Origin of the sequence: Chryseobacterium sp. S0630 (assembly GCF_024158915.1) — a bacterium.
In the GTDB taxonomy this organism is placed as follows: domain Bacteria; phylum Bacteroidota; class Bacteroidia; order Flavobacteriales; family Weeksellaceae; genus Chryseobacterium.
Window position 1 is genome coordinate 1 of record NZ_JAMZGF010000049.1, and the last position, 42,570, is coordinate 42,570.

The window sequence follows — 42,570 nt, forward strand, 5'->3', positions numbered from 1 at the left end:
GAAGTAAGGACAGTATTGGATAACTGACAATTATTTTTAAACCCTAACTGTCAGATTAAGTCGTGGCTATTACAAATTAGCAGCACCTGCTTTTACAGTCGCTGTTTCTGCTTTTTTAGTTTCTTCTTTTTTAGCTTTTTCCCAGCCATCTTCAGGCATTAGGGTTGCTACAATTCTTCCTTTTGTAAGATATTTTTTCGCAACATTCTGAAGATCTTTTACCGTAAGTGCTTTTACTTTATCCTGATAATTTAAGATATCATACTTGTCACTTCCATCTAACTGGTTCTTAGCAATGGCGTTCATCCAGAACATATTATCTTTAAGTTCTGTTTTGTTGTCATTGTATTCTCCTTCTTTATATTTATCCAGGTCTTTTTGTTCAGGACCATTATCGATAAGCTTCTGAAGCTCTGCAATAGCACTTTTAGTCAGCTTCTCAGCATTTTCCGGACCACAAGGGAAATTAATACCGAAACTATACGTTCCGTAAGGTATTTTATTCATTCCTCCTCTGGCACCACCTCCATAGATACCACTTTCATCTTCTCTCAGCTTTTCGATAACTTTAATAGTAGCCACCTCTCCAAGTGCTGATAATGCTAAAGCTTCTTTTTCATTGTAAGGAGCTTCTCCGCTGTAAGAGATAGATACCATACTCTTAGGATCTTTTCCTTTTTTATACACTTTACTATAATCTCCGGTCATCGTTCTGTACCCTGTATCTTTATACATTGCTGCTTTTCCGGATGATGGCAGACTTGCAATATATTGCAGCACTTCGTCTTTAAATTTGGCTTCGTCTATGTTTCCTACAAAATAGAACTGGAAGTTTCCTGCATTGGCAAATTTATCTTTATAGATATCGTAAGCTTTTTTATAGTCTGTATTGGCCCAATCTTTCTCCATTGGGAATACCCCAATAAATCTAGGGTTCTTCTGGTTCATGAATTTTGCATGCTCATTAGAGAAGTAAGCCTGAGGATTAGACAACAGGTTATTCAGCATTGCAGATTGCTTTTCTTTATAAGCATTAAAGGAAGCAGGATTATAATTTAAGCTTGTAAAATAAGCATACATAAGCTCCATAGCAGTTCCTAAATCCTTTTGTGTAGTTCTTCCGGAAACGCCTTCAAAAAGAGAAGTTACCATAGGATTTACGTTCACTTGTTTACCGGCAAGATAATTGGTAAGATCTGCTTTTGAGAATCCTCCTACTCCAGCTTCTGTTAATGCTGAGAAAGCAAACTGAGTTTTATTGTAATCAGCATCAGGGATAAGAGAGCTTCCTCCTAAGCTTCTTGCTGTAAATACGATTTCGTCGTCTTTAAAATCTGTTTTTTTGAAAGTAACTTTCGCTCCGTTACTTAAAGTCCACGTTGTTGTTCCTAACTTGGCATCTGTTTCAGTTTTAGCAATTTTCCCTTCAGATTTGAATGGCTTCACCAGATTTTTGATCGTTGCTTTTTCTTCGTAAGGCTTAAGATCTGCCATTTTTACAGCATCAAATGTATTCAGAACCATTGCTTCTGTAGGCATGGTTACATTATCTTTTTTAGGCCCTGTAACCACAATTACCCTACTGTCATCTTTCACCATTTTCTTGATGATTTCATTGGTTTGTGCAAGCGTAACAGATGGCAAGAAAGCTTTGGTATCTTCATATTCCCATGCAATTCCCGGGATTGGTTCCTGCTCAAGGAAGTTTCTTACATACTCGTCTATCAGAATCTCACTTTCTGTTTTGTCTTTGTTATTATAAGATCTTTCAAGATTGGAAAGTACCTGAGATTTTGCTCTGTCTAGTTCAGACTGTGTAAATCCAAATCTTTTTGCTCTTTCCACCTCTTCCAATAGAACTTTCAACGCATTCAGCTGGTTTCCTTCTTTCACCATGGCAAATCCCTGGAACGCTTCTTTGCTTCTTGCATAAGTTCCTCCATGGTATACTGATCCGAAAGTGAAAGGTGGATTTGTAGAATTGATGAGTTCTCTCAACCTGTTATTTAACATTGTCGTTGAAAGATTTTCTACAAGGCTTTGATTGTACTGTTCTACTGTTACATCAGGTTTATAGGCATCAGCATCTTTCATAATAAACTGTACCATAGAATTGGTAGCATCTGGATCTGTTTCAATAGCTACCAAAGTTTCTTTATGATTCGGAAGATCAAAAGATTTTCTTTCTCTAGGTTTTGAAGGATTTTTATATTTGCTGAAATTATCCTTGATCTTCTTCTCAATTTCGTCTACATTGATGTCCCCTACTACTACAATTGCCATCAGATCCGGTCTGTACCAGTCCTGGTGGAATTTTCGGATAACATCTGGTTTGAAGTTTTCCAATACTTCTTTTTTACCGATTGGCAGTCTGTCTGCATACTGAGATTTATATAAAAGCTTGGGAAGATATTTATCCATCATCCTTTTATCAGCTCCAAGACCCAGTCTCAGCTCTTCCAATACAACTCCTCTTTCTTTATTGATCTGCTCATCGGAAAGCGTTGCATTAAATGCCCAGTCTTCCATTACTTTCAGTCCGGCATCCAGATTTCCTGGTTTATCTAATGGTACAGGAAGCATGTAAACCGTTTCGTCAAAGCTGGTATATGCATTAAGGTGTTGCCCGAATTTCACTCCGATAGACTGTAGAAAGTCTACTAATTTATTATCCGGAAAATTTTTGGTTCCGTTGAAGTTCATGTGCTCCATAAAGTGAGCCAATCCTCTTTGATTCTCATCTTCAAGAATAGATCCGGCATTGATTGCCAGACGGAAGTCTACTTTTTTCTCAGGTAATGTATTTTTTTTGATGTAGTACTTCATTCCGTTGGAAAGAGTACCAATTCGTACAGATGGATCCACTGGAATATTCTGTCCAAAGGCATTCGCAGACATCAGGAAAATGACGGCAAATGAAGATAATACTTTTTTCATGGTTATTTGATTTTATTTACAGTTTAAAACTAACATTTATTCACAAGGTGAAGAAATCATAAAATATTTTTTATAGTTAAATTTGAGTTAAAATTATTTATATACTAAAAAAACCGGGAATTTCCCGGTTTTTATCTCTTAAAAAGTATCTTATTATTTAAAATCAGCATCTGTAACTCCAGAGTTGATTACCACTTTTGTCGTTTTAATTGTCATTTTCTGACCTCCACCTTCAGCATCTACTTCAGCCGGGAACTGTATTCCATCAACTGCCATATAGCTTTTAATGGTTGCTTTACCTTCTCCTGCATCTGTCTTATACAAAAGTCCCGTTCCTGCATCGAAATAGAATTTTCCTTTGTCTGAAGACAATACATTATAATCTTTTCCGTCAAGTTTTTCTGTAGATACAGCCTGGAAATTAGAAGCATCAAATGCTAAAGCATCCATTGGTTTTCCTTTTTTAAGGTCAGCAATTTTATCAGCAGGAATATCTGTTTTTGTTCCCATCTGATCAAAATATCCTTTTTCACCGTCAAAAAGTTGTACCATTTCTTTCCCCATGAAAGATTGTACAGATTTGAATTTATTCCCTAATTTCTTAGTGGTCATTTGGATTTCCATTCCCTGTACAGCTACTGTGTTATCAGTAATGGTAGATTTTATAGCGTCCAGTTTATCTTTTCCACCTAGCGCTTTGAAATAATTATCAACAACCTCTTTAGGTGTAAGTTTTGATTTTACGGCTTCTGTTTTAGCAGATGCAGCCCCTTTTTTCTGAGCTGCTGCAGGCACTGAGAAAAGTACAGCGCAGAAAAACGGAATGATGATCTTTTTCATATTTATAATAAAGTTTAAAAAGTAAATATAGGAATATTGGCGGACATACAAATAAATAATGAGTAATGAGCAATTAGTAATGAATGATAATTGATAAATGATTGGTGATGATGATTGAGTAATCTTTAGAATGGATGGATAAAAAAAAACCGCCAAAAAATTGACGGTTTTCAAATATTTATATCTGAGTATAATTATTTCTTAAGTTCTTCTAAAAATTCGTCGTGAGAAATTTTAGTTTCTTTTTTGGTAGCTTTTTCAAGAATTACATCTTTCAATTTAGCCATTGCTACTTCAGAAGAAATTTGTCTTACCTGCTCCTGGTCTTTCAACATTTCAACAGCATATTTTTGGATTTCTTCATCCCCTAAGTGGTGGATTCCGTAGATAGCCAATTGGTTTTTCACCAACTGCTCAGCCTGAGCTAATACATCAGCATAGTCAAGGTTGATTTCGTTTTCAGTCATCAATTTACCTTCGATAATCTGATACTTTAATTGGTTTTTCTCAGCTTCAAGAATTTCTTTAGCCTGATCTTCAGACTGGATGTTCTGGTTAGAGAATAACAACCACTTCACAAGGAAAGATTCAGGAAGTTTTACTTCTTCTTTCTCTGTTACTTGCTCTAATACTTTATTCACGAAGTGAACATCAGCATTCTGTTGGAAATACTCGTCTAATTCAGTTTTTACTTTATCCTTAAGCTCATCTTCAGACTTAATGTTTCCTTCTCCGTATACTTTGTCGAATAGATCCTGGTTAAGTTCAGCTAAATCTAATGAATAGAAATCTTTTACTTTAACTTCTAGTTCATTGTGGTGTAGGTGCTCAACTTCTTCTTTGCCGAATCCTAATTCTTTAGCTAATTCTTCGTCACCTGCAAGAGTTTCTTTCGTTACTTTTACAGAACCTTCCATTTTCAAACCTTTTACCAATTTGAAAGCTTCTTTGTTTTCAGCAGTAATCGTAAGGTTTTTTGGGTGGTGGTGGTGCTCTCCTTCAGCATCTTCTTCCACAACCTGAGAAACTTCTAAAGCAATGTAAGAATCTTTAGTGATTTTATCTTGAGGAACCTGCTCAGCGAAACGCTTCTGCATGTTTTCAATGCTCTTACCGATTTCTTTATCAGAAGCTTCTACTTTGTAATGAGGAGCTTCATATTTAGCTAAATCTATAGTGAATTCAGGCTCAAATCCTACTTCGAAAGCAACTTCTAATTGATCAGCATTGTAATCGAATTCGTTTACTGGCTGAGGAACAGGCTGACCAACTAATCTTAGTTTGTTGTCATTAACATAGTTGTTTAAAGCATCAGAAACTTGTCTGTTGATTTCTTCAAATGCAATACCTGCTTCATATTGTTTTTTAACCATACTCAAAGGCACTTTCCCTTTTCTGAATCCAGGAACTTGCGCATTTTTAGCATAATTAATCAACTGCTTCTCTACTTTTTCTTTGTAGTCAGATTTTTCCAATGTTACTGTAAGCAATGCACTTACGTCATCATGGTTTTGTGCGGTAACCTTCATTATTGATTAAAATTTTAGGTTGCAAAAATATGAATTTTTTATGAAAAATACCCATTTAAAATCAACTTATAACGCCAAATATTGTTAAATAAAAAACCACCGGAGAATTCCGGTGGTTCAAACAAGATTAAAGGTATATTAATTAATAATATTATAGTTAGCCTGTGCATCTGTTTCTCCTCCTGTATGAGTTCCGTAAATCACTCCGTTTCCGCTGGCTGCAGAAGCTTCAGAAACCGTTACCGGCTCGTGGAACAATGTAAGAACCAGCTGGCTAGGGGCAGAGGCATTTTTCACAGCAGTATTTACTACCCATTTTGTTTTCAACCCAACACGGTTTCCGTCTCCTCTTGTAGAGCTGGCATCATCAGTACGGGTTAAAGTGATATCAGAGTTAGGAAAATTGTATACTAAGAAATGTTCATCTTTTGCATCTTTAATTTCCTGAGTAGCATCTTCATCTCCGTTTTTGAAAATAACCTCTACATTATAAGTATGTCCGTTGATCAATTTAACATTAGGATTCGTTGTGCTGTTTACCTGATAATCATATACAACCGGCGCTCCTCCGGCAGCATCTGTTACTCTTAAGAGAACATCTGAAAGTTCTTCCTGAGGAAGATCATCTGCTTCATCATCGCTTCTGTTACACGATGTTAAGCTTAAAGAAACAGCTAAGAATAAAAGTCCTAAGATAAGTGTTGTATTTTTAAAAATATTTTTCATGTTTTTGATTTTAAATAATTAAAATTGATATTTAAGAGTTAAAATAAAGTTTCTTCCCATTTCGTTGGAAAAGAAACGAAGTCTGTTCAGATAATCTCTGTAAGACGTATTGAATACATTTCGAACTGAAAAATCAATTCCGAAATTTTTAGACAGATTCACCCCTGTCTGAAGGTTCCAAAGGGAATATCCGTTTGGAGGTGTAGAAATATCCACTTCTTCATTATAAGGATTTCCATCTGAATCGAATAATCTGATCGGAACATTATAAACAGGAAATCTGGTCTGTTTCAGATATGTATTGTTACTTACGGTGAAATAGAAGTTTTTCCATTCTTTTTTATTGAATTCCAATGAATTATTAAAATTCGGAGGCATCATAAGAATAAGCGGTACATCATGGGTTGTATCCTGCCCATAAACATAAGAACCACTTCCTTTATAAGTCAGATTATCTGTGATCTTAAGTTGGGCATCAATATCCAATCCATACATTTTTGCATTGATCTGTTGATAGTTGTACACCACAAAAGCTCCGCCCCACTGGGTATTCTGATATCCTGTAGGAATCTGGTTGATAAAATTCTGAGTATAAAAGAAATATGGGTTTACGGAAATATTCAGCCCTTTTAAGACATTTGCTTTTACATCTGCCACCAAGTTAAACTGATTTCCGGTTTCGCTTTTCATTCTCATATCTCCTCTTTCAATAATAGCTGCAGAATGGTGAAGTCCGTCAGCAAAAAGCTCTGCAATATTCGGAGACCTTGAAACTCTGGCATAATTAAATTTCAGATTAAAATATTCGGAAGGATGATAAACAATTCCTCCGTTTACTGAAATATTATTATACGTTAACGATGGGTTGGTAAGAATTCTGTTTTGGTTTATTCTTACTACAAAATCTGAATAATCTGCCGCATAAAGCTTGTTCCAGTCGCTCAGATCATACCATTTTGTTACATCATAATGATCATAATCGTATCTTCCTCCCAATTCAAGATCCAGTTCGGGAGTAATTTTATATTTTAATACGGAATAAATTCCTGCATAATATCGGTCATAGTTCGGAACAAGACGTCTTGCTTCGGTTTGAGTATTGGAATAATTGTTCTGATATCCAGCATTAATTCCTGTTTCAAGATTCCAATTTCCTCTTTCTATCAGATGGTTTACATTCAGATCATTCGTTATCAGTTCAAGATCTAATGCCGGCTTTTTGCTCAAAGCTTCTGTACGTCTGATATCATATTCTTTTCTATGATTGTACTGGAAACTATAAGTAGCCGTGATTTTTCCAAAATTTTCAAACCTTTTGTAAGCCGAAACTTTAGCAATATGATGTTCGATTTCCTGTTTAGGATTATCAATATCATAGCTAAAATCTCTTTGATAGATTGGCTGTGGTGATGTAAGAGCGTTACGCAGATCTTCAGAGTTCCCTACGTGAGAACTTCTAAGAATCCCGACTGTGCTTTTCGTCAGATAATAATCAAAAGAAAAACCTTTTTCAAATGTCATTTTCTGCACCCCAAAATTAAATCCTGAACTCTCAAGACCGGTATTCATCAAGCCATATTCCGGAGCTTCAAGGTCGCCTAGTTTTTTATAGCTTCCATTGGTTTTTATACCCCAGCCATTTTCCCAGGTTTTTGCTAGTTTTACATTAAGATCAGCTCCTCTTCCGTTTGAAATTCCGGAAAGAGAAACACTTCCCATAATGGTATCTTTTTTAGGTAAAACCTGAGGCTGTAAAACAACAACTCCTCCTACAGCTCCTGCACCATACTTCAAGGCTGATGCGCCTTTTATCACGTCGATATGTTCAAAATTGTTGACATCTACATTGGGTGCATGCTCTACTCCCCATTCCTGTTCGGCAAGCTTTACCCCATCATTCATAATGGAAACCCTGCTTCCATAAAGTCCATGGATAATAGGTTTAGCAATATTATTTCCTGTTTTAAGAACGTTAACACCGGAAATATTAGTTAATAAATTCCCTAAGTTTTCGGTGACATTTCTTGAAAGCGTTGATTTATCAAGGGTTTTCACCACCATACTTCCATTGTTCTTATGACTACCATGAATAGTCACAGTTTCAATGTCTTTAATATGATGTTCCAGTGTAATCACCAGCTGAACATCCTGATCAACTCCTATATTTTCAGTATAATCATCACAATCAGGATGTTGTGCAATGAGTGTATACTTTCCTGCAGGAATTTTGTCAAAAGAAAATTTACCTTTCTTATTTGTTTTGGCTGTAAAGTTCCCGATTTTAATCACTGCATTTTCCAGCAATGTTTTATCATGGAAATCCTGAACGGTTCCCTCTACAGTATAAGTTTTTTGTGCACTTGTAAATACTGATCCACAAAAGATCAGCAGCAGGCAATATATCAATTTCATTGTAAATAGATTGATTGCGCACCCATTTCATCAGGGTACATTTTCGTTAAAATTTGTGGGAAGGGTTAGTTTTGATGGTACAATGTATTCCTGGTAAGAAGTTAGGAGCTGGAAAATAGTAATTGAACATTCTTAAATATCAATTACAGATTATCAGTTGTTTTCCCAACAACTTTAAACCTTAACCTTTAAACATTGAATTTGAAGTAGTAAACATTGAACTTTAAAGTACAAAACTTTAAACCCTATAGAATCTATGAATTATGCAAGTGCGGGCGGTCCCCGAAGCTGAAAAGTGAATTTGGTCTGTGACCAGATTTTCTCCTGGATGGCGATGATTTGTTTTACTTCATGGCTGTAATGCTCAAAAGTAAAATTGAATTCTTCAGGAGCTAATGTATGTCCGGTAACCAAAAAGTGGCAGGCCAGACAGTCGCCAGCTTTCTCTTTAGTAACAGCTTTCGTCATCGTATTCTCTACTTTTTTAAGATGAAAAGCCTTAAAATAGTCTACCGAATCGTGATGGTGAAAGCTTTGAGAAAGCAGCGCAAGGAAATATACTCCAAACAATAGCTTGGAGATAAAACTCTTTAGGTTTCTGCTTTCTTTAAAAATCATGGTTCAAAATTATGAAAATAATTTAATTGTTTCCTTAAACTTTTATTAAATTACTTAATGATTGTTGACAATAGGTAGAAATGAGTACAATTTTGTTACAAAAAAAATGCTTCATCTTATTGAGTTGATGAAGCATTTATATTTTAGTTTAATCCAGTTGTGTTCCAAGATATTCCCACTCCTGTAAAGCTGTATCCAGCTCTTCCTTAGCTTTATTGTATTGTTCTAAGGTTTCATCGGAAGGATTTTCTTTAGCAAAAGAAGCTTCCATTTGCTCTACTTTTGTTTCAAGCTCGGAAATTTTTTCTTCTACTTTTTTGATTTTATTCTGAATATTTTTTTGTTCTTTACTTACAATATTGGAAGATTGGCTGCTGGTTACTACAGGTTTTTCTTCTACTTTCTTAGGTTCTACCTTTACTTCACTGTGAAGTTTTGCCTTTTCTGCCGAAATTTCTCTGATGGTTTCCTTTTGTCTGTACTCAAGGTATTCGTTGATATCTCCAAGGAATTCTTTCATTTTCCCATCACGGAATTCGTAGATCTTATCACAAAGTCCCTGAAGGAATTCCCTGTCGTGCGAGATTACGATTAAAGTTCCTTCAAAATTCTGCAGTGCCAGCTTGATAATTTCCTTAGACTGGATATCCAAGTGGTTGGTAGGTTCGTCCATAATCAAAGTATTGAAAGGACGAAGTAGCAGTTTACAAAGTGCCAGACGGTTTCTTTCTCCTCCGGAAAGTACTTTTGTCTTTTTAGTAACAGCATCTCCCTGGAAAAGGAAAGATCCTAATAAATCTCTTACTCTTGGCCTTGTTTCTTCTGTTGCAGCATCTTCAGCTTCTTCCAAAACAGTTTTATTAGGTGTTAAAACCTCTTCCTGATTCTGAGCGAAATATCCGATATTGACATTGTGCCCAAGATTCCAGGCACCGGAATAATCTTTAATATCTCCTGCTAAAATTTTAGCCAACGTTGTTTTTCCCTGTCCGTTCTGTCCTAGAAGGGCAATTCTGTCTCCTCTCTGAACAATAAAGTCTACATCATCAAAAATCTGCTTCTGCCCGTAAGCTTTTCCAAGATTGATGGCTTCGAAGATCACTTTCCCCGGAACCATAGACTGTACGAAACGGATATTGAATTTTGAAACGTCTTCGTTATCAACTTCAATACGTTCGATTTTATCTAATTTTTTAATAAGTGACTGTGCGAAAGACGCTTTGGTAGCACTTGCACGGAACTTATTAATGTTGTCTTCCATTTGCTTGATCTCCGCATCCTGATTCTTTTTAGCCTGAATCAGTTTTTCACGGCGATCTTCTCTCATTACCAGATATTTTGAATAGTTGGCTTTATAGTCGTCAACTTTTCTGTTGTTGATATCAAAAGTACGGTTACACACCGCTGTCATAAACTGTTTATCGTGACTTACCAGAACAATAGCTCCCGGATAATCTTTCAGGAAGTTCTCCAGCCAGATGATGGATTCCATATCCAGGTGGTTGGTAGGCTCATCGAGAAGCATAATATCGTTCTTCTGAAGAAGTAATTTTGCCAATTCGATTCTCATTCTCCATCCTCCGGAAAATTCATCAGTGATTTTTTGGAAATCATCGGCTTTAAATCCTAAACCAAACAACACTTTTTCCATGTCACCTTCAAGATTGTAGGCATCATGGTTCATCAAAAGGTCATTCAGTTCGGTCATTTTATTAATCAGATCTGTATAAGAATCACTTTCGTAGTCTGTTCTCACAGTCATTTGGTGATTCACCTCTTCAAGCTCATTTTTCCAGGCATTGATCTGTTCGAAAGCCTGCATGGTTTCTGCCCACACTGTTCTTCCTTTTACGAAATCAAGATCCTGCTTCAGGAAACCAATGGTAACACTTCCTTCAGTCACCACTTCTCCTTCGTAGAAATTAATTTCTCCGGAAAGCATTTTCAATAAAGTGGATTTTCCTGCTCCATTTTTACCAACGAGACCTACTTTATCATCCTTTTTAATGGTGAAATTGACATTTTGAAATAAATAATTTCCTGAATGGTGTAATCCTAAACTTTGAACCGAAAGCATCTTAATTAATAATTAGTAATGAATAATGAATTTTCGGGTGCAAAAATACGGAAAAAGAAATGAATAGCCGAGAAATAAAAAAACTGCCCAAAACGGACAGCTTTTTCTCTTACGAAAACGGATTTCAGAAAAGGATTTATTTAATGAATATTGATAAGCTGTAATATTGACTGTCCTTCTGATACAGGAACTACCGGAGCTGCTCCGGGTGCGTTTGTAATACCATAAGTTCCGGGAATCATCTCTAAGTCATATTGTACATTCTTATCACTGAATATGAATTTACATCCCGGTGCCATTGTACGGTTGGTAACAGATCCTGAATTCATATTGGTCTGTGCAGCGAATAAAACTATATTTTCATTAGGCTGCATAGTCACCTGTCCCTGTGACATACAACTAAATGCACAGAATGGCTGAAACTCTCCGTTTACTTTTGCTGCAAGTCCAATGGTTATATTAGGTATACCCAGGAATCTGTCATTTCTTACTGTAATCATTCCTGCAGGAGCTGGTCCGTTTATCGAAAATGAACCATCCGGATGGAAAGTTACTGCTGTACCCAAGGGAATTTCCTCTGATAAAGCCTGCATCTGAATGGTTGAGTTTGGCTCAATAATTCCTTTATTATAAACATATACTTTATATTGGGGTTCACAATCAATTTCTATTGTACCAAAAACATCCATAAAGTTGATGGCAAACCAAGCCGGCACTCCTGTATTAAGCTGATCAAAACCTGTAGCTCCTTTATATCCCATAAGCTGGTAACCATTTTCCTGAAGATACTGTAAAATGGCTTTTTGTTCTTGTGATGTAAAATCAAAGTTAATTGTGTATAATGTAGTTCCTGATTTTTGAATGAGTGTCTTTTCCATTGTTTTAATCTTTGGTGTTCTTACTCTTTTTGATATTAGGCTTTTCAGAATACGCCTTTGCTCATATTATTTTCTGAAGCTTCGTGAAATGAGCAACTCAAAGTAACGGGAATTACTATTCAAAATTTACAGTAGAATGTACTAAATTTAACATTCCGTAATTATACTCAACTGATCGTTAATAAATTACAAAAAAAAGGAGACACCCTCAGATGTCCCCTAACCTAAATTTAAAACTGAGAAGTATTTTCATTAATTCTTCCATTCATTTAATATGGTAGTTGCCGGTATTTTCACAATAGAACGAACCCAGATATCATTATTGGGAACGTTTGTTCCATACAGAAAATCTGCAACAAAGCTGTCTTCCGGCAAATGAAGTTCTACAGAAAGCCTTTTTGTCTGGCTTGTTTCATCCACAGAGGTACGGCTTGAGACGTTTAATCCATTATTGATCAGCTCAATATTAATTTCACGCTGAGTTCTGTACTGAAAACTATCACTATACAATCCGAAGTTTGATGAAATATGAGTATAATCCACAAATCTTCCAAAATCATATATTGGTTTTTTGTTTGCAGAAAGATCCTTCACATATTCTTTCATTTTGATATAAAACCGATGAAGAAAAGCATGTTTATTATAATCTGTTCCAAAATACGCTTCATTCTCGGTACTAAATACTGATAATATGGTATTGGTTTCGTCCATCATCAGTTTTCCATATACTTTTGACAGGTCATTATATACTTTATCCCGGCAAACATAGGCCTGCGAAAGACCATCCACCGTTTCCACTTTATATTCCGAGAGTAAAACATCCCATATTTTATTTCCATCAGCATTGGTTTTTGCATTTCTGATATCGGAAACATAGTTATGCAGATCATCAACATTCGTGAAATCTGTAGAAATATAAACAGATTGCGGACCTTCCAAATATCCGCCTCCAATATCTGCATGATCCCCAGGAACAAATACTTCTTTCCAAACGGAGGACTGATTTTCTGATTTCTGATCCTGCATTGTTTTCGAATTCTCAAACAAACCTGTCAATGGAAAGAAAAACCTGCCTTCATTGACCGCACAGAAATGCAAAGCATTCTCTACCTGTGCAGATATCTTCATATTATAAGTATTAAAAGGCTTAGACTCTACCGTATCAAAAAGGCCCAAAAATTTTATTCTGCAATTTCCTACCGCATAAAATGTCAGAAGCTGATTACAGAAAGTTCTTGCCAGCATACCTCCTCTCCCGAATCCGTAGATATAGAAATGGTATTCCTTGGTTTCATCATGGGTTATTTTTTGTACAAAATCTCCGGCTTTCTGAAGTTTATCATCAGATGAATATCCGCTTCCATAAGGTGGATTTGCACATGTTGCCATGGCAAAATTATTATCTTCATTACCTGTTGCGGTGCCAATTCCTTCAATATATATTTTTTCATCTCCAACGAATAAACTGTATAATTTATAGATATTGCTGAAAGTTCCATAATAGCTTTCATTATTGTTCAGCGGTTTATCCGGTGAAAGAATATTTACTCCATTATTTCCTGTACCGTCAAAGAAAATCCCGACGGAAATCACTCTACTGCCATTCATGTTTTTACTTTAATTTTTTTATTACAGATCTTGTTTGTGTTTTTTTCAATTAAAATCCCTCAAAGAGACATTCCAAAATAACAGAAGAAAAATAAGGTTCACTAGAGTGAAAAGTACCAAATAAAAAAATCCGTATTTCTACGGAATCAGATTATATTTTTTCAAGAGAATAAATATTATTAACAATGGCATAGATTACTATTCCCACTGTATTTTTAGCTCCAATCTTCTCCAAAATACGCTGTCGGTGACTTTCTACAGTTCTTGGGCTGATAAAGAGTTTTTCTCCTATTTCATTATTGGTAAATTCCTGGCAGATTAGTTTTACCACATCTTTTTCTCTTTCAGATAATTCGTCTTCTGTTTCAAAAAGTGAATTTTTCTTGGCAGAACTGTTCATATAAGTAAACAGCATCTGATGATCTTCAGCCGTGAAAAAGACTCCGTTTTTATCCACCATTGTAATGGCATCAATAAAGGTTTTCTTATTCGAATTTTTGGGAAGAAATGCTGATACTCCCAGCTTCACCATATATCCAAGAATAGAGGTTTTATAGTGTGATGAGAGGATAATAATTTTAAGATCGGGATATTTTTCTTTCAGGATTTCTACCAGTTCAAAACCGTTCATTGGTTTCATCTGAACATCTATCAAAGCAATATCAGGAAATTCATCTTTTGAAAGTTTTCCGAGGTCTTCAATAAAATCGGGGCCATTATCTGCGGTAAGGCAAACCGATATATTTTTTTCATTGGACAGCAACATTTTTACCCCTTCGAGGATCAGCTGTTCATCATCAATCAGTGCTAGTTTGATTTGGGAACTCATGATATTTTGGAATTTTTATGATTAAACGACTTCCTTTATTCGAAAATGTTTTTTTCCATTTGTGTGTGGCGTTCATTGATTTGATGCGGGATTCAATATTTTTAATTCCCATCCCTTTTTTCACTTCTTCATATTCAAATCCCTGTCCGTTATCAGAAATTACAACAGTCATATTTTCAGGATAATCCTTAATATAAATCCAAAGATCTGTTGCATCTGAATGCTTGATCACATTGGTAGTAAACTCCTGAATAATCCTGTACAGCTGTACTTCCACGAAAAGATCTTTCTTTTCATATCCAGACATTACCTGCAGGGAAATATTGATTTTATGGGAAAGGTTGGCTATTAATTCTTCAACATATAAAACCAGACCCACAGATTCCAGGTTTACAGGGTATAATGAATGGGAAATACTTCTGGCCGCATCAATCAGGGAAGACATCTGGCCGTAGATATTCTTTTTGATCAGCTCATCACCCTGAGTATCGAGGTTATTCAGCCATAAAGAAAGAATATTGAGGCGGTTTCCGATATCATCATGAATCATCACTGCAATTCTTTTTCTTTCTTCTTCCTGAGCCTTAATATTTTCCAGAACTAATTTTTTCTGATGAAGAACTTCCGCTTCATGCTGTACATTTTTTTCCTTAATAATTCTGGTAATAAAAGCTCTGTAAGCTAACAGAATAAAGGATACGATAACTGTTATGGTAACAATTATCAGGATCAGCAGATTGATATTTAAAGTTACTTCTTTAATCTGAAAAAAGTATATAAAAATGAACAGTACAAAATACTCGAAAGAATATTATTGGCACTGAGAATAGTATAATAATCGTTTTCGGACAGATTGGCGATCTGGTGCTGAATGATAAAAATAAATACTGAGACAGAGTAATAGAAAAAAATACTGGCATCTACAAGAAGAAAGCGGTTCTGTGTAGAGGTATTTTTAATCTCAAGAATCAGGGTAAATCCTGACAAGCAAATAATGATAATATTGGAAACCACTTTCGCTATATCAGCATTGGCAGGATAATCAAATCCATATTTCGAGATCATAAAACCGGCTGCTAGCACTCCAACGACTCCAAGAACTGATTTTGGCCAGTCCAGCTTTCTGATAAATAAACCTGTCAGTAGAAAAAACTCTCCCGCTATATAGAGAGGATAGAGAAATGATGTATCATTCAGTCTGAAGATATAAGGCAGCGCCAGATTCAGCAATTCAATAAAAAAAAGAAAAGCAATACAATGAAAATATTGCTTTTCTTTATGATTTAATATGCGGTATTTTGCTGCTCCCAGTAGTATAACGGACAGGAGCAGTGCATAGTTCAGGAATAAAATTGCCTTATAAAGTTCAGCCATTCCTCAGTATATCGTTTTAAAATTCACTTCCTACATCTACATCTGGGATACGGCAGATAGGAGGACATGGTTTTGCCCAGTCGTAAGTATTGGAAATTGATTCTGCTCCCAGTTCTGCACTTCTAAGGTTTTCACGGAAAGAGATAAAGATAAGCGTTACCAACATTTTTCCGTAAATATCATTGTATCTGATCCCAAAAGAACAGGTAATACCAGCCAAACCATCGTCAGAAAGGCAAAGGTCTGCTGTAGGAACATAGAATTTTCTGAAAATTCCACTACCCTGATTTTCTCTGGTCTCTTTATAGAACCAGTCCATACCTTGATTTCTCCAACGTTCAATAGCATCTACAGCTTTGTCCTGTTCAAGAATTGGTGTATTGGAAACCGGCAATCCCATGTTGGCATTTTTCTCCATGCTTTCAAGATCTTTAGAAAGAACCGCATTTCTAATCAGGGTATATTCCTGAATTTCCTGCAGTCTCAGATCTTTTTCAAGCTCGGTAAGAAAGCTGTATGGATATTCTTTTACGTCTATTTTTACCCCATCATTGTTCATAGGATAAAAGATAAGAATCAATCGGTCTCTGTAAATTCCTACTGCAGCACAGAAGTCTTTATAATCCTTAAACCCCCTCATCCATTCAAGGTGTTCTCTGGAAATATTAAAAACATAGTTGGTAGGGATAAGCTTTTGAATTTTGGAAAAGTCAGAAAGACATGCTTTCCACTGGTTTGACGCTGCTCTACATTCTTCTACAGGCAGCATATAGTCTACAATGTTTAATGTTGACATAAGCATAGTTTTTAGTCGTATAAAAATATACAAACTAAATATGCTATGCAAGAGGATTTTAATTAATAATTTTTCACAGTAATATGATAACAGCTCTGTTGCCTCTCTTTGATGTAATATATTCTACCAGCTTTCTCATAATGCTTTAAAACTTTCTCCAGAGCCACTTCCATTTTCGGATTGTATTTTAAAACGTTGTTGAATCTTACGTAAGAAATGTCAAAAGAGTTGCCATAGTTGTGAGAACTAATCCCTAGCGAGGCGTTTGAATTCACTCTTCTCAGCCTGCACTGGTCTTCAAGGGTTCTGGTAATAGATGAAACAGTAAATGTACCGCCTTTTGTATCCTTACTGAATTTAGACCCTATTTTTTCCAGAGTTGTTTTTGCCTTGGATACCATATAAGCTCTGCTATAATCAAGTCTCTGGACCTGATACCCTTTACCGGATTTTTTTATTTTGTGGAATTTTCCGTTGTTGATATATTTCTGTATGGTTTTGGAATCTTTCAATAATTGCACTCCAAAACCTTTGGAAGCATCAAGATGAGATTTATAAAGCGGTGTAGGTTCTACCTTCAATACAGTGGCAAGATCATAGCAGGGAAAAGCTTTTTTGGCTGCCTGCGAATAATGTAAACTATAAATAAAAGGTACAAAGACCACACAAAAAAACTTTCTCATTCACCTTCCTTTTAAATTACAAATGAAAGATAAAACATTTATGTTGGATCTTTCAAGACTGACGATAATACTCTCTCAACAAATCCCAAACAAACATTACACCAAATTACAGATTTTGCAATTTTTGTTCCCTCTTTTTTGAAATATTTTTTCAGTTTTAACTTTTTACTTTAAGATTTAAATTTTACATTTGAGATACATAAACAATAAACAACATGATAAAAAAACTTTTCGCTGAATTTTTCGGCACATTTTGGCTTGTTTTCGGAGGGTGTGGAAGCGCTGTTTTCGCAGCGGGTGTTCCAGACATCGGCATCGGACTTTTAGGCGTTGCTTTAGCCTTCGGTCTTACTGTTCTTACCATGGCTTACGCTGTAGGGCATATCTCAGGAGGACACTTTAATCCGGCAGTTTCTTTCGGGCTTTTAGCAGGCGGAAGATTTCCTGCAAAAGACCTTATTCCTTACATTGTAGCCCAGTGTTTGGGAGCGATTGTAGCAGCAGGATGCCTGTATACAATTCTTAACGGTGCCGGAGCGGTAGAATTCTCAAAACCCGGAGATTTTGCCACTAACTTTTACGGTGAAGCCGTTTACAATGGAAAAGCTTTCAGTATGGGAGCAGCATTTCTTGCTGAGTTTCTATTAACCGCATTTTTCCTTATTGTAATCATGGGAGCTACGGATAAATGGGCTAACGGTAAGTTTGCCGGTCTTGCCATCGGTCTTGCGCTTACTTTGATTCACCTGATCTCTATCCCGATTACCAATACTTCTGTAAACCCTGCGAGATCACTTTCTCAGGCAGTCTTTATGGGAGGAATTGCGATGTCACAGCTTTGGTTGTTCTGGGTAGCTCCTATTTTGGGAGGAGTTGTAGGTGGATTGATCTACAAGTTCTTACTTCAGAGAGATACTGCTGAAATTGCAGATTAATTTTTAAAATAATATTCAATGATAAAATCCTGTCAGGCGGCAGGATTTTTTTATTTCTGATTTTGAATAAATTGTTTTGAAATTCTTTGTAAACGCAAAGTTTTTATAAAGATGAATTTTATTTAAGGGAGCAAAGTGGTTACGACTACGTCGTTGATGAAGTGATAGGTTTTACGATCGCTTAATAAAAATCAATGAAATTGATTCCTTTTTTGCTTTCTTAAATTTTAAATATAGAAAATGAGTCTTTGCGTTAGAATAAGAAACCTCCTTAATTTTATTTCAGTTTTTTGATTTCAAAAGGATTTTTAAAGATGAGCTCTTCATGTTTTCCTTTAATTTCCATTTTGCGCTGAAGAAGATTAAGCGCCATTTTTCTGATAAAAAGATCTTTGTCATTCAATTTCCAGTAAGAATCTTCATGAAGTTTTTTAGGTTGGCGAATCAGATAGAATTCGGTTTCCCAGGTATCTGCATTATGATAAAACTCAATAATTCCACAATGTTCAGGGATAAGAGCTGCATCTACCATTCCCATCGGGAGTAAAAAACTAAAGGAATTGCATACATAATCTCCACAGGAAATTTTATCATGTTTCAGAAGTTTTTCTCCGGTATCTTTGTTCAGGTAAGATTTTTTGAAATCATTTTTAAAATCACTTTTTGAAAATTTGATTTCAATTTCATGACTTCCGCCTTCTGAGTCTATGATTAATATATCCGCTTCCCAATCTGCCTGAAAATAGTTAGTCAGTACAATCTCTTTTTCAAAATCGCAGTGGGAATGGATGTAGGCGTGTATGAGTTCTTCTATTTTGAGCATTGGTTATAACTGTAAAATGTACAATGTAAAAAGTATTAATGATAATGCGCTCTCTTAATAGTCAATATTATAAACGCAATGTTCACAAAATATTTATTTACTGCTGTTAAATGTTTGCAAAGGCGTTTCACTCAGCAAAAGTTGTAAATTATATTCAATTATTACTTATTAATAAAAATTCACAAGCGAAGCGAATTGACGATTCACAATTACCTTCTGAAGTTGATTTTCTAGCTTACCAGCAGGCTGCATCCTCTGATATCTGAATGATCTATTCTTCCCAATACCTGAAATTTATCACCAACTATTTTCCCTAAGTCCTGGGTTGCAATAAATGAGCAGGAATGCGTATTGGCAAGGTCAATAATATTAATAGCTCCTGTTCGGCCTTCTTTTTCGTAAGCCAAAGGATCTTCTGCATTCCGAACCATGATTCTCATCCAGTTTGGGCATTCGTATTCATTATTTCCAAGAGAATAAGCCTGAGAAAGCAGTTCTGTCATGGAATATTCTGAGTATATTTTGTTTGTTTTAAGACCTTCCTGCAAGATTTTCAACAATTCATCCTTTGTCATTTCTTCCTTTCTTCCTTTCATCCCACCGGTTTCAATTACCATGAGATCATCAGGGAAGTTCAGGGATTCTTCGCTTTGCTCAGCATCGCAGTAATCAAGAAAGTCTAATAAGGCAAAGGAAACTCCGAAAAGAATAACTTTCTTATCCTGCAATGTATTTAATAGCTCAAAAAGTTCAGCATGATTATAAAGAAAATATCCGTTTTCCGGCTTGGCAGATTTCTTCATCAGATAATCTACCATATAGATCAGTGATGAGTTTTGTTTCTCAAGATAACTTGGAAGCAGTCCCAGAAAAATAAAATCTTCCGGCTTTCCGATAAATTGCTCAAAACTTTTATAAATACTCTCTTCATAAAGCTCCGGATCTGCAATAAAATGTTTGGAAAGATTCATCTGGGTTGTTCCTGAGCTTTGAAAGAAAAGATCAGCAGACACATTTTTATCCAGGATCTGATGATTTTTAAACATTTCAATAGGAAGAAACGGAATTTTCACCAGACTGTCGACATCATCGGGATTAACTTTCAGAAAATCAACGAATTTCCGGTATATTTCAACATTTTCATATTGATAACGAAATGTTTTCAATGATGCATTCAGAAAATCCTGTTCAGTCTGTATGTTGAATATATTTTTCAATTCCATAATTTTTGAATTTCTTAATTCCTTACTACAAGGCAATTACAGAGATAAAATATTGTTATTTAATAATTTTTTAATGCATAAAACCTATTTTGGTAGACTTATTGCAATGAGTTACTTGGAATATGGATTAAAAACAAGAGTGGGTTTTTCCACCCGTTCGAAAGTTACCTCTTTTTAGGGGTAATTTTTTTTGCTTTATTTTTCAAAAGTCTTGAGTTCAAAATCTTTTTCAAAAACCCCGTAAGTGAAATAGGAAATCCAGTCTCCAAGGTTGATATATTTTGCATTTTGTTCCAAATCCAGCACCATTGGCAGGTGTCTGTGCCCATAGATGAAATAATCAATCTTCTGAGTTTTCAGTTTTTCTTTGGAATAAATAATCAGAAACTCTTTATCTTCTCCCAGGAACGCTTTGTCTTCTTCTCCGGAGATCATTTTATTTTTTTGGGAAAGGTATAATGCAATTTTCATCGCAATATCGGGATGAAGCCATTTGAAGAACCATTGTGCTACCGGATTGGTGAATAGTTTCTTCATTCTTTTGTATCCTTTGTCTCCAGGTCCCAAGCCATCTCCATGAGCCAGCAGAAACTGCTTCCCTCCCATTTCAAAATATTGTTTCTGATAGAATACAGTACATCCGATTTCTTCTTCCAGATAATCTTTCATCCAGAGATCATGATTTCCGACAAAGAAATAAATATGGATTCCTCTGTCTTTAAGTTCTGCAATTTTCCCAAGCACACGAACGTATCCTTTGGGAATAACATGCTTCCATTCATGCCAGAAATCAAAAAGATCGCCCATTAAAAACAAAACCTGAGCATCTTCTTTGATCTCATCCATCCAGCGTATAAATCTCTCTTCACGCACCTTGCTTTCCTTGGGTGTAGGAGCACCAAAATGCTGATCTGAAGCAAAGTATACTTTTTTTCCAGGTTCTAAATTAATTGTTGTTTTTAACACCTTCTGAATTTTGTGAAAAATTATTGATTATCTTCTGCAAACCATTCTCCATAAGAGTTTTCTGTCTCGTGAAGTTTAAGATAAGCTAAAGAAATTCCTTCGGGAAGTCTTGATTTTACTTTAGCAGCAATAGCATACAACATGTTCTCACAAGTCGGCTGGAAACTGCAATAGATTACTTTATGTCCTTTCTGCTCAAGGTCATCTCCCAATTCTTTGTGTGGAGACAGCGCATTGACAAGAACCGCATGATCCCATACGTCTACGATCTCAGATTTTACGATACTTTTGATATCTCCGAAATCTACCACCATTCCATTTTTAGGATTTTCAATATCATTAATCGGTTTTCCCTTCACTGTTACAAACAGTTTATAGGAATGTCCATGCATATTTTTACACTTCCCATCGTAGTTGTAAAGCACGTGAGCCGTTTCGAATGTAAAAATTTTTGTAATACGTATCATAGTACAAAGATAGGATAAAACAGCTTAATACAGAAAAGACTGTTTCTATTACAGCGATTTTAAAATATTCTTTTTAATCAATTTTGAAAGTCAGATTATGATCCTTGGTTCCATCTACATTGATTGCATGGTAAGGCACAGAAAGCCAGCCGTTTTTATTCATAACAAATTTAAACTGGTAAGTTTTTCCTTTTTCGAAATGAGATTTTGGTAGTTTCAATTCAAAAGTATTATTCTTTTTCAGGTTCATATAATACAGCTTATCATCAGGATTCCAGTTATTAAAAGAGCCAGTAACTGAAATATTTCTGATGTACTCTACGCTTTGCCCTTCAGGAAATTGGTATGAGAAAATAATATTATCCTTTTCTGTTCGGTAGCCATAGTTTTCTTTTTTAAGATTGGGATGAACAAAAGGTTCAGACTTTGTGTACTCTTCTGCCACCATGTATGGGTTCAGCATTCGTTTATCCATCATGCCAGCAACCTGATTGATCATAGGATAAAAAACCGGAAATTCTTTATATCCGTTGTACATCACTATAATAGCCATATTCTGATCCGGAAAAATTCTGTAAGCACTTACATTTCCCCCTGAAAAATTATAGGAGTTTATCGTATTAAATGTATCCATATCCCAACCATGAGTAAAGGTGATCTCTTTATTTTTGTATTCAAATGGTTTCCACATCAACGCTTGTGTGGCAGGTTTCAGAAAATCATTTTTACTCAAATGAATGCTCCACTGTAAAAAAGCGGGTAATGTAATCGCTACACCATTCGCTGAATGCGCTCTTCTTCCTTCTACAAATGTGGATTTTTCATATTGATGTGTATTCTTGTTGTAGATATACTTTACAATCCTGTTAGGAATTTTTTCAATGGAATTGGATGAAAATACTACCTTATTTTTTGAATCTGAAAACTGATTTTTCAGGATATAATCTTCAAATTTCGCTCCTGTTATTTTTTCAATAATCATGGTGATCAGCATGTAGTTGGTCTGATTGTACCTGTAATCACTTCCGGTTTCAAATTCCATTTTCTCTTTGGACAGGCAATGAATAACCTCAGCATTAGTAGCATCCGACGGAATATCACTGAAGTTAATCCAGTCCGGAAGTCCTGAAGAATGGGAGAGAAGATTTTTTACCTTAACATTTTGCCATTCTTCCGGTATATTGTCAACATATTTTGAAATTTTATCTTCCACAGAAAGTTTTCCTTGCTCCACAAGCTGAAAAAGCCCCACGTTTGACATCAGTTTTGTAGTAGAATACACCCTGAACATGGAATTGGAGTCTACTTTTTTATCACTTTCCAAGGTTTCTGTTCCATAATATTTCTGAAAAGTCACTTTATTGTTGGTAACAATTCCTACGGCCATTCCTGGTATTTCATTGATTTGAATAACTGTCTTTATATAACTGTCTATCGCTTTCGATTGTTCTGCAGTCTGACCATAAGCTGTAAAGAAAAAGCCTGAAAATAATATTGTTAAAATAGATGATTTCATGGAGATGTTTGTTTGATGTTTCCTTAGTAAAAACAGCTGTGGGTCTAATTGTATTACATTAATGGAAAAAATTATTCGTTATGTTCTGACTGTAATTGATCAGTTTGAAAGCCTAATTCACTCAAATAATCAAGTCCGTTTTGTATTTCCATTGAATTGAAACCCGACCATCCTTTTTTTAATCCCAATACAATAATCTGTTTGATGTATTGTGGCTTATTGAGATTTACCTCATCTTCTGAACCAGTGATTTTATTCACTAGCTTCACACCTGATTTTAAAGGTTGTCCCAGCACATAATCATCTACAGTAATAAATTTGATGATTAAAGGGGTTTGCTTTTGTCCGTTTAAAAATACTTTTAAAGTCAAAGTATTAGTTTTAGTTTCAGAATGATATTGATTGGAAACTGAATACAAGTATCCTATAGCATTAACGGTTATTTTTCTTAACTTACTTTTCATTACCTCGTTTTTCTACCAAACTATTTCAAACATTATTTCACTGTTTTTTCAAATCTGTTAATGACTTTATATTCTTTGTCTTTGATAACAATTTCATAGTCTCCTTTATCCAGTATTAAAAAACGGCTGTCTTTAGAAGTTTTGAGCTCAATGATATCAGCAGGAATTCCTTGTTTTTCAAATTCTCCTTTTCTGTATGCTAAAACCATGGCCGGATATATTGAAACTTTAGAAGCCGGAACCTTATAAAACTTTCTGTTTTTGTTCAACATCCAATTGGGTCTGCCTTTAATATATTTTGTAACGGGATGAATGATTTTAATATCAGTATACAAATCTTTGTCTTCACCATTGTATATTCCCTGATTTTCATCTTTTAAAACAACAGGAACCGTATTATTTGTCAATCTTAAAAGTGGTTCATTATACTTCAGGTTACTTTTTTCTGAAAACTGGGTCTGATCAATGGTAAAAGGATTCACACCTGTTAAGTCTGAAAGTCTTCCTGCCATTGTTTTCTCCCAGGATTTATGAACACCTTCATAAGCGTGCTGATAACCACAATAAATGAGATATTTTCCCTCCTTATTTTTCTGCATAAAATCGAAGATATTTTTTGCTTCTCCAATTTCTCTTTCTTTGTTATTTCCTTCCGCTTCGTAAGGAAAAAGCGTAAACCCAATTTTCAAAGCATTGTAGATAAAATTTCCGAATTCCGGTTCTTTGGAGTAATATCCGCTACTGAGAGCAGCAAATTTTGTGGTATTTAAAGAATCACTTGCTAAAGTTTCGAGTCCCAAATATCTGTAGCCTTTATCATATAATCCCTGAAGTAAGGAAGAGGCAAAATTTCTATGACTGGCATTATGATGAGCTTCATTAATGATAATAATCTGTTCACTGGCCGCTCTTTCTAAGATATACTCTTTTGCATTGACAGGCTGTAATTTTATGAATTTCAAACTATCTGCAGTACTCAACTTTTTTACACGTCCAAAAGTCTCATCCCAACTTTCCAATGCCGGTTTATATTGTCCGCTTATTGAGTAGTATGTGGCTGCCATCTGGCTTTTCCAGGATTGACCTTGGGTAGAGTCTGATACCTTCTTTTTGATATCATCCGTAAACCAGTAAGAATTTTCCTGGCCATAGCCTATTATGCTTAACAAGAGTAAAGCCAGTGAATAAGAGAATTTCATGTGTATTTAGTTTTTGATTAGGGTTCTAGCTAAAAAAACTTCTCCAGCCAGTCGTTTTCCAGACGTTTTATTTTTTTGGTTTCAGGATCAAACAGAATCCAAAGTGTACTTGAGTCTACCACAAGTTCATCATTACAATAGAATTCAACTTTTCTTGGCTGTTTGGCTCCTTCGGGAGTCAGAGGATAGGTTCTTACGGTAATGATATCCCCCAGATAAACCTGTTTTTTATATCGGATATGATGATCCAGAAGCATCCAGGCATCGTTTACATATTCTGTTTGCTGTTTCAGAAGATCCCAGTGTTCCGCTGCTACTTCTTCCACCCAGTGCACATACTGCACATTATTTACATGATTGTTCTGATCAATATGATCTTCTGTTACTTTGATCTGTTTTTCATACATTAAATTCATTCTGCTGAAAGTTTACTCAAATGTATCATTTTAAAACAAAACTTTCTCCATTCAACCCCACACTTTTATGTATAAAAAAACGGAATCATAAGTTCTGATTCCGTTTTTTTATTCAGTATATTGAAATTCTTATTTAGATTTCCCTGCCGGTTTAGCAGGAGCTGCTGTAGCTCCCAGTTTGCTTTTCACAAGCGCAGTGATGTCCTCACTTCCATCGTTGTAAACAAGATTATTAGATTCCTGAGATGCAGTATCAAAAATATAATTCAAGCCTCTTTCTTTCGCCGCGGCAGAAATAGCAGTCCTTACTTTTTGTTGCAGCGGAGTAAGCAATTCGCTTTGTTTAGCAGCAATATCTTTACCTGCCTGCGCTCTCGCTTCTTCTATCTTCTTACCAATACCCTGCAATTCTGTTTGTGCAGCAATCAGTTCCTTGGTCACTGCTTCTTTATTAGCTTCACTCAGGGTTTTTTCTTTATCTTTTGCAGCTTTCAGTTTATTCTGATATTCAGTAATCAGTTTTTCAATTTCCGTCTGCTTGGTTTTAGTTAGATTATCAATAGTGGTACCTATAGTTTTTGCTTCCGGTAAGCTTGCAAAAATATCATCAGTATTCACGCTTCCAATCTTCTGTTGGGCTTTCGCAGCATTTGCAGTAAGTGTTAATCCTAATGTAATAAAAAGTACTTTGATTAAATTCATTTTTAATATTTTTTTCGTCCTCAAATATAATTCAAATTTTCATTATTTATTACCTGGTATTTTTCAATAATTATTTCACTTACCGAATGAAATTAAAAATAGCGATCAATTGCCTTAAATACAGAAAAACCTCCTCATCACAGAGAAGGTTTAACATCAATAAAATATGGAAAAATGACTAATGGAATTGTGCGGTTTCTGTAGAATCTTTCATTGCCACGGTAGCAGAAGAGCCGTTGGTAACAATATTCTGTACTTCATCAAAATATCCTGTTCCTACAAATGACTGATGCTTCACTGCTCTGAATCCTTTTTGCTGTAATGCAAACTCACGCTCCTGAAGTTCTGAATATCCTGCCATTCCTCTTTCTTTATAAGCTAATGCCAATTCAAACATAGCTGTGTTCAAAGCATGGAATCCTGCAAGGGTAATAAACTGGAATTTGTATCCCATTTTAGCCAGCTCTTCACGGAAAGTAGACATTTCTTCTACACTCAGTCTTGCAGCCCAGTTGAATGAAGGTGAACAGTTATAAGCAAGCATTTTCCCAGGGAATTTCGCATGAATTCCTTCTGCAAATCTTCTTGCCTGCTCCAGATCAGGATTAGAAGTCTCCATCCAGATCAAGTCTGCATAAGGAGCATAAGACAAACCTCTGTCGATACCTTGTTCTACCCCATTTTTTACTACATAAAATCCTTCAGAAGTTCTTTCTCCTGTAACGAATTTTTTATCTCTGTCATCAATATCAGAAGTCAGTAAATCTGCTGCATCGGCATCCGTTCTGGCAATAATAAGACTAGGAACTCCAAGTACATCAGCTGCCAGACGTGCTGCAATCAGTTTATTGATTGCTTCCTGCGTAGGTACTAATACTTTTCCACCCAAGTGTCCACATTTCTTGGCAGAAGAAAGCTGATCTTCAAAATGTACACCAGCAGCTCCCGCTTCGATCATCTGTTTCATCAGTTCAAAAGCATTCAAGTTACCTCCAAAACCAGCTTCAGCATCTGCAATGATAGGCACAAGATATTCTTTATTTCCTGTTCCGCTTACAGATTGCACCTGATCTGCCCTCAATAAGGCATTATTAATTTTCTTTACCACAGAAGGCACTGAATTGGCTGGATACAATGACTGATCAGGATACATTTCCCCTGATAGATTGGCATCTGCGGCCACCTGCCATCCTGAAAGATATATTGCTTCCAGTCCGGCATCCACTTCCTGCACTGCCTGATTACCCGTTAATGCACCAAGTCCTGCCACATAATCCTGAGTATTTAATTTATCCCAGAATTTTTTGGACATTTCTGTAGCAATGGTGTAATCTATGGTATAAGAACCGCGAAGTTTCAGAACTTCTGCTGCTGTATAAGGTCTTTTTACACCGTTCCAACGTGGATTTGTCAGCCAATCTTGCTCTAGAGCCTGGATTTGTTCTTGTCTTGTTTTCATAATATTTGGATTTTGTTTGATTAGATTTTGGGTTTCGAGATACGGAATTCGAGATACGGGATTCGGGGTTCGGGGTTCGGGGTGAAAGTATGATTCTCAAACTTTCGAACACTCACACTCTCAAACTAGATAAAAGGGTATGCTTTAAGGGTTAGAAATTCTTCAAACTTTTCACAGAAAATCAATTCATTGAAAAGTTCTTTGGCAAGATTGAATTTTCCGTTTTGAAAACGGGTTTCTCCTACATATTTTTCAATATGATCCATTTCTTCTTTTTCCCATTGCAATACCATGCTTCGGGTTAATATTCTGTCGTCACTCAGAACAGCTTCGTTTTTCAGCCATTGCCAGATTTGTGTCCTTGAAATCTCAGCAGTAGCTGCATCTTCCATCAGGTTATAAATGGCGGCAGCACCAGTTCCCATCAGCCAGCTTTCCAGATAAAGAATTCCTACATTGATATTTTTTCGGACTCCTTTTTCAGTAATATCTCCTTTAGGAATTTCCAGCAGCTGGCTTTCTGTTATATGATATTCAAATTTTTTATCGATCTGGTTTTTGGTTGGCATATACTCATCAAAAATTTCTTTTGCCACCGCTACCAATGCCGGATGTGCCACCCAAGTTCCGTCATGACCATTTTTCACTTCCCTTTCTTTGTCATTTCTTACTTTTTCAAAAGCCTTTCTATTGGCTTCGTCATCATCTTTTACAGGAATTTGGGCTGCCATTCCACCGATCGCATGTACATTTCTTTTATGACATGTTTCAATCACTCTTTTTGAATAGGCACTCATAAAAGGAGAGGTCATCGTCACCTGATCTCTGTCCGGAACAATAAATTCAGGAAGGTTTCTGAATTTTTTAATGTAGGAGAAAATATAATCCCATCTTCCGCAATTCAATCCTGCGCTGTGTTCTTTTAATTCAAATAAAATTTCATCAATCTGAAATGAAGCAGTAATGGTTTCTATTAAAACAGTGGCTTTAATAGTTCCCTCCGGAATTCCAAGATAGTTTTGTGCAAAAACAAAAACTTCATTCCACCATCGGGCTTCTTTATAGTGTTCCAATTTCGGAAGGTAAAAATAAGGGCCACTTCCGTTTTCCAAAAGCTGTTTTGCATTTCTGAAAAAATAGATTCCAAAATCCGTCAGTGAACCTGAAGCTTTCTCTCCATTGATTTCAATATGTTTCTCCGGAAGATGAAGACCACGTGGACGAACCTGCAATACTGCCGTTTTTTCATTAAGGGTATAGGCTTTCCCTTTTTCATTAACAAAATCAATGGTTCGGTTAATAGCATCAGAAAGATTAATCTGTCCCTGGATACAGTTTTCCCAAACCGGCGAACTGCTGTCTTCAAAATCCGCCATAAACGTAAAGGCTCCGGAATTAAGGGCATTGATAATCATCTTGCGGTCAACAGGTCCGGTAATTTCTACTCTCCTGTCCAACATATCTTCAGGAAGCGGAGCACATACCCAATGGCCGTTTCGGATCTCAGCTGTTTCTTTTAAGAACTCAGGAAGATTTCCTCTGTCAAAATTATGCTGTGTATTTTTTCTTTCTTCTAAAAGTTCAAGTCTTTTATGATTAAAGTTCTGATGAAGCGAAATCAGAAAATCTGCCAAATCAGGAGTAAATATTTCCTCAAACTGCTTCTGTGACTTTATTTCTAACTGAGTCTTGGTTTCCATAACTTATTGATTTTGTGATTTGATGTTACAAACATAAATAAAAATTTTCACAAACAGCGAACGTTCGCTAAATTTATTTAAAATTTATTATGCGAATAATCGCATCTAATTATTTATATTTGAGTAATGAATTCAGAAAGCGACTTTATCAAAACAGTTTTCGGGCTAAAACTGAAACAGCAGAGACAAAAGAAAAACTGGTCTCTGCAAGACCTTGCTGTAAAAACAGGATTATCAAAATCTTACCTCAACGAAATTGAGAACGGAAAAAAATATCCCAAGCACGATAAAATCATTCAGCTTTCTGAAGCACTAAGTTGTACTTTCGATGATCTGGTTTCTACCAAGCTGGATAAAAGTCTGGCTCCTTTCAACGAAATTCTTCAGTCTGATTTCTTCAAAGAAGTTCCTTTGGAGTTGTTTGGCATCAATAAGAACAACCTTATCAGCATCATAAGTGATGCGCCCAAAAAAGTGACTGCTTTCATCAATGCACTGATTGAAATTTCGCAGAATTATAACCTTGGAAAGGAAAGATTTTATTTTGCCGTATTGAGGTCATTCCAGGAATTGTATGATAATTATTTCCCGGAAATTGAGGGAAAAGTAGAGCTGTTTACTGAAGAAAATCAATTACAGATAGGAAAAAACTTAAAGTCTGATGTTCTGGAGAAAATTCTTGAAGAAAAGTTCAGCTATACCATTCGGTCTGAAAATTTTGAGAAATATGGAACGCTGGATAACCTACGTTCTCTTTTTATTCCTGAAAAAAAGCTTTTACTTCTGAATCAAAAACTGGAAAAGGATCAGAAAACGTTCATCCTGGCAAAGGAAATCGGCTTCAATGTTTTGGAATTAAAAAATCGTCCTAACACGTATTCATGGCTGGATTTCGGAAGTTTTGAAGAAATACTGAATAATTTTTATGCGTCTTATTTCGCAGGAGCTTTACTTATTTCAAAAGAACCTGTTATTGAAAAGGCTTCAGAATTTTTCCAGCAAAATAAATGGGAACCTAAAAATTTTGAAAGTCTGATTAATAGCTTTACCCGATCTCCGGAAACCTTCTATTATCGACTTACGAACATTCTTTCAGCTGAGATGGGAATCAAGGACCTTTTTTATTTATGTTTGGTAAAAAAGAAAAATTCGGATAAAATTCAGATTTTAAAGGAGCTTCATCTGAACCATCAACAGGCTCCTCACGCCAATGCTACCAATGAACATTATTGCAGAAGATGGATTGCAGTGAAAAATCTTGGTGATTTAAAAGAGAATGAAACTCTAACGGATGCTCAGATTTCTCATTATAAAGATCAGGGAATAAGCTATCTTGTGATTTCTACTTCACAAAAAAATCCTTTTTCGGATGGAAGTAACAGAAGTTATTGTCTGGGGATTTTACTGAATTCTCAAACGATAAAAAAAATAGGGTTTATCAAATCTCCTTCTTTAAAAACCATCAATGTAGGAGTTACCTGCGAATCCTGTAGTATTGCAGATTGTGAAGTAAGACAGGCGCCACCCGTGAGACTGGAAAAGGAACATTTTAATCTGAGTATGAAGAATGCTGTAGAGAAGATTAGGAAGACGTTTGAAGATATTTAAAAGTGAATGGTGAATTGTCAATACGCTTCGCTTGTGAATTTTTATGCGAGGTTCGGGATGCGAGATTCGGGTTTGTGAATAATCGGTTTGCTGCTGAAATTTACGGATAACTTATTTTTCTAAACGCAGAGTTCACAAAGTTTTTCTATACTATTTATAACTTTTCCGATCGCTATGGCGTTTCACTCAGCAACGAAAAAATCCTTCCTCTGCTCAATGAAATTTCCTTGTGAATGATATATGAGATAAACTGACAAATCTTTGTGAACGTTAGCATTAATAACAATTCACTATTGACTTTGCAGCGCAAAAATTGACGATTATTTTATATCTTAGTAAAAACACACTATGATATTAGACTTATTGTTTCCCAACCGTTGCATTCATTGCAACAGAATCATAGATTCTGAACTTTTGGTCTGTGACCTTTGTTTTCATCAGATTCATTTTACACACTATGATTATTTTGAGAATAATCCAGTCAAGGAAAAATGCAGTTTATTTTTTCCGGTTGAAAATGCGTTTTCTTTAATTCAGTTTGAAGAGGAAAGTTTAAGCCGGCAGATTATCCACGAACTGAAATACAGAAGCAGGGAAAAAACAGGAAAGATTCTTGCCAACTGGACTACAGAACGCCTTAATTTCAATAATAAAAAACCTGATTTACTAATAAATGTCCCTCTTCATCCAAGGAAACTCAAAGAGCGCGGATATAATCAACTTCATGTATTCACAGAAACTTTATCTTCATTTTATAACATTCCTTTCGATCATCAATTAATTAAACGAAATTACTATTCAAAAGCTCAGGCTTTAAAAGACAAGAAACATAGATTGGAGTCTACGAATATGTTCTCCATCACCCAACCTATTACCGGGAAGCACATCCTCCTGATCGATGATGTTTTTACTACAGGAAATACTGTTTCATCGGTTGCATGGGAGATTTTGAATGCCGGTGACAATAGAGTGAGTGTATTGGTGATGGCTGTGGATATTTGATATGGGGTGCGAGGTACGAGTTTCGGGATGGTGAGATACGGGATACGAGTTTTGAGATACGAGGTGCGGGATTTTGGGCACGGATCATATTCAAAAATATTTCCAAACCTAAATGCATCTAAACTCTCTCAAACACTCACTTAATCTATTTTCATGATTCAATTCTTTTTCCTAATTTTCCGGAAACTAAAACAACTATGCCAAATCTGCTTTTACTGCACGGAGCTTTAGGTCACAACGACATTTTTAAACCTTATCTGAATTCTTTATCTCAATATTTCACGGTACATACCCCTTTATTTTCAGGACATGGAGATCAGGAACTTCCTGCAGACGGTATTACTATTGAAAAATATACTCAGGAATTATCTGAATATTGTAAGGTGAACAATTTGACAGAAGTATCAATTTTCGGGCATAGTATGGGTGGTTATGTTGCGCTTTGTTATGCAATGAGAAATCCTGACCGTGTAAATTCTATTATAACATTGGGAACAAAGTTCGACTGGACTGAGGAGCAGGCTTTAAAAGAAAGTAAGATGCTTAATCCGGATGTTATTCTTGAAAAAATTCCGCAGTATGCCCAACTTTTAGAATCACAGCACGGAACAAAATGGAAACAACTTCTTCCGGCTATTGCTGATTTAATGATTGATTTAGGTAAAAATCCTCCTCTGGAAAATAATTTTGCCACAATTACTACTCCAACTCAAATTATGGTGGGAGATAAAGATAATATGGTCACTATTGAAGAGAGTATGAGAGTTTACAGAAGCCTTCCAAACGCAAAATTGGCCGTACTTCCGGATACAAAGCATCCTATGGATAAAGTACGACCTGATTTATTATTGAACTTAATAAAAGATTTCTGGAATCTTTCTTAAATTATCTCTGAAGTTTTTCTCCGTAGCTCAAATCTCCGGCATCACCCAATCCAGGAGTGATATATCCTTTTGAAGTTAAATGTTCATCGATAGCTCCTACCCAGATGTGAGCTTCAGGATAAGCATTCTGGATCGTTTCAACACCTTGTTTTGAAGCAATGGCTGCTACGATATGAAGCTGGGTTGGATTTCCATTGGTTAGCAAATCTTTGATCGCTTCAATTAAAGAAGCACCTGTTGCCAACATGGGGTCTGCTACGATCAAAGGTCTTCCTTCAATGCTTGGGCAGGTAAGATAATCCTGTTTAATTGAGAAATAATCGTTGGCATCGTGTTTTCTGTAAGCTGCTACAAAACCGCAGTCCGCTCGGTCTAAATAGTTCAGAATTCCTTCAAACAAAGGAACTCCGGCTCTTAAAATGGTTGTAATAACCGGCTGCACAGCAATTTCTCTGCTTTTTATTGTATCTAAAGGAGTTTGAATTTCAACTTCTCTGTACTCCAGTCCTTTACTGATTTCAAAAGCGGCAATCTCCCCGATTCTTTCCATATTCCTTCTGAATCTCATTCGGTCATGCTGGATAGTAACGTTTCTAAGTTCGTTAATCCATTCGTTGACCAGAGAAAAGTGTTGCGATAAAATAGTAAGCATGAAAATTTTATTTTTAATTTCAGTTAATTGATATTAATTGCTGCAAAATTACAACTAAAAAACGAATTGAAAGATTGGGCTTAAGGAGAAAGTCTGCTCTGAAGATATAAAAAACTCCGGCAAGCAAAGCTTGCCGGAGTTTTTTTGATGAACAATTGTTCTTATTATTTTTGTCTGAAATAAACTTCAATCGGAACTCCGGTAAACCCGAATTGTTTTCTCAACTGGTTTTCAGTAAATCTCTTATATGGTTCTTTCACATATTGTGGAAGGTTACAGAAGAATACAAACTGTGGCGAAGGCGTAGGAAGCTGTACACAATATTTGATTTTAATGTATTTCCCTTTCAATGCCGGTGGTGGTGTCTGTTCGAAGATCGGAAGCATTACTTCATTCAGTTTTGAAGTTTTAATTTTCTTCTTACGGTCTTCATAAACCTCCATGGCTACTTCTACAGCTTTTAAGATTCTTTGCTTCGTTAAAGCTGAAACGAATAGGATTGGAATATCCTGGAACTGACCAATTTTATCTTTGATTGATTTTTCGAAATCACGCATCGTATTGGTCTCCTTATCCTCAATCAAATCCCACTTATTCACAAGGATTACAATTCCTTTTCTGTTTTTCTGAGCCAATCCGAAGATATTCATATCCTGAGATTCCCATCCCTGTGTAGCATCCACCATGATGATCACGACGTCAGAATACTCAATAGAACGGATAGATCTCATTACGGAGTAAAATTCAAGATCTTCGTTTACCTTAGACTTTCTTCTCATCCCTGCGGTATCTACCAATACAAACTCGTGTCCGAATTTGTTATATAAAGTCTGGATACTGTCTCTGGTAGTTCCTGCAATATCGGTTACGATATTTCTTTCAACATCCAATAAAGCGTTTGTCATCGTAGACTTTCCTACGTTTGGACGACCTGCAATCGTGATTTTAGGTAATCCTTCAAATGGATCTTTATATTCTGTAGTAGGGAAATCTTTAACGATATCATCTAACAAGTCTCCTGTTCCTGAACCTGTAGCAGAAGAAAGCGTGTAATATTTATCAATTCCTAACTGATAGAATTCTGTTGCTGGAAGTTCTTCCTTTGCAGAATCTACTTTATTGATAACGATATAAATTGGTTTGTTGGATCTTCTAAGAAGTCTGTAGATTTCGTAGTCTGTGTCAGTAAGTCCTTCTTCTACATTCATCATAAAGATAATAGAAGTGGCTTCATCAACCGCTAATTGTACCTGTTTACGGATTTCCTCTTCGAAGATATCATCTGTACCTACATCATAACCTCCGGTATCAATTACCGTAAAGTCTACTCCGTTCCAGTCTGATTTTCCATAGTGACGGTCTCTGGTAACACCAGCTGTAGAATCTACAATTGCTTCTCTTCTTTCTAATAAACGATTAAAAAGCGTAGATTTTCCTACGTTGGGACGTCCAACGATTGCGACAATATTTGACATAAAAAATGTTTAATAATCCTTTTACTTTGCTCAAGGATATGTTATTAATGGGTTACTCCAACTTTTGGAGCCCAATTTTTTGCAAAGATAGGGTTTTATTATTTAACAGATTAAGGCTGGGAGAAGGAGGCTGGATATTATTATCCATGGGAGAATTCATAATAATCACTCTCATTAAAATTAAACAGATGGTATCTATAATTCTCCTATTTTCCAGGAGAAGCAGATTTTTTTTAAATTTTTATTGAAAAATAATTATTTGGATATCAATACATAAAGCGATCCACTCACCTATTATGTTAATTAATCTTTAATTTCGATTTTCATATTTAAAATAATTTCTATAATTTCGCGGCATAGAAACAGACCCATGGTGTAGCGGTAACACTACTGATTTTGGTTCAGTCATCTGGGGTTCGAATCCCTGTGGGTCTACAAACCATCCTTTTTTAAGGATGGTTTTTGTTTTTTGTTCCCTTTTGAAAAATAAAAAAGTAGATACTGAATTAGTCATAAAAGGGAATCAAGCACAAAAGTTATGAGCTAAGCAAAAAGTTTGGTTAATCTAAAGAGGAAAAATGTTCTATCCTTTACCTCTCTATACTGCATTCTGAAGTTTTTGATTTTAGCATTAAAAGTTTCAGCAGAAGCATTAGTGCTTCTTTTGTCAAAAAAGACTAAGATCTCTCTATAATGATTCATTATTATTTTTCTTAAGATAGATTCTCCAGTGGTTTTATCAATCCATCTCCTCCTTTTGATAGGAAGCAGAACCCGTTTTCCCCCCAAAGGAAAATCTTCAACAAGAACCGAAGAGTGAAAACCATTAGAATGATACGGACGATGGGTGAATTCTTGGAGAATGATATTCTTGTCCTCAAAATCGATATAAAGCACTCCATCAACTCCTTCTGCTTATATGATATCAAAGTACTCTACTAAAAATCCGGAAGTAAGAGTTTTTACTAGCTCGTCAGGAATATACATATTCCCAATTTAAAAACTTAACACTACATCCACAACTTTTGAGACTGATCCCATTTATGGTACTCATATACAATATTATTTTGATGAATTGATTATTAATTCACACCGTCTTATTTCGGTTAAAAATACTTGTTACTGCAACTACCGAATAGCGAGGTCAAAAAACTTTTATAAGGACCAAAAAACAATGAAATTTGCACTCTAATGAATGTAAATAATCATTGGAGGCAAAAAAATATACCAAGAAAACAGCTTAGAAAAATGTAGTTAATTTAAAATAAAATTACAAAAAAACATTGCAAAATATAAGTTTTCTAAGTTGCAACCCTATTAATAATTCACTAATTGACAGCACGATAAAAGAGGGAGGAAATCAATAATTGCTCAAAAGAAATAGAATTCTATTTAACTACAATAAGTCTATCAGGAATACACTTTCCCTCAAATCATCAATTTTATAAAAACTAATTTCCAATAATAATGAAAGTACCATTAAAAACAATATTCAGCTGGTTTGAAAAGGGTGATATACCCACAGAACAGCAGTTTCAGCAGACCTTTTCTTCATTCCGTCATTTAGATGAAAATATCAAGATGGATGAGATAATGGGTTTAAATGAAACTTTTCAAAAAACGGTATCCAGCACAACTTTTACAAATCATCTGCAAGATGAAAGCGCACACGATTTAGTGCTCGCAAAACTTAATGCATCCAATCTTACTACTAGAAATGTGGAAGAATGGAAAGAAAAATTAAAGATCAAACTATCAGCCACTATAGACGATGGTGAAGAGACCGGAAATGTCTATACAAAGGAGCAAATCGAGGAAATTGTAAATATACTTCAGGCAAAAGATAATGAAATGCTTGAGCTGACTGCAAAAATCAATGAAATACTAACCTCGAATGATGATCACCTTGATAAGCTTCAGAAAATCGTAGACTACATCAAAGAAAACAGGGAGCAGATAGAATTGCTTAAAGGTTCAGGAGCAAATTCTTCCTTTGGAGGAATTTTAAGGCCTACTGATAATATTATTGTTAAGCCGGGATCAGCAAAATGGTTTTGGGCAGGGAGTGGAGTTTACGAAAATGCTTCAGGAGTTACGATTGAAAATTTCGGAATAATTTCCTTTGACGGTTTTGTTTGGTCTGTTCTGGAGGTTAATATGCCTGGAGGTGGAACAGATGGATTTATTGATTTAACACAAGAAGATTAAAATGAGATATACAGGAAGAATTTATTTTACAAATTATGAAAGGTCAGATAAAGAAGTTGCAGATAACTTCATTTATCCCGTCATGTTCTTCATTAAAAATGAAGATGGAAAAATCATTAAACAGATTGCATATTCAGCTTTAGGAGAAAAGTCAGAAAGTGAATACGGAACTGGTGGTGGAACCGGAGGAGGCAATGGAATTGTTTTCCGCGCAAAATCTGAAATACCTGCATCGTTCGTAAAATCATTTGGAAGCGAAATTAGAATAGTTTTCTCGTGGTCATCCATCGACAGCGTTGATGGTAGTGAGACTGGCGGAGGAACTGCAAGTATTTTAAAAGGAAACACGATCCTATTTAATAAAAACATTAAGCAGGGAGCCAATGATATAGATATCACGCCATATATTTTGGCGGGAGATAATACAATAACACTTAGTATCACCGATAGCTATGGAAATAACAGGAAATTAAAATATGATATTCAAACAATAGCACTTGCTTTAAGTACTACATATGACAAGACCACTATTAATTCGGGACCAATCATTTTTCGGTATATTCCAACCGGGAATGTCGAGAAAACGATTCATTTCAAATTAAATGGATCAGATCTTCCGCCAGTAGTTACTTCCATAAATAACAAAGAGCTTCTTTATGAAATTCCTGCACAGTCGCACGGAGTTCATATTTTAGAGGTGTATATGACCACTGATTTGTCAGGAGAGATCATTGAAAGCAATCACTTATTTACAGATATTATCAGTGTTGTTGCCGGTAATTTAACGCCTCTGGTTTCTTCAGCAAATAATGTTGTTGCTAATCAATATGCTCCAGCTTCGATTGAATATCTGGTGTATTCACCATCATCAAATTATAGCGATGTTGAGATTTTGGTCGATGGAGTGAAGGTTTCTGAATTACTTGTAAATAGAAGTTTGCAGAAGTTCACCTATACATTTACGGACTCAGGTGCGCACACTGTAACTTTTAAATGTGGTAATGTCACGAAAAATACTTCAGTAGTTGTAACTGCTTTCGATATTCAAGTTGAAGCCGAAACGTTAGGCTTGGAATTATTTTTAAGCAGTCGAAACAGAAGCAATTCAGAGATTAACAAAAACGAGTGGAAATACAAAAACCTGTCATGTACTCTTACTGATTTCGATTTCAGCACCAATGGGTGGATTCAAGATTCAAAGGGTTCTGTGGCACTTAAAGTGAGCGGAAATGCAAGAGTTGAGATTCCTTTTAAAATATTTGATAACGATTTTAAAACAGGTGGTAAAACATTAGAATTTGAATTTTCAACTTCAGATATAAAAAACAGTGACAGTACTATTTTTTCTTGTAAAAATGGAAATGTTGGATTTGTTGCTACCTCAAATTCGTTTTCGTTCAGTTCTGAGCAGGACAGTACGTCCATATTTTTTAAAGAAGAGGAAAGGATCCGTGTAAGTGTAGTCGTTACAAAGGTTGCAGATCAAAGATTGGTATTTGTATATATCAATGGAATTATATCTTCATTATATCAGTATAATTCATTAGACAGCTTTTTACAACAAGCTCCTCAAAACATTACCATTGGAAGCAGTGATTGTAATATTAATCTATATAATATTCGGGTTTATAATAATAATCTAAACGCCGATCAAATGTTGTCGAATTTTATTGCTGACATGGATAACCTGGTTGAAAAAGTCAACATTTACGAGAGAAATAAATTGTACGATGCATTCGGAAATTTGTCCTACGATAAATGTTTACAATCAATTCCATGTTTAACCATTGTTGGAGATTTGCCAACTTACAAAGGCGATAAAAAAACAATTGTTGGAGAATATGAAAATGCTCAAGATCCTACAAAATCATTTTCTTATGTAAATGCGAGTGTTGATGTTCAGGGTACATCATCACAATATTATCCCCGAAAAAACTTTAAAATCAAATTTAATGGAGGTTTTAAAAATGGAGAATTAGTTTCTTCCAAGTACAAGCTTCGTAATAATTCATTAGCGGAAAAGACATTTACTTTTAAAGCTGACTTCATGGAATCTTCAGGTTCTCACAACATTGGTCTGGCGAGGCTTGCACAAGATTCTTTAAATCAATTGGGTTATTTAGTTCCACCGCAATTAATTGATCCTAACATCCGTACTACGATGGACGGGTTTCCAATGCTTATATTTCACAGAGCGACCCCAGATTCGGAGCGTATTTTCTTAGGGAAATATAATTTTAACAATGATAAGTCGAATGAAGCAACGACAGGTTTTACAGGTGGTCAGGAATGCTGGGAATTTTTAAACAATACATCAGATAATACATTATTTATTGCGACAGATTTTCAAAGTGTAGATGGAAATGGTAAGCATTTATGGAAAAATGATTTTGAGGGAAGATATCCGGAAGATAATGAAGATACTTCGAATCTTGAAGCTTTGCATACATGGATTGTGAGTTGTAAAAATAATCCTGCAAAATTCAAAGCCGAGGCTCCAGATCATTTCAATATTCAGTTTTTACTGTTTTATTATGTATTCACTGAGTTTTTTGCAATGGTCGATCAGCGCGCTAAAAATCAGATGTTTGCAATGTATCCGGATACGCAAGGAAACAACCGTTGGTATCTTATTTTTTATGATAATGATACGGTTTTAGGCCTTAATAACGAAGGCCACAATGTGTATGATTACTGGGTGGAAGCTCACGACCAAGTAGGAAGTGGTTTTGTCTGGAATGGGGCACTTTCAGAGCTTTGGAAATTGGTTGAAGTTGCTTTTGATACTGAAATTACGGCTTTGTATCAGCAAATGAGAGCTTCAGGAATTTTGACTTATGATAAGTGCAACACTTATTTTAACACATTAGAATCTGACAAATGGGCGGAAAGTATTTTTAATGAAGATGCAAAATATAAATATATAGATCCTTTGGTGATAGCCGGGAACGGAAGTTACTTATACACCGCACAAGGCTCAAGGAAATCGCACAGGAATTATTGGTTATTAAATAGATTCAGATATATGGATGGAAAGTATGACACCTCTACTTTCTCTTCTGACTATATTACGATGAGACTTTATACACCTTCTGGAACGCCTGTAGTTCCTCCAAATGCTAATTTTTTATTAACGGCTCTGAAAGACGGATATACGAAAATTAAGTTTGGTTCCTATATCAACCGTGCGAGGCTTAGAAAAAATGTTGCATCTTTAGTTCAAGCTCCGGCTATTACTTTTAACGACACAGAAACTATTATCTATGGTGCATCTGCTATTAAAGATCTTGGAGATTTGTCAGGAAAGTATCTTGGTACTTTAGATGTTTCAAAAGCGACGAATTTGTCAAAATTACGAATAGGGAGTCAAATTTCCGGTTATTCAAATCAAAATTTGAGAAACTTGTTTATTGGTAATAATACAATTCTGGAGGAGTTGGATGTAACGAATTGTCCAAATCTAAAACAGTCAATAGATCTTACTGCTTGTACAAGTATTAAAAGAGTTTCTGCTGCAGGAACAGGAATATCGTCGGTCTTATTGCCAAAAGGTGGTTTGCTTACTTCCTTAATTTTGCCAAGTACAGCAAGTACTTTAATATTAGATAATCAAAAATTTATTACCTATTCTAACTTAACTTTTACAGCAAGTTCAATTAAAACACTTGTTATCAAAGATTGCCCTTTAATTAATGTTAATGACATTGTTTCAAATCTTAAAAATTTGAGCAGAGTGAGAGTTAATAATCTAAATGGAAGTAGTGCTTCGAGTGAGATGTTTTTCCCAATTATCAATGCTAAGGGGATTGATGATTCAGGTAACACAACGCCTCATTCTATAGTTGAAGGAACTTGGAACTTTACTACCATATATCAAGAAGATAAAGATTTCATGGAAGCTAATTGGCCAGACTTTAAATTTACATTTTCAAATGTTGCCACTTTCATTCAAATTTCGAGTGCGACCAGGAAAGCTACATTATTAGATGTCTTTAATACCAACGGTGATGGAGAACTCAGTTTTGCGGAAGCAAGAGCTGTTATCAATATTCCTGCTGACACTTTCAACACATCTGTTAATACCTCGAGAAAGCTCTCTTACAGTTTTGATGAGTTTAGATTTTTCACGAATGTGGAGACAATTGGAGATAGAGCATTCAATTCATATGAAAATGAATTGGAAAGCATTATTTTTCCTCCCAATATAAAGAAGATAGGTTCTAATGCATTTTACTTTAAGTATAATGCTGTTGTAGTCGGAAATTTTGATAAGCTAGAGGAACTTGGCGAAATTCCATTTTATGGAAAATACTTCGATATCAATTTATTTAAGAATGTTAAGATTTATACAACAAATTCATTTCAGTTCATGTATCCGAGAGCGGGGAAATATAACCTTCCTTATATCACGAGAATTTTCAAGAATATGCTTACTAATAATGTAAATAATTATACTGTTGAAGAGCTTGTTTCCAATCTTGTTGATTTATCCGGGTGTACGAGCTTAGAAAGAATGGATTCGTATGGTTTGACTTTAAGGCCTCTTAGGGGAGAGAATGAAGTTACTATTATTCTTCCGGCTTCAATTAACTACCTAGAAAACTACTGCATGCCTATGTACCCAGCTGCAGGCCAATTTGGCGTTACAAGAGTAATAATTAAAGTATTGGCAACGACACCTCCTATTTTGGTGGGAACTAACTTTGTTGCTGATGGGATAATAATAGATACAGTAGAAATTCATGTACCCGCAGCAAGCGTTTCTGCTTATAAAGCGGCAACCAACTGGAGCTATTTTGCCGCAAAAATTTATCCGATAACATAATAATAAAATATGACACAGACAGACAATATAATTAAAGCGGATCCTGGGAAATGCTTTAAAAGAAAAATAGATGGAGTTGTTTTTGGCGATGAAATCTATTTGGGAACAACTTATTATCTTGATGGATTAAGACTTCAAGAACCAATTCAGGAAAGTCCTGATGATTTTGAAGAAATTGATATCGAGGTTCGAACAGAAGAAATTAATTAAAATATGATAAATTCAATTATTTATTTCCCGAACGGAAATTTATAACTAGTCCTGACACTATGATAAAGATCTTAGGACAGAAATAAATAATTATAAAATTTACATGTTTAACAAACCATCCTTTTGTAAGGGTGGCTTTTTTTATTCTAAAATGAAATATGAACGTGATATATAAAAAAAGGCAGCCATAAATGCTGCCTTTCTCTATTTTCATTTTTACTTATTAGACCAGATCAAACCTGTCAAGATTCATCACCTTCGTCCACGCTGCCACAAAGTCTTTCACAAACTTACCTTGTGCATCAGCACTTCCGTATACTTCAGCGATAGCTCTCAATTCAGAATTAGATCCGAAAACAAGGTCCGCACGTGTTGCTGTCCATTTTGGCTGACCTGTTGAACGGTCTGTTCCCATATACAGTTCTCTGTCATCTGACATTGCTTTCCACTGTGTTCCCATATCCAGAAGATTCACGAAGAAATCATTGGTAAGAACTCCCGGACGGCTGGTGAATACGCCATGTTTTGA

The 42,570-nt window shown here is 35.5% G+C and carries 35 protein-coding genes, 1 tRNA gene and 1 pseudogene; 8 read left to right on the top strand and 29 right to left on the bottom strand.

Annotated features, from left to right (window positions below; translation table 11 throughout):
• Positions 1-69: 69 nt before the first annotated feature.
• The 14 genes from NK356_RS18075 to NK356_RS18140 all read right to left on the bottom strand — a co-directional run bounded on the left by NK356_RS18075 (position 70) and on the right by NK356_RS18140 (position 17,307).
• The gene (locus NK356_RS18075) at positions 70-2,937 is read right to left on the bottom strand and encodes a pitrilysin family protein (RefSeq protein WP_253317649.1); all 2,868 of its coding nucleotides are present in this window, start codon (positions 2,935-2,937) and stop codon (positions 70-72) included.
• 153 nt (positions 2,938-3,090) lie between these two features.
• On the bottom strand, positions 3,091-3,777 hold the full coding sequence (locus NK356_RS18080) for a hypothetical protein (protein WP_034696849.1): 687 nt from the start codon (positions 3,775-3,777) through the stop codon (positions 3,091-3,093).
• Between the two features lie 194 nt (positions 3,778-3,971).
• Positions 3,972-5,306, bottom strand: a complete 1,335-nt coding sequence (locus NK356_RS18085) for a trigger factor (protein WP_253317650.1) — start codon at positions 5,304-5,306, stop codon at positions 3,972-3,974.
• Positions 5,307-5,444: 138 nt separating this feature from the next.
• Positions 5,445-6,032, bottom strand: coding sequence for a hypothetical protein (locus NK356_RS18090; RefSeq protein ID WP_253317651.1), 588 nt, complete (start codon positions 6,030-6,032; stop codon positions 5,445-5,447).
• A gap of 18 nt (positions 6,033-6,050) precedes the next feature.
• Positions 6,051-8,444: a TonB-dependent receptor gene (locus NK356_RS18095; protein ID WP_253317652.1), complete on the bottom strand. Its 2,394-nt coding sequence runs from the start codon at positions 8,442-8,444 to the stop codon at positions 6,051-6,053.
• Between the two features lie 261 nt (positions 8,445-8,705).
• Complete coding sequence (locus tag NK356_RS18100) at positions 8,706-9,062, bottom strand: hypothetical protein (protein ID WP_034696841.1); 357 nt, start codon at positions 9,060-9,062, stop codon at positions 8,706-8,708.
• A 148-nt stretch (positions 9,063-9,210) separates the two neighbouring features.
• On the bottom strand, positions 9,211-11,139 hold the full coding sequence (locus NK356_RS18105; protein WP_034696839.1) for an ABC-F family ATP-binding cassette domain-containing protein: 1,929 nt from the start codon (positions 11,137-11,139) through the stop codon (positions 9,211-9,213).
• A gap of 140 nt (positions 11,140-11,279) precedes the next feature.
• On the bottom strand, positions 11,280-12,017 hold the full coding sequence (locus tag NK356_RS18110) for a hypothetical protein (protein ID WP_034696837.1): 738 nt from the start codon (positions 12,015-12,017) through the stop codon (positions 11,280-11,282).
• Between the two features lie 252 nt (positions 12,018-12,269).
• The gene (locus tag NK356_RS18115; RefSeq protein ID WP_034696835.1) at positions 12,270-13,625 is read right to left on the bottom strand and encodes a DUF2235 domain-containing protein; all 1,356 of its coding nucleotides are present in this window, start codon (positions 13,623-13,625) and stop codon (positions 12,270-12,272) included.
• Between the two features lie 151 nt (positions 13,626-13,776).
• A complete protein-coding gene (locus tag NK356_RS18120; RefSeq protein WP_253317653.1) occupies positions 13,777-14,454 on the bottom strand; it encodes a response regulator in 678 nt (225 codons plus the stop codon).
• Complete coding sequence (locus NK356_RS18125; RefSeq protein ID WP_253317666.1) at positions 14,423-15,004, bottom strand: sensor histidine kinase; 582 nt, start codon at positions 15,002-15,004, stop codon at positions 14,423-14,425. Before NK356_RS18125 ends, NK356_RS18120 begins: the two co-directional genes overlap by 32 nt.
• 200 nt (positions 15,005-15,204) lie before the next feature.
• Complete coding sequence (locus tag NK356_RS18130; protein ID WP_253317654.1) at positions 15,205-15,828, bottom strand: hypothetical protein; 624 nt, start codon at positions 15,826-15,828, stop codon at positions 15,205-15,207.
• A 16-nt stretch (positions 15,829-15,844) separates the two neighbouring features.
• Complete coding sequence (locus tag NK356_RS18135) at positions 15,845-16,624, bottom strand: hypothetical protein (protein WP_253317655.1); 780 nt, start codon at positions 16,622-16,624, stop codon at positions 15,845-15,847.
• Positions 16,625-16,686: 62 nt separating this feature from the next.
• Entirely contained in the window at positions 16,687-17,307 is a 621-nt protein-coding gene (locus NK356_RS18140; protein WP_034696827.1) for a DUF5715 family protein, read from the bottom strand.
• Positions 17,308-17,525: 218 nt separating this feature from the next.
• Between NK356_RS18140 and aqpZ the strand changes: the two genes are divergently transcribed.
• Positions 17,526-18,242: an aquaporin Z gene (aqpZ, locus tag NK356_RS18145; RefSeq protein WP_034696881.1), complete on the top strand. Its 717-nt coding sequence runs from the start codon at positions 17,526-17,528 to the stop codon at positions 18,240-18,242.
• 277 nt (positions 18,243-18,519) lie between these two features.
• Here aqpZ and NK356_RS18150 read toward each other — a convergent pair whose 3' ends face one another.
• The 11 genes from NK356_RS18150 to aceB form a co-directional block, all read right to left on the bottom strand.
• Complete coding sequence (locus NK356_RS18150) at positions 18,520-19,065, bottom strand: hypothetical protein (RefSeq protein ID WP_253317656.1); 546 nt, start codon at positions 19,063-19,065, stop codon at positions 18,520-18,522.
• Positions 19,066-19,295: 230 nt separating this feature from the next.
• On the bottom strand, positions 19,296-20,288 hold the full coding sequence (locus tag NK356_RS18155) for an acyl transferase (protein WP_185103714.1): 993 nt from the start codon (positions 20,286-20,288) through the stop codon (positions 19,296-19,298).
• Positions 20,289-20,483: 195 nt separating this feature from the next.
• The gene (locus NK356_RS18160) at positions 20,484-21,254 is read right to left on the bottom strand and encodes a UDP-2,3-diacylglucosamine diphosphatase (protein ID WP_034696825.1); all 771 of its coding nucleotides are present in this window, start codon (positions 21,252-21,254) and stop codon (positions 20,484-20,486) included.
• Positions 21,255-21,274: 20 nt separating this feature from the next.
• Positions 21,275-21,721 carry a 6-carboxytetrahydropterin synthase gene (locus tag NK356_RS18165; protein ID WP_034696824.1) on the bottom strand — a complete coding sequence of 149 codons (447 nt, stop codon included), beginning with the start codon at positions 21,719-21,721 and terminating at the stop codon, positions 21,275-21,277.
• Positions 21,722-21,794: 73 nt separating this feature from the next.
• Positions 21,795-23,237 (bottom strand): serine hydrolase, encoded by a 1,443-nt coding sequence (locus NK356_RS18170; protein ID WP_253317657.1) that lies wholly within the window; start codon positions 23,235-23,237, stop codon positions 21,795-21,797.
• A gap of 71 nt (positions 23,238-23,308) precedes the next feature.
• The gene (locus tag NK356_RS18175; RefSeq protein WP_034696823.1) at positions 23,309-23,701 is read right to left on the bottom strand and encodes a hypothetical protein; all 393 of its coding nucleotides are present in this window, start codon (positions 23,699-23,701) and stop codon (positions 23,309-23,311) included.
• A 32-nt stretch (positions 23,702-23,733) separates the two neighbouring features.
• A complete protein-coding gene (locus NK356_RS18180) occupies positions 23,734-24,900 on the bottom strand; it encodes a hypothetical protein (protein ID WP_253317658.1) in 1,167 nt (388 codons plus the stop codon).
• A gap of 29 nt (positions 24,901-24,929) precedes the next feature.
• Positions 24,930-25,316 (bottom strand): thioesterase family protein, encoded by a 387-nt coding sequence (locus NK356_RS18185; RefSeq protein WP_034696820.1) that lies wholly within the window; start codon positions 25,314-25,316, stop codon positions 24,930-24,932.
• Positions 25,317-25,445: 129 nt separating this feature from the next.
• Entirely contained in the window at positions 25,446-26,018 is a 573-nt protein-coding gene (locus NK356_RS18190) for an OmpH family outer membrane protein (protein WP_034696819.1), read from the bottom strand.
• Between the two features lie 178 nt (positions 26,019-26,196).
• Complete coding sequence (gene aceA, locus NK356_RS18195; protein WP_367399315.1) at positions 26,197-27,480, bottom strand: isocitrate lyase; 1,284 nt, start codon at positions 27,478-27,480, stop codon at positions 26,197-26,199.
• A gap of 122 nt (positions 27,481-27,602) precedes the next feature.
• Positions 27,603-29,177 (bottom strand): malate synthase A, encoded by a 1,575-nt coding sequence (aceB, locus tag NK356_RS18200; RefSeq protein WP_253317659.1) that lies wholly within the window; start codon positions 29,175-29,177, stop codon positions 27,603-27,605.
• A 126-nt stretch (positions 29,178-29,303) separates the two neighbouring features.
• On the opposite strand from aceB, the gene NK356_RS18205 reads away from it, so the two are divergent.
• From NK356_RS18205 to NK356_RS18215, 3 genes are all read left to right on the top strand, one after another.
• Entirely contained in the window at positions 29,304-30,785 is a 1,482-nt protein-coding gene (locus tag NK356_RS18205) for a helix-turn-helix domain-containing protein (protein ID WP_253317660.1), read from the top strand.
• A gap of 348 nt (positions 30,786-31,133) precedes the next feature.
• On the top strand, positions 31,134-31,787 hold the full coding sequence (locus NK356_RS18210) for a ComF family protein (RefSeq protein WP_034696813.1): 654 nt from the start codon (positions 31,134-31,136) through the stop codon (positions 31,785-31,787).
• Positions 31,788-31,984: 197 nt separating this feature from the next.
• Positions 31,985-32,671, top strand: coding sequence for an alpha/beta fold hydrolase (locus NK356_RS18215; protein WP_253317661.1), 687 nt, complete (start codon positions 31,985-31,987; stop codon positions 32,669-32,671).
• Position 32,672: 1 nt separating this feature from the next.
• Here NK356_RS18215 and upp read toward each other — a convergent pair whose 3' ends face one another.
• Positions 32,673-33,323, bottom strand: coding sequence for a uracil phosphoribosyltransferase (upp, locus tag NK356_RS18220; RefSeq protein ID WP_034696811.1), 651 nt, complete (start codon positions 33,321-33,323; stop codon positions 32,673-32,675).
• A gap of 164 nt (positions 33,324-33,487) precedes the next feature.
• Positions 33,488-34,798 (bottom strand): ribosome biogenesis GTPase Der, encoded by a 1,311-nt coding sequence (gene der / locus NK356_RS18225; RefSeq protein WP_034696809.1) that lies wholly within the window; start codon positions 34,796-34,798, stop codon positions 33,488-33,490.
• A gap of 364 nt (positions 34,799-35,162) precedes the next feature.
• Between der and NK356_RS18230 the strand changes: the two genes are divergently transcribed.
• Positions 35,163-35,233 (top strand) — tRNA-Gln (locus NK356_RS18230).
• A gap of 108 nt (positions 35,234-35,341) precedes the next feature.
• Here NK356_RS18230 and NK356_RS24185 read toward each other — a convergent pair.
• Positions 35,342-35,695 carry a transposase gene (locus tag NK356_RS24185; protein WP_367399314.1) on the bottom strand — a complete coding sequence of 118 codons (354 nt, stop codon included), beginning with the start codon at positions 35,693-35,695 and terminating at the stop codon, positions 35,342-35,344.
• A 570-nt stretch (positions 35,696-36,265) separates the two neighbouring features.
• Between NK356_RS24185 and NK356_RS18240 the strand changes: the two genes are divergently transcribed.
• From NK356_RS18240 to NK356_RS18250, 3 genes are read left to right on the top strand one after another with little or no spacing between them, the layout of a single operon-like run.
• Positions 36,266-37,006: a hypothetical protein gene (locus NK356_RS18240; protein ID WP_253317663.1), complete on the top strand. Its 741-nt coding sequence runs from the start codon at positions 36,266-36,268 to the stop codon at positions 37,004-37,006.
• A 1-nt stretch (position 37,007) separates the two neighbouring features.
• A complete protein-coding gene (locus tag NK356_RS18245; protein ID WP_253317664.1) occupies positions 37,008-41,831 on the top strand; it encodes a CotH kinase family protein in 4,824 nt (1,607 codons plus the stop codon).
• Positions 41,832-41,840: 9 nt separating this feature from the next.
• Complete coding sequence (locus NK356_RS18250) at positions 41,841-42,041, top strand: hypothetical protein (protein ID WP_253317665.1); 201 nt, start codon at positions 41,841-41,843, stop codon at positions 42,039-42,041.
• A gap of 223 nt (positions 42,042-42,264) precedes the next feature.
• On the opposite strand, the pseudogene NK356_RS18255 reads toward NK356_RS18250, so the two are convergent.
• Positions 42,265-42,570, bottom strand: a pseudogene (locus tag NK356_RS18255) (catalase-peroxidase); the annotation flags it as partial.

Bases quoted from the DNA above. Each gene is read 5' to 3' on its own strand.
- NK356_RS18075 (WP_253317649.1), bottom strand. From the start codon at position 2,937: ATGAAAAAAGTATTATCTTCATTTGCCGTCATTTTCCTGATGTCTGCG.
- NK356_RS18080 (WP_034696849.1), bottom strand. From the start codon at position 3,777: ATGAAAAAGATCATCATTCCGTTTTTCTGCGCTGTACTTTTCTCAGTG.
- NK356_RS18085 (WP_253317650.1), bottom strand. From the start codon at position 5,306: ATGAAGGTTACCGCACAAAACCATGATGACGTAAGTGCATTGCTTACA.
- NK356_RS18090 (WP_253317651.1), bottom strand. From the start codon at position 6,032: ATGAAAAATATTTTTAAAAATACAACACTTATCTTAGGACTTTTATTC.
- NK356_RS18095 (WP_253317652.1), bottom strand. From the start codon at position 8,444: ATGAAATTGATATATTGCCTGCTGCTGATCTTTTGTGGATCAGTATTT.
- NK356_RS18100 (WP_034696841.1), bottom strand. From the start codon at position 9,062: ATGATTTTTAAAGAAAGCAGAAACCTAAAGAGTTTTATCTCCAAGCTA.
- NK356_RS18105 (WP_034696839.1), bottom strand. From the start codon at position 11,139: ATGCTTTCGGTTCAAAGTTTAGGATTACACCATTCAGGAAATTATTTA.
- NK356_RS18110 (WP_034696837.1), bottom strand. From the start codon at position 12,017: ATGGAAAAGACACTCATTCAAAAATCAGGAACTACATTATACACAATT.
- NK356_RS18115 (WP_034696835.1), bottom strand. From the start codon at position 13,625: ATGAATGGCAGTAGAGTGATTTCCGTCGGGATTTTCTTTGACGGTACA.
- NK356_RS18120 (WP_253317653.1), bottom strand. From the start codon at position 14,454: ATGAGTTCCCAAATCAAACTAGCACTGATTGATGATGAACAGCTGATC.
- NK356_RS18125 (WP_253317666.1), bottom strand. From the start codon at position 15,004: ATGATTCATGATGATATCGGAAACCGCCTCAATATTCTTTCTTTATGG.
- NK356_RS18130 (WP_253317654.1), bottom strand. From the start codon at position 15,828: ATGGCTGAACTTTATAAGGCAATTTTATTCCTGAACTATGCACTGCTC.
- NK356_RS18135 (WP_253317655.1), bottom strand. From the start codon at position 16,624: ATGTCAACATTAAACATTGTAGACTATATGCTGCCTGTAGAAGAATGT.
- NK356_RS18140 (WP_034696827.1), bottom strand. From the start codon at position 17,307: ATGAGAAAGTTTTTTTGTGTGGTCTTTGTACCTTTTATTTATAGTTTA.
- NK356_RS18150 (WP_253317656.1), bottom strand. From the start codon at position 19,065: ATGCTCAAAATAGAAGAACTCATACACGCCTACATCCATTCCCACTGC.
- NK356_RS18155 (WP_185103714.1), bottom strand. From the start codon at position 20,288: ATGGAATTGAAAAATATATTCAACATACAGACTGAACAGGATTTTCTG.
- NK356_RS18165 (WP_034696824.1), bottom strand. From the start codon at position 21,721: ATGATACGTATTACAAAAATTTTTACATTCGAAACGGCTCACGTGCTT.
- NK356_RS18170 (WP_253317657.1), bottom strand. From the start codon at position 23,237: ATGAAATCATCTATTTTAACAATATTATTTTCAGGCTTTTTCTTTACA.
- NK356_RS18175 (WP_034696823.1), bottom strand. From the start codon at position 23,701: ATGAAAAGTAAGTTAAGAAAAATAACCGTTAATGCTATAGGATACTTG.
- NK356_RS18180 (WP_253317658.1), bottom strand. From the start codon at position 24,900: ATGAAATTCTCTTATTCACTGGCTTTACTCTTGTTAAGCATAATAGGC.
- NK356_RS18185 (WP_034696820.1), bottom strand. From the start codon at position 25,316: ATGAATTTAATGTATGAAAAACAGATCAAAGTAACAGAAGATCATATT.
- NK356_RS18190 (WP_034696819.1), bottom strand. From the start codon at position 26,018: ATGAATTTAATCAAAGTACTTTTTATTACATTAGGATTAACACTTACT.
- aceB (WP_253317659.1), bottom strand. From the start codon at position 29,177: ATGGAAACCAAGACTCAGTTAGAAATAAAGTCACAGAAGCAGTTTGAG.
- NK356_RS18205 (WP_253317660.1), top strand. From the start codon at position 29,304: ATGAATTCAGAAAGCGACTTTATCAAAACAGTTTTCGGGCTAAAACTG.
- NK356_RS18210 (WP_034696813.1), top strand. From the start codon at position 31,134: ATGATATTAGACTTATTGTTTCCCAACCGTTGCATTCATTGCAACAGA.
- NK356_RS18215 (WP_253317661.1), top strand. From the start codon at position 31,985: ATGCCAAATCTGCTTTTACTGCACGGAGCTTTAGGTCACAACGACATT.
- upp (WP_034696811.1), bottom strand. From the start codon at position 33,323: ATGCTTACTATTTTATCGCAACACTTTTCTCTGGTCAACGAATGGATT.
- der (WP_034696809.1), bottom strand. From the start codon at position 34,798: ATGTCAAATATTGTCGCAATCGTTGGACGTCCCAACGTAGGAAAATCT.
- NK356_RS18240 (WP_253317663.1), top strand. From the start codon at position 36,266: ATGAAAGTACCATTAAAAACAATATTCAGCTGGTTTGAAAAGGGTGAT.
- NK356_RS18245 (WP_253317664.1), top strand. From the start codon at position 37,008: ATGAGATATACAGGAAGAATTTATTTTACAAATTATGAAAGGTCAGAT.
- NK356_RS18250 (WP_253317665.1), top strand. From the start codon at position 41,841: ATGACACAGACAGACAATATAATTAAAGCGGATCCTGGGAAATGCTTT.